The organism is Paenibacillus sp. GYB004, assembly GCF_036577605.1.
Lineage (GTDB): Bacteria > Bacillota > Bacilli > Paenibacillales > NBRC-103111 > Paenibacillus_AB > Paenibacillus_AB oceani.
Genome location: NZ_JARBDB010000055.1, coordinates 1 through 57,671 on the forward strand (window position 1 = coordinate 1; position 57,671 = coordinate 57,671).

The window sequence follows — 57,671 nt, forward strand, 5'->3', positions numbered from 1 at the left end:
CCTCCGCGTGATTTGTAGTGTACTGAATATCTCTGCAACTCTAGAATACAAAAAAATCGCCCGAGGCGAACGGATTTCATTCCGTTTTGTGCCTTGAGCGAAGCGAAAGGAATGGGCATAACTATGAATTTCAACTATTATGATACATTCATCACGGTAGCGCCGGACTGTCCGGCGGAGACCGGAACGGTACCTCCGGACAAAAAAGCCGGGAAAACGAAGCCCGGTATCGAATATGAGCTGGCTTCGTCTCAGCCGTACGGTTATACAATGGAAGAACTTATGTACGAAGCATACGTCCGGCACAAGGGCATTACCCGGGAAGAGCTGTCCGAGAGCGGAACCCGGATCCGGGACGAGTTTTACTCGACGCCGAAAGCTTGCCTGCGCGCTTCGATGCTTCCCAAAAAGTACGGCTGGGGCATCCACTTCAACGGGGAGGGCAAACTGGCGCTCGTGCCGATGGAATCCCCGGAGTACCGGAAGTTTGCCGAAGGTGCAGGAGGGGACGTGAAGGTACTCGCCGCTATGAGGAACAGTAAGAAATAGCGGTTGGCTGCGGATGCCGGGGCGGGCCGAATGACCTTGGGGTGTATAGTTTGACGACCGGTTTTCGTTTCATTCAATAGCAGTCTAACTTCATAACGGAAAGGTCGGAGCCTGTTGAACGTATCCGGAAAGCCGGTCGGCAAAGCGAGCGATGTGGAGATCGTCAAGTTAGAAGAAATGTACATGGTCGGATTCCCCGTTAATGTATCGTTTAAGCACGGAGATTTTAGTAAAATCGGCAAAACGAAGCAGCTGTTCATGGAGCGTAAGGGCGAGATCCGGCATGTGGTCGATCCGGACGTCTATTGGGCGCCCTGGTATGACAGCGAAGTGATGTTCACGTACTTCTATTGTCTTCAGGTCAGCGAGCTGTCGGACATCCCCGAGGGGATGATGGGGTTTGCGATTCCGGAGGCGACTTACGCATCGGTGTATTATGAAGGTCCTCTTCCGTGGGGACCGGACCCGTACGGGATGCTGGCTGAATACCGGAAGACGAATGGACTCGCTCCCAGGACAAGAGGGATGATTTTGGAGAAGTACCGCTTCGATGACGATTGCAAACCGGATGAATCGATAGCGATCCGGGTCTTGGGTCCGATTCAAGACTAGTGCAGCGGGTAAGTACGCTCACGGCCGTCTCTCGATCAGCCTGATTCATCTGTGCAGGAAGCCACCTCCGGCCAAAGAGCCGGGTGTGGTTTTTGTTTTTTTCGTTCGCCTCAGACGTTTCCGTGGTCAGGTTTCCCGCGATGAGCGGAATATAAAGGTATATCGTTTTTTTGGCAGTGAAGGAAGGTGAACCGTTTGGACGATCGCATACTGGAGAAGCTCGCCCGTCATCCGGAGAAAGGGCTGGAGCTGCTGATGAACCGCTATATGGGACTCGTGTACACGATCGTCTCCGATAAGCTGACGTCCGTCTGCGACAAGGAAGATATCGAGGAATGCGTCAGCGAAATCTTTTTTGAGCTGTATCAGGCCCGAGACACGATCGACACGCAGAAAAGCTCGCTCAAATCGTTCGTCGCGCTGGTCGCCAAGCGTAAAGCGATTAACCGCTACAACAAGATCCTAAACAGAAGGCAGAGGCTCGTTAATCTGGAGGACGGCGGCTTGGCCGAAATGGACGAAGCGTCGGAGAGCCCGGCCGATCAGGTTGCTGGCAAGGAAACGAGGGAAGCGCTCATTGAGAGCATTCAAGCGTTGGGCGAGCCTGACTGTGAAATTATGGTCCGCAAATATTATTTGGGACAAAGCTCGAAGGACATCGCCGCGGCGCTTCGTCTAAAGGCCAATACGGTTGACAAAAAAGTATCGAGAGGGCTGGCCAAGCTGAAGTCGCTGCTGGAGGGGGTGCTGTAAATGGAGGACAAACTGAAAGCCTTGCTGGACCGGCTGGATGCCGATGAAACCGGCAAGCTGCTGGACGACGACCTGTCCGTTCCCGTCGACCGGAAAATCGCCGCACGAATTAAGGCAAATGTATACGAAAAAGCCGGCTTCCGTCCGGTGCGGGCCAGACGGCAGCGAAAGCGACTGACGGCAGCCGCCGCCCTGCTTTTCCTGCTGGCCGTGCTCGCTTCGATGAATTTGGATTCGGTGACCGCGACGATCGGCAAAATATTCGGCTACGTCCCCGGTTACGGCATCATCGAGCCGGAAGGAGGAATCAAGTACGGAATGCAAACACCGGGCGTAACGGCCGAGAATGAGGTCTACCGGCTCACACTGAATGAAGCTATAGCTTCCGGGAATAAGATCTCGGTACTCTTCACATTGGAACGGAAGCAGTTTACACAGCCGGATAACGGCCCTGCGGCCGAGGAGAAAGAGCGGCTGCTGAGAGAGAGATCCCAACGGCACGAGGTAACGCTGCAAGCAGGAGAAGCGGCATATAACATCAGCCATCGGGGTTGGGGCACTGGCGGTAAGTTCGACATTGTATACGGAGACTTTATTTTGCCGGAAAGCGAGATAAAGCCCGGCACGGAGTACCGGCTTCATTATGCGTATTCCGGATTGACCATTGCCTTTACGCTCCAGTCGTATGAACGGTTTCATTCTTTGGAGCAGATCGGGCCGACTGTGGTTCACGGCCCGTTATCGGTCACGGCGGTATCGTCCTGGTCGGACGACAAGCTTACCGTTAACCTGTACCCGTACTCTACAGGGGGCTATAAGCTCAGCTCGTTTACCAAAGACCCGTATAACGACAAGCTGCAAGGCGATCTCCATCTAATCACGGATCAGGGCCCCAAGCCGTATATTCAGGACCGGTCGCCCTATGTAGGGGTCCGCAAGCAGTTTCAGTTCGACAGGAAGGATGACGGCGAAAGCAATCCGGTGCTGCATATTCCGCATGTGACGCTTGAAAGCAAGGAAGCGGCGGCCGTAACGTTAAAAATCCCGGATATGGGAGAACGGCGGACGGTGAACAAGGCTTTGTCTTTTAAAGATGCCGACGTCACAGTGCTGGATACGGAAAAAGTCATGCATACGGATGGGAATAGCGGAACCGTATATGAAGCGTTAAAAATCCGAATGTCTTTCCAGAACAAAAGCGACGCCTTCAAGCTCAATTGGGTATATCTGGATGTGGACAGCACGGGCGACTTCGGATGGGAATTCGATGAAAACGGCGACGCTACGACTTATTATTTGGCACTCACCGGATACGACAAGAGCAGTATAAAGCTGACGATTCGAAATCCGAAATACAGGATAACGGAAGGCTTTCGGATCGCGCTGCAAGATTGATAGAGTACAAATGGGCCGTCTTCCCTTGTATAAGCCCGCTCCAAACTGTCGTCATCACATATACTGATACATGCTAATCTCTCATTATGACCGGTCGGAGATTAGCAAATCAGATAGGGACGGCAGGTGAGAAGCAGTCATGTCTTTTAACAACGTGATTGTCAACGGCGGATTTGAAACCGGGTTAATGAGCCCCTGGTCTTCAGTGAACGCCGCCATCACGAACGTAGAGAGCCATAGCGGTCAATATAGCACCCGTATACTCGGCGGTGCAGCATTCGGGTATATAGCGCAGCTTGTACCGATATCGGCGGGAGAGAAATACATGTTGAAGGCATCGTTCGCCAATGACGGAGCCGGATCTAACGCCCTGATATCCATTCAAGTATCCTTCTACGACGCAATGAACAATCTGCTTGGGTGGGGAGTTGTCGAAAATATTTATCCCGGCCGGCTGCCGAACGGGGCCGCTTCACAGTGGCTGACCTACTACACCGTGTCCACAGAAGCTCCCCCGAACGCAACTCAGGCGCTGGTGTATATAGACAAGGCGTCCATGGCCGGGTCGGCCGCTTTCCTGATCGATGATGTCCAGCTGCTGCAAGCGGAGGGAGAGACCGGTGCTACCGGAGCGACAGGCGAAACAGGAGCTACGGGCGAAACCGGGGCCACGGGCGAAACCGGAGCCACAGGCGAAACGGGAGCTACGGGCGAAACGGGAGCCACAGGCGAAACGGGAGCTACGGGCGAAACCGGGGCCACGGGCGAAACCGGAGCCACAGGCGAAACGGGAGCTACGGGCGAAACCGGGGCCACGGGCGAAACCGGAGCCACAGGCGAAACGGGAGCTACGGGCGAAACGGGAGCTACAGGCGAGACCGGAGCTACGGGTGAAACGGGAGCTACAGGCGAGACCGGAGCTACGGGTGAAACGGGAGCTACAGGCGAGACCGGAGCTACGGGCGAAACGGGAGCTACAGGCGAAACGGGAGCTACGGGTGAAACGGGAGCTACAGGCGAGACCGGAGCTACGGGCGAAACGGGAGCTACAGGCGAGACCGGAGCGCCGGGCGAAACGGGAGCTACAGGCGAGACCGGAGCTACGGGTGAAACGGGAGCTACAGGCGAGACCGGAGCTACGGGTGAAACGGGAGCTACAGGCGAGACCGGAGCTACGGGTGAAACGGGAGCTACAGGCGAGACCGGAGCTACGGGCGAGACCGGAGCTACGGGCGAAACGGGAGCCACAGGCGAGACCGGAGCGACAGGGGAAACCGGAGCCACAGGCGAGACTGGTGCCACAGGCGAAACGGGAGCCACGGGCGAGACGGGAGCGACAGGTGAAACCGGGGCCACGGGTGAAACGGGAGCTACGGGCGAAACGGGAGCGACAGGCGAAACCGGGGCTACAGGCGAGACCGGGGCCACAGGCGAGACCGGAGCTACGGGTGAAACGGGAGCTACAGGCGAGACCGGGGCTACGGGTGAAACGGGAGCTACAGGCGAGACTGGAGCTACAGGTGAAACCGGGGCCACAGGCGAGACCGGAGCTACGGGCGAAACGGGAGCGACAGGCGAAACCGGGGCCACAGGCGAGACCGGAGCTACGGGCGAAACGGGAGCCACGGGCGAAACGGGAGCGACAGGCGAAACGGGAGCTACGGGCGAAACCGGTGCCACAGGCGAAACGGGAGCTACGGGTGAAACGGGAGCGACAGGCGAAACCGGGGCCACAGGCGAGACCGGAGCTACGGGTGAAACGGGAGCCACAGGCGAGACCGGAGCCACAGGAGCAACCGGCCCATCGGGAGGCCCTCCAGGTCCAACTGGTCCTACAGGCGAGACCGGAGTTACGGGAGCTACGGGCGAGACCGGACCCACAGGTGAAACGGGAGCTACAGGTGAGACCGGAGCCACAGGAGCGACCGGCCCATCGGGAGGCCCTCCAGGCCCAACTGGCCCTACTGGCGCGACCGGAGCAACAGGCGAAACGGGAGCCACGGGTGAGACTGGGGCCACAGGCGAGACCGGACCCACAGGTGAAACGGGGGCGACCGGAGCCACAGGACTTACCGGCGCGACCGGAGCTACTGGAACGACCGGGGAAACGGGTACGTTCGGACCTCCGTTTGACGTATACGTCAGCGCAGGAGCCGTAGGAGGAGACGGTACGATCACTAATCCTTACGGCACGATTCAAGAAGGAGTTACGGCTGTTGCAGTTAACGGCACAGTTCACATCTTGGCGGGAACCTATAACCTGACCGCTCAAATTGTCGTAAATAAACAAGGGGTAACGATCAAAGGACATCCGGGGAACTTGTTGTTTCTTCAAGCGCCGCTGATTCCTTTAATGGTCGTCGGGAACAATATCACGATTGAAGGACTGACGATGACCAGTGATATAGCGTATACAGCTGAATTTATCCAAATCGGCGGAAGCAATAACCGCGTTCAGGGCAATGTCATTTTCGGCCCGGACCAAGCTCCGCTTCCGATGGCTGACTGGGTAGTTAACCGTGCGATCGTTTCCCAAGTCAACTCCGACAATTTGCTGGTCCGCGACAATATTTTCTATTCGATGCGATCCGGTATGTATATTAATCCGGGGACGACCGGCCACATGGTCGGCAACGTGATCTATTATACAAAGGGAGGTTTCCTGGTTGACGGAGCTTCTGTCGTCATCTCTGAGAACTCCTGGGGAATGCCGGTAAATGAAGTCGATATATCCTTGTTCGCAAATGTCCCGACCGGGGCTCCGTATGATCCGCTGAGCAATTTGTCAACCTATAACAACGGCGCGTTCATCGAGGACAACCGGCCTTAAGCTTTCGGAAGAACCTTTCCTGCCCGCCAAGCGGGCTGTGCAAAGGTTCTTTTTTTGTTCGCCGAAAGCAAGCGGCATAAAGAAAAGCAACGACCGGAGACTGTACGTCCCGGCCGTTGCTTTTACAAGCGGGTACGGCATAGAAACAATGTTTGCATGCCGATATTTGTTTGCTTATCTTCTGAATTTTTGCAGAAGGTCTAATATTTCTTTCTCGTTTACTTTCAATGCGGCCAGTTGCTCTTGAAGCATCGTTCCCGCTTGATCGTGGAGGGAGCTGATGCCTTTCAAAGCGTTTGCGATCGCCTGCTCATCCAGATTAAAGGAAGCTACCTTGGATTGAAGTCGGCTCAACGCCTGCCCGATCGAGGAATCTTCAGGTCCGTTCCATTGCAGCGAACCGATCTGATCCTGCACCTGTTTCAGCAATTCCTGAATATAGGTCACGTTCTGCTCGTCGTCGATCGAGTCCAGCTTCGCCTGAACTTCGCCGAGCCGCTGCATGACCGGAAGCATCGTTTGCTCGTTGACTCCTATTTTGGCCAAAACCTTCTTCAGTTCTTCTTGCAGTTTGCTCATGTGAATCCCTCCCTTCTCGCAACTATACTATGTGGCAGGTGAATGAGAGGATTGGACGAGTGAATGGTATACGTGCATTATTTTTTTTACATTTTACGTTGAACTGGATTAAGGCTGATTTCTTGACCGGGCAAGGATAGATGCCAGTTTCGGTTTCATTGCTTGGACCATACTATATGGCTAGTGGCGGGAGTTAAGAGAGGGTGCTGGTAGAGAGGGCGGGCATTCTAGGAGAGGAAATGAAATTAAACAATCAGAGGGTGGCGGCGCATGGGCAATCAGGCAGTACTGGCAACGCAATGGAAATCCCCAAGCTTCTGGAGCAACAAAAAGGTTTTTGTAACGGGCCATACCGGTTTTAAAGGATCGTGGCTCTGCATCTGGCTGCACTCTCTAGGGGCTTCCGTCACCGGATATGCGCTGCAACCTCCTACCGACCCCAGTCTGTATAAGCTGTGTCAATTGGACGAATGGGTAACCTCTCACACGGCGGATATTCGAAACCCGGAGCAGCTGGCGGCGGCTCTCGAAGAAGCAGCTCCGGACATTGTCATTCATATGGCCGCTCAGCCGCTCGTCAGACGCTCCTATGAACAGCCGGCGGAGACGTACGAAGTGAACATGATGGGAACGGTCAACCTGCTGGAAGCGGTGCGAGGGGCGGTTCAGAAAGGCGCACCGATCCGGGCCGTGCTGAATGTAACGACGGATAAGTGCTACCGGAACCGGGAATGGGCTTGGGGATACCGGGAAACGGACCAACTCGGCGGAAGCGATCCGTACTCCAGCAGCAAGGCTTGCTCGGAGCTGATCACTTCAGGCTACCGCGAAGCGTTTTTCCCTCCGGGCGCGTACGACCGTCATCGGGTTGCCGTCGCTACAGCCAGGGCGGGCAATGTCATCGGCGGCGGGGACTGGGCGAAGGACCGCCTCCTTCCGGACTGTACGCGGGCCTTGCTCCGGGGAGAGCGGATCAAGCTCCGTTATCCGCAGGCGGTCCGGCCCTGGCAGCATGTACTGGAGCCGGTCAGCGGTTATCTGATGCTCGCAAGGAAGTTGTTTGAGCAAGGTCCCGCCTTTGCCGAGGAATGGAACTTCGGGCCGGATGAACGCGACGTGCTCCCGGTGGCGGACGTCGTCCGGAAGATGTGCGATTTATGGGGCAGCAGCAGCGCCTATGAGGCGGAAGAGGGGGAGCATCCCCACGAGTCGCGGCTGTTGATGCTCGACTGTTCCAAAGCGAAACGGAGGCTGGGCTGGCATCCTGTCTGGAACCTGGATACGGCGCTGGCGAAAACCGCCGAATGGGTGAAAGCCTACGAGCGGCAAAGCGACATGAGAGCGGTCTGCCTGCAGCAGATCCAAGATTACGGGAAAGAAGGCTAGGGACATGTTGATCCGGCCTTGCGCTTTATCAGGGGTATATGAGATTACGGGAACGCCCCACCACGATCATCGGGGACATTTCACCCGGCTGTACGACCGGCAGCTATGGAGCGATTACGGCTTGGACCGGACTTGGGTTCAGGAGAACCGTTCCTACTCCAGCCGGAAAGGAACGATCCGGGGGCTGCATTTTCAGCGGCCGCCTTGTGCGGAGACGAAAGTTGTCCGGGTAAGCCGGGGAGCGATTCTCGATGTGTTCGTGGATATGCGGCGAGATTCGCCTACATTCGGACAATGGGGCTCGATCGAGCTGACGGAAGACAACCACAAGATGATTTATATTCCGAGAGGGTTCGCTCACGGTTTTTGCACGTTGACGGATCATTGCGAGGTCACTTACAAGGTGGATAACCGCTACACTCCTTCTTACGAGGGAGGCATTGTGTGGAACGACGAGACGCTTCGGATCGACTGGCCCGTATCCGCGCCGATTCTCTCGGACCGGGATGCCCGGCTGCCGGCGTGGAAGGAGCTCATGGGAACGAGTGCGAACGACGAGACGAAAGGGAGATCGGGATGAAACCGCTGGTAAGCATATTGATTCCTACCTACAACCGTCCCCGTTATTTTGAGCTGGCTTTGAAGAGCGCCTTACAGCAAACGTACCCCAACATTGAGATAGTTGTCTGCGACAACAGCGATAATAACGAGACCGAGCTCATCGTAAAACGGTATCAGGCGGAGCCGAACGGATCGAAGATTCTGTATGTGCGCAATACCAAAAATATCGGTCCGATCGCCAATCAGCAGCAATGCCTGCGGCTCGCCTCCGGGGAATACGTCAACTATTTGATGGATGACGATTTGTTTCACCCGGATAAGATCGCGAAGATGCTTCCGTATTTTCTCAATAACCGGGGAGTTACGCTTGTGACTTCCCAGCGCCGGGTCATCGATAAGGACGGCAAGCCGCTGTACGTCCCGCCGATGTGGACGTTCCGGAAGCTGTACCAGACCGATACGGTCGTTGACGGGAAAGTGCTAAACCGGCTCATGATGCGGGATCAAACAAACTACATCGGAGAACCGACGACGGCCATGTTCCGCAAGAAGGATCTGACCGAGCCGTTCGGCGTCCTAATGGGACGGCAGGTCTACTATGCGGTCGATCTGGCTGCTTGGGTGGCGCTGCTGGATAAAGGGAAAGGCGTCTACATGTCCAAACCGCTGAGCTATTTACGCTATCATCCGAAGCAGCTGTCGCAGCACAAGATGGCGAAGGAAGTCGCCAAGCTCGATCAGGAGACGTTTTTCCGGTATGCCAAGGCGAGAGGATATATCTCGGAGAAGGAATACGACAAATACATGAAAAAAATATCGATTCCCAAAGGCCTCAGAGAGAAGGTTGAGGATTACTTGAAGAAAGGACGCTAGAGCGATGAAAGAACTATTGCAACGGTATAAGTATGCGTCCGCCGATCAGCTTCCGTCTTATTGCATCCCGATCACCGTAAACGGCAAAACGTGCGGACGCCTGCGTCCGATCACGCCGGATACGCTGCACAGCGAGGAGGAAATCCGGCTGCTGACCGAATGGCGGAGCGCCTCCGGCGAATGGTTCACGACGCAATTCCCGGTGACGGAGCATGGAACGCGCCAATGGCTCGAGCAGCAGGTGCTGCAGGCGGACGACCGGATTTTATTTTTCGTGGATGATGAGGATTGGAATCCGATCGCCCAGGTGGGCTTCCTTCACTACGATGAGGTCAAGAAGCAGTGCGAATTCGATAATTTGCTGCGGGGCCGGAAAGGGCGATTCGGCAATATTATGATCTACGCCCTGCTGGCCCTGGGGGAATGGAGCATCCGGGTGCTCGATCTGCAGACCGGCTACCTGAACGTGCTTGCCGACAACGCGCGTGCGATCGCGATCTACAAGAAGCTCGGCTTCCAGGAAGAGAAAAGAACGCCTCTGGTGAAACAGGTGGAAGGCGACGTTACGCGGTGGGTGGCCGCAGAGGACGACGATGCCGGGGGCGAAGCGCAGCGGTATCTCGTTACCATGAAGGTGCGGACGGAAGGGTTCTATGATACCTTGAAGCATATTTTTTGACACGGGGAGTGACCGCTAGTGAATATCAGGCTGTTTAAGCCTTCCGTCGGCAGGGAGGAGCTCCAAAGCTTGGAAGCCAGCTTCACCGCTGCCTGGCTCGGATTGGGGCCCCGTGTCAGCGAGTTTGAGCGAAAGTGGAGCAGCTATGTCGGGTGCAGGGAGTCCGTCGGCGTCAATTCCTGTACGGCGGCTCTCCATCTGGCTTTATCCGCTTACCGGTTTCCGAAAGGGAAAAAGGTGCTCGTGCCCGAGCTAACCTTCGCGGCTACCGCCATGGCGGCTTTATACAACGGTCTGGAACCGGTGTTCGTCGATATCGACGAGCGTACGTTATGCATCAGCCTGGAGGATCTGGACCGGAAGTACGATAAAGATTGCGTCGCGGTGATGGCGGTTCATTTTGCGGGGCACCCGGCAGAGATGGACCGGCTCGTCGCTTGGGCGAAGACGCGCGGGGTGAAGGTGATCGAGGATTCCGCGCATTCCGCCGGAGGGAAGTATAAAGGGAAGACGCTCGGAACCTGGGGCGACATCGGCTGCTACAGCTTTGAGGAGAAAAAATGCATGACGACCGGCGACGGAGGGATGATCTCCTCGGACGATGCCGAACTGCTCCAGCCGCTGCGCCATTCGCGCTGGGTGGGTATCAACAAAGATACGTGGGAGCGGTACGAGGCGAATCAGCTGAACAACCGCGATGCGAACAGCTGGTATTATGAAATATCCGATATCGGGTACAAATACAATATGAACGATATGATGGCCTCGATCGGCCTCGCTCAGCTGGAGAAGCTGGAGGGGATGAACCGCAGAAGGGAATCGATCATCAAGCAGTACACGGCGGGGCTGAAAGGGTGCGGCAAGGTTCGCGAGGCGCTTCCTTACCATCCCGAGCATTCCTCTTATTGGGCTTTCATGGTGCGGGTCCCGGACAGAGAAGCGTTCATTCTTCATATGAAGGAGCACGGCGTCGCGACAGGGGTTCATTATATGCCGCTTACGCTGCATCCGCTCTTCATGAAGTATAAGGGCGAGACGCCTTTGGCTTACGCGATCTGGGGCGAACTCGTCACGCTGCCGCTGTTCCCCGATTTGACCGACGAGGAAGTGGCGTACGTGCTGTCCTGCATTCAGGCGTACGAGGCCAAGTCCGGGTGAGAGGCGAATGCTGGGGAATCGGCAGTAGGATGCAAAAGAACCTTCAGAACCACGCCAGGTGGAACTGAAGGTTCTTTACGTCACCGGAAGGAAAAGAGGAGATGAGGAGATCGGCTCCATCCAAATTGCTCTAGCAGCGGTTAAGTAAAGATCTTCCGGAGTTCCAACCAGAACAGAAGGGCTTGAAGCTCCTTGGCGTCATCGGCAAAATCGGGCAGGCCGGCTCCGGCTTCCGTCACCATCCGGATTTTGGATAGAATTTCTTTTAGATAACGATCGTTCGTTTTCCTATTCCAATCGGGGATTTGTTCGACAAGCTGCTGCTTCAACTGCCGGATTGCCCGGGTATAATCGGCTTGGTCGCCAAGAAGCCCTTTCTCTCTCGCATCGATGGTATGGTCGATCCAGTCGCATAGCCGGGCCATTTGGGAAGGGATGCTTTTGGATAATTGGCTAGGATGTTTGCGGAAGTAGCTGAGCGGCTTCGATAAGAAGACGGCATGTTTGGTCGCCAGCAAGGTGAGCCAGGAGGCGGCGTCGACGTTGTTGTAAGCGGTTTTGCCGCAGAAGGAGCCGAAAGGCTCGCTGAGGTCGGATTTGCGGAATAAGACGGTGGTCGGCTCGCCGATGTAATTGTTCCGGCCAAGCAGCATTTTCTCGCTGAGTGCTTTCCCGTTCACTTTCCGGTCGCGGATAAACTGTTTCCGGAACGCTTCGTCCTTCGGCAAAACTTCGACCTCCCGGCCGGAGTCCTTGATCATCGTCCGGCGCGAGGTGACGAGCGCGATGCTGTTGTCTTTCAGCATGTACGGGAGCATGGCGTCGATTTTGTCCGGGTGCAGCAGATCGTCGTCCATCAGAAAATTGATATACTCGCCGGTGGACAGCTCCAGACATTGCCGCTGGTTGGCGATCGGTCCGATATTCCGGCTGTTTTTTACATATTGGATAGTCCAGGAGCCTTTCGCCTTCGCCTGGAGCTTTCGGACGATCTGTTCGGTCCGGTCGTTGTCGCTGTTGTCCGATACGATGATTTCCGTAGGGGTATAAGTTTGGGAGAGCGCGCTCTTTAACGCCTGCTTCAAATAATCCGGCCGGTTATAGGTGGGGATCAGGATGCTGACGAGCGGCTTCATGGGATTCCCTCCTTGTTGGTTTCGCGTTGTCCGATCCGTCCGTACGTACGGATGATCTTCCTCCGGCCTTGTCTACCACAGCTTCCAAGGCGCGTTTCCCGAATGCCACAGCTGTTCCAGATGGTTTTTGTCCCTCAAGGTGTCCATCGCGTACCAGAACCCCGTATGCTTATAAGCATGCAGCTGGCCGGATCGGGCGAGTTGCTCCAGCGGCTCTTTCTCAAAGATCGTCGCATCTCCTTCGATGGTGTCGAACACGCTCGGCTCCATTACAAAAAAGCCGCCGTTCACCCATCCTCCGTCTCCCCTCGGCTTCTCGTTGAACTGCTGCACCTGGCTGCCGGTTCCGATTGATAAAGACCCGAATCTGCCCGCAGGCTGCACGGCGGTGACGGTGGCCGACTTTCCGTGGGAACGGTGGAAGTTGACCAGCTCGCCAATATTCACATTGGATACGCCGTCCCCGTAAGTAAGCAGAAACGTCTCGTCTCCGACATGCTTCTGAATCCGCTTGACCCGTCCTCCGGTCATCGAGTCGCTGCCCGTATCGACGAGAGTGATGCGCCAAGGCTCATGATTCGAATGGTGATAGCGCAGGTTGTTCTTTTTCGTGAAGTCCAGCGTGACATCGGACTCGTTGAGCAAATAGTTGGCGAAATACTCTTTGATCAGGTTTCCTTTGTAGCCGAGACAGATAATGAACTCGCGGAACCCGTAGTGGGAGTATATTTTCATGATGTGCCATAGGATCGGGCGCTCCCCTATTACAATCATCGGTTTCGGTTTCACTTGCGTTTCTTCGCTGATTCTTGTGCCGAGCCCTCCGGCTAGTATGACGACTTTCATAGGTAAGCTCCTTTCTGGCGGTATTCCGTAGGATCGGAGAATCTGAAAATCAATTACAACATTATATGTAAGTACTCTCGGGTTGACAGGTACAAACTCATATAGCGGCGGCACAAAAGAAGAGTTAGGCGTGGCGGGCAAGGGATGGAGGCGGGGGAGGCGACTGTCGGGGCGGCGGGATCGCAGGATTCGGGCAGGATCGGGCGAGCGGAGGGGAGAATGTAGCTCGGTTTAATGAGAATAAAAACTAACAGTCGTTCGTTAGTCGATGGGAAATGCTATGCTTCGGCAACTATTTGGATTAGTACGCCGTCTAATAGGGTATATCATGAAGGAGTACAGCTAGAAGGCCAGAAGGAGTGAATTTTGATGAAAACTCGATTGCGGTTTCTCGCATTTGCATTATGGGCTTGCATTCTGATGGCGGTGCTCGCCGGCTGTGTGTCCCAGCAAGGGCAAGCTCCCGATCCGGCGGCCGGAACCGGTCCGGACACGCCTGCTGCCTCGGCGGCCGATCCGGCCCCGGGCACGGGCGGCACGGCTAACGGGCCGGATGAGCGGCCGGGCCAGCCGGCTCAGGGGGACACGGGGACACCCGGAACCGCGCCTCCGCGAAGCGACAACGGCGCCGCATCCCCCGCGGTCCGGGCGGATCAGGTTACCGCCGTCCGGCTGGCCGCTCCGAAGTCGGGCTGGACCGGCGGAGAAGGCTGGATCGCCCGAACCGACGACGGCGGCAAGACATGGACGAGTCAGTACAGCGGAGCCGGTACGGTGAGCCAGCTGTTCGCCCTGAACGGCCAGGAAGCATGGGCGGTCGTGACGGACGGGTCAGGCAAAGGGACGAAGCGGACTTTACTGAGCACGACCGACGGCGGGAAACAATGGACCGAGGCCGGGACGGTCCCGAGCGACGGATTCCTCCATTTCGTATCCAAGACGGAAGCCTTCAGCGCCAATGCGGTGACGAAGGACGGAGGGAAAACGTGGAACGAGCTCCATGTTCCCGACCAGACGACGGGAGACGCCTACTTCCACGACGAGCGAAACGGCTGGGCGGTGGCGCAGGTGAAGGATACGATCTCGGTGCTCCGAACGACGGATGGAGGGCAGTCGTGGCAAAGCGTCATGTCGCGCAAAACGGTAGCCCCGCTTAACGGCGCCCTCATCCGTTCCGCCGGAGCGGACGACGCATGGGTGGAGTGTATCGGGGATTCCGGGATGAGCCAGACGTCTTATTCGCTCTTTCATACGGCAGACGGCGGCAAGAGCTGGCAGACGGTGATCGCGAACTCGACGGCGGGAGGCGGGCCGGCGCCCGGATTCCCGATCGATCATTCGAGCGGCCCGGAGAATACGGGAAGCAAGCCGGGCGCCCTGTACGTGGTCGATCCGAAGACCGCTTATATGGGCGGCCAGTGTCCGGCTTGCGACAAACCCAATACGATCGGCTGGACGACGGACGGCGGCAAAACGTGGACGAACGGGGAGACGCAGCTTGAAGGCTACGGGAATCAGCTGCTCGCGATCGCCGACGCAACGCACGGCTGGTGGATCATATCCGACAGCGCAGGGCCGTCCGTGATGTACACGACGGCGGACGGCGGCAAAAGCTGGAGCAAGGTGCATACGTTCCAGGCCCTGTGACAAGCGCATAGCTGACAAAAAAGAACCTCCGGATTCCGCTGGCTGCGGGATTATCCGGAGGTTTTTGGCGTATGGCTGATTCCAGCCCAGGCTGCGATCGGCAGACGTACCGTTCACAACGATTTACAGCCAGTTCACAACGGTTCACAGCTGCTCACAATTCGATCATTCGATCGCATAAGCGGTCCAGCAGCCTGCGCTCGTGGCTGATGACCAGCACGCCGAGCTGCCGCTCGCGGGCAATTCCAATTACGGCGCTCCATATCTGCGCTTGCGTAATCGCATCGAGCATCGTGGTCATCTCGTCGGCGATCAAGTAACGCGTATCCGGCCCGAGCGCGCGGGCGACGCAAAAGCGCTGCAGCTCGCCGCCGGACAATTCGTTCGGATACCGGCTCAGCCATTCCTCGGCGATGCCGAGCGAGGTGCGGAACGCCCGGTCCGGCTCCCAGCCCTCGTTCAGTATGCGGCGCATGTTAAGACGGGGGTTCACGGCTTTCTCCGGATGCTGGAAGACGAGCTGGACCGGATGGTAGCCCGATTCCGGGAGCGCCTGTCCGTCCAGCCGGACCGTTCCTTCGTGCGGCTGCTCGTATCCGGCCAGCATACGCGCCAGCGTGCTTTTGCCGCGCCCGCTCGGACCGGTCAGTCCGACGATCTCCCCTCGTTCCACGGAAATGTCTACATTGCGCAGCACCCAGGGACCGCCGCCGTAGCGGAATCCGAGATGGCGTCCTTCAAGTGGCATGGAAACACCTCGTCTTTCCTTCGCGAAGAACCCGCATCGGAGGTCTCTCCCGGCAGCACTCGGCGGTGGTCAGCGCACAGCGCGGCGCGAACAGGCAGCCGTCCGGCAGCTCGCCCGGCTGCGGCTGGCTTCCGGGAATGGGAAGGAATTCGTTTTGCGGGAGCGCCCGCCACAGCGCCTTGGCGTACGGATGGCGCAGACGCTGCCCGCTGTCTGCGAAATCTTCCGCGGCTGCAATCTCGACCGTCGTCCCGGCGTACAAGACCGCCACGCGGTCGGCGACGCGCAGCGCCGACTCCAGGTCGTGGGAGATGAGCAGCACCGCGGCGCCTTGATCGGCCAGCTCCCGCAGAGTGCTCAGCGTCTCCTGCACGACTGCCGGATCGAGTCCCGGCGTCGGCTCGTCGGCGATGAGCAGCGACGCGCCGCTGATTGTCGCGGTAGAGACGAGCACACGGCGCGCCATGCCGCCGGACAGCTGGTGCGGGTACCGGTTCTCGGCATCCGGCGGAAGCCGGAACCGCTCGAACGACTTGCGCAGCTCGGCCAGCGGATCACCGGTTCTCGCCGAGCTGCGCACTTGAGCGCCGACCTTCATGAGCGGATCGAGGAAGTTGACGGACTGCGGGACGAGCGCAATCTCCCGTCCGCGCAACTGCTCCTGCCGCTGCCCGGTCAGCACGTCCCCGTCGTAGCGGATCGTTCCCGACATCGAAGCGTTGGACGGCAAGATGCCGAGCACGGCGTGCGCCAGCAAGCTTTTGCCGGAGCCGCTCGACCCGATGACCGCTACGATCTCTCCCCGGCCGACCGACAGCTGGACGCCTTGCAGCACCTGGAGCCGGGTCTGCTTGAAGCCGCGCGTATATTGCATGAACGAAACGGACAGGTCGTCCACTTCGAGAATAGGCATACGGTTCCCCCTCCTCTTGGCCGAACCTTTCGGTGCCGGATTTTGTTATGGTCGAACTTTACGGCGGAGCGTCAAGGCGACCGGTCATTCGTGCATCTGCCGGGGATCGAGCAGCAGCCTCAAATTTTCTCCGGCCATATCGAACGCGCGAACGATCAGTAGCAGGCATAAGCCCGGGAAAAAGGCGAGCCACCACATGCCCGTAGACAAGTAGCGCATCGATTCCGATAAAATAATGCCGACGGCCGGCTGGTGCGGAGAAAGCCCGAGCCCGATAAACGTAATCGCCGCCTCGTGCAGAATCGCATGAGGGAATACGAGCAGCAGGCCGGTCAACAGCTGCGGCACGATATGCGGCATCATATGGCGGGTGGCGATCCACCAGCGGGACTTGCCCATCCGGCGGGAGATCAGCACGTATTCCGCCGTGCGGAGCTGCAGCACTTCGGCACGGATGACACGGGCCAAGGTCGGCCAGTGCGTAAGGGCGATCCCGATGACGACGCCTTTCATGCCGCCGCCGAATACGAAGGCAATCAGGATCAGCGTGACCAGGTGCGGAACGCTCAGGAACAAATCGATCAGCCAGCTCACGATCCGGTCGGCCGCTTTGCCCAGGGCGGCGGCCAGTCCCATCAAGGCCGCGATGACAACGCTTGCGGCCGCGGCGGTCATCCCGACGTTGATGCTCAAGGCTAGCCCTTTGATCGTGCGGGTGAACATATCGCGCCCGAGCCAGTCGGTTCCAAATAGATGGGCCGCCGACGGCGCCGAATTACGCAGCTCCAGCCGGGTGGCGAGCGGGTCCGCGCTCATGAGGCCGCCGGCCGCCCAGACAGAGACGACCAGCAGGCCGGCCAGGGCGACGGCGCCTAACGCCCGCTGCCTCCGGTTGAACCGGAAGCGGGACGACCGGGAACCGGCCGCAGCTTCCGCTCCGGGATTTACTTCGTGAATATTCATGCAGGCCGCCTTTCCCGGATTCGCGGATCGATCAGACGATAGAGCAGGTCTGCGATCAGATTGCCTGCGAACACGAACAAGGAGCTGAACAGGACGATGCCGAGCAGGAGCGGGACGTCGCCGCGCAATCCCGCTTCCACCGTCGCCTGTCCCAGACCGGGATAAGAGAACACTTGCTCCGCCAGCACGGCGCCGCCGAACAGCTCGCTGAACGCGGCGAAGTGAAGGGACAAGGCGGGCAGGGCGATATTGCGCAAGCCGTGGCGGCGGAACAGCCGGAACCCGCGCTCGCCTCTGGCCCGGGCGAACAGGATATAGTCGCTGCTCAATACGTCGGACAGCTTCTGCCGCGTATGGAGGGCGATCGGGGCAATCCCGACGATGCTGAGCGTCAGCGCAGGCAGCAGCATATGTTCCAGCCGGTCGCTCCAGGTCACCTGCTCGGCGAGCACCCCCGCCGGCGTCCCGAGTCCGACCGGGAACCAGCCGAGCCAGACGGCAAACACCATCAGGAGCAGCAGGCCCATCCAGAACGTCGGGGTGGAAGCGAGCGTGTAGCAATACCACTTGATCAGCTTGTCCGGCCAGCGGTCCTTGTTCATGGCGGCAATCACGCCGGAGATGAAGCCGAACAGGCCGGCCAGCAGCCAGGAAAGGCTCATCAGCCATAGCGAGCTCATGAACCGCTCGCCGATGACCTCGGCCACCGGCTGCCGGTACATCATCGAAGTGCCGAGGTTGCCCTGCAGCAAGGCGGAAGCCCATCCGGCGAACCGCTCCAGCGGAGGACGGTCGAGCCCCCAATATTCCGCGATCAGCTGCCGCTGCTCCGGACTGACCCGCATCATGTCGGCGCCGACATACGCCTGAATCGGATCGATCGGCGAAGAGCTGACCAGCACGAACGATACGATACTGATTGCGGCCAGCAGCGAGAGAAGACGGATTAGCTTTTGCAGAGTGTACGATAAGGTGCGAACAACCATGGTTCCAGTTTCCTTTCTGCGATACGAAGTTGTTCAAAAAGTCCACTGTTGATCACGAAGCAGATACAGGAAGCCTACTCGACATCGAATATGGAATTCAGCCGGAACTTCCGGTGCTCACAAAAGCTCCCACTACGCTCCGCTCCTCATTTCCTGCCTTCATCCCAGCTTCTCGGTGCTGAAAACCGGAATTTTTGAACTCGCACGATACGAGGCCTTACTTCGTCCATTTCCATTCCTCGATATTGTCGGTTACCGGCCAGCCGTGTCCGTGAGGATGAATGCGCTGCTTGCCGATGCTCAGGTTCTCCTTCACGACATACACGTGATCGATGTTCACGAGCCATGCCCATGGCGCGTCCCCTTGAGCGCTTACGCCGGTTGTGCCGTCCCATTGCGCTTTCTTCCAATATTCCATCGCTTCGGCTTCATTCGTTGCCCGAAGCGCCTTGGTCATCCATTCGTCGACGGCCGGATTGCCGTAGAAGCCGGTATTGTAATACTCGACGCCTTTGTACTTGCTGCTGTACAGGTTGTACATCTCCAGCGGATCGTTGCTGCCCCAGCCCATCAGGATGGCGTTGGCATGCATCAGCTTGCCGATCTCGTCCCAGCTTTTGCCGAGCACGTCGATCCGGATGCCGATCGGCTTGATCATGTCGGCGGCGGCGAGCGCGAGCGATTGGCGGGTTACGTCTCCGGACGGATAGACCAGCGAGAATTGAGCCTTAAGCGTCCCTTTCTCGAGAATGCCGTCTCCGTCGGCATCTTTCCAGCCGGCATCCGCGAGCATCTTCTTCGCCGCCGCGGGGTCGGCGTCTTTTACCGCCGCGCTGGGGTTGTACCAAGGTAGTCCGTCGTTCACCGTATACGCCGGCGTTCCGTAGCCTTCCAGCACTCCTTGGATGAGCGCTTTCCGGTCGATCGCCGTATTGATCGCTTTGCGAACGGCCGGATCGGCGGTGACGTCGTTGCCGACCGGGTAGCCGTCCTTCGTCTTTTCTCCAGATTTCACATACGGGAAGGCGATTCCGCGATTGTCCACCGTACGGACGGCTTCGACCCGCATGCCGTTTACTTGCTGCTTGCTGAAAGCGGCCGGGATGTAGGAAATATCGACTTTGCCCGCCTTGGCGGCGGCGAACGCGGCGTCCTCGCTCAGGAACAGAAACGTCAGCTTTTTGAAAAACGGTTTGTCGCCGTAATAGTCCGGGTTGGCTTCGACGATGGCCTGCTGACCTTTATCCCATTGTACGAGCTTGTATGGTCCGGAGCCGATCGGCTTCGAGGCATAATCTTTGCCATGAGCGTGCTTCGGCACGATGCCCGTCGATACGAGCTGGGTGATAAACGTCGATTGCGGCTCCTTTAACGTAAATATGACGGTATAGTCGTCCCCGGCATCGATGCTTTTGACGTTAGTCAGGTCGATGATCGAGCCGTTCGCCGCTGCTGTCTCGAACGTATATTTCACGTCGGCGGAAGTGACGGGCTTGCCGTCGGAAAATTTGGCGTCTTTGCGCAGCTTGATCGTCCACTGGGTGCCGTCTGATCTTACCTCGTAACCGGTAGCCAGATCGTTTGCAATCTTCATGTCCGAGTCCCGCTTCAGCAGTGTGCTCTGAAATAACGGCGAGCCGTACCGGCCCCAACCGGTCGTCGGGTCGAACCCGGCTTCAGGCTCGGCGCCGACGGCGAGCACAAGCTCGTCCTCCTTGCGGGCGCCGGAATTGTCCCCGGAGAAGCAGCCGGCCAGCACGAGGCAGGCGAGCAGCGCCACGAGGACGGTGTGTACGGATTTTCGTTTCAAGACGGTTCCCCTCCATCAGTCTCTCTATTATCGTAACACGTTTTATCGTCATTGTAACACAAAGGTCGGATGAGAATAAGAGCTTTAACAAAATTTTCTTGCTTCCTTAAAGACGAATTAAAAAAGGAGACCGCCGGGCCAGCTCCTATCGCCGAACAGACAGAATCCTAGTGCTCCTCCTCCTATAGCCAAGTATAAGCTGCGGAAAGACGGGAAATAGAGAGGCTGGTTCGTGCACCAACGTTTCTTTGCAGGAAGCTGGAGGATAGGAGGGATAAGAGCGATGTGCACCCCTTATTGGTCTCAAAATCGAGGTTGAGCGGAAAATAAGAGCGCTTTGCAGCTCCAATATTCCCCCGAATGCCCTGCTGCGGCGCAGAACGGGTGAAATAAAAGGTGCAAACCGCTCTTAATTGTAAAAATGATGGTAGCGACGGTGCCGGATTAATAGGTGCAAACCGCTCTTATCGTTAGGCGGCATTTGCGGGAACTTAAAGCGTTCCCTATTGGCATCCGTACTTCTCTGAAGTCTTTCGAGGTGATCTACCGGACGGTTACGATTCGGATGCGCCTTGGCCGGGAGGATGCTCGCGTGCGCCGGCGGGGGAATGCGTCCCGGAATGATCGCGATTATCAGGGGCATGGTGATCATGGTGGTTATGCTGATGGTGATGATGATGATCGTGATGGTCGTGATCATGATCGTGGTCATGGTCGTGATGGTGGTGGGAGTGACCGCCGTCGCCCGGCTCCTGCCCGTCCACATAAGTAACCGACAGCTCGCAGTACAATACGCCGCGTTGCACCTGAATTTGCGCATGCAGCTCTCTCAGTTTGGCGAGGAGGCCGCGAACGGCAATAATTTCGAGACACTGGTCGCGATTCATATGGATGTGCATGTTCGATATAATTTGCCGGTGAAACCGGTGCTGGAGGTCCATAAGCAGCAGCGGCAGCTCCCGTACGTCATGATCGTACACCATCACGATCGTTCCGGCGACGATCTGCTCGGGCAGCAGACGCCCCGGCTGCAGCAGCGCCTTACGCACCAGATCGCGAATCGCTTCGGAGCGGTTCGTATAACCTTGCTCGGCTGTGTACTGATCGAACTGCTGGATTAATTCGGACGGCATCGAAACGCCGAATCGGACCAATTCATCTTTATCGGCCATAAATTCCTCCAATTAAGCCTGTTTACCCTAAATTGTAGCACAAATGGAGCCGCTTCACGAGAAACCGCCTCGCGGCGCTGCTCGGACGCCGGAGATCCCCGCCTTTTCATCGTGCTGCGTTCGCAGGTTTGGTTGTACGTCAAGGGCTTGCCGTTGTTCAGGAGAAGCATGGTGGAGGGGAGCCAACCAACGCTGCAGGTAGCGGTAGTGGCTTTCGTGGTCACTTACTCTCCGGGGCTTCAAGTCTTCCGTTTTCTTGGCATGGAGAAACATGGCGATGTAATAATCGAGTGGAGGGTGCAAGGTGATCGCAGCGGAAGTAAATCGTTCGCGTGTTGCGGCTGCCGTAGACATATCAATCTCTTCCCTCAAAATGAATGCAAAAAAGCCGCCAGAGTTTGGCGGCAATGACTGATTCATTCAAAGGAAGTATAAAGTCTGGGGGTCCGAGCGGACAAGGCATTTATAGTCAATCCCTAAAAAAGACACGGATACATGATATCTTATAAAAAATCAACATAAGTCTACTTCTTTTTTTGCATAAGTTATATGTTATATATGCGACCGCGGCGCAATACGATCAACAAAGGGGAGAAGCCCTGCATGATTACTCTCAGAAAAATCACTCTGGAAAACCGGCGTGCCATGTTTAAGTTGGAAGTTTCAGAGGAACAACGGCAGTTTGTTGCGTCTAATCTGTCAAGCGTGGCGTCTTGCTATGTTCTTGCAACCAATGGGGGGCATCCATTCCCATTTATCATTTACGCGGATGAGCAGCCGGTTGGTTTTGTTATGCTGACTTATGGAATCACGGGATACGATGAACCGTCAATCGCAGATGGCAACTATTGCATCTTGCGGCTGATGATTGACAAGCAATACCAAAACCGGGGTTACGGTCGGGAAGCAATGAAGAGAATATTAGAATTTATCCGCACCTTTCCGGCAGGGCCAGCACATTACTGCTGGATCCCTTATAAATCGGAAAACATCCCTGCCAAAAATCTTTATGAAAGTTTCGGTTTCCGTGATAACGGTGAAGTGATCAACAACGAATCGATAGCCGTATTGCCACTCTGATTCCTGTCCATTCAACTATTGGAACACAACAGCTAACGAGGATTGCAAACAAGCACCAACAGGCTGCAAACAACACCGTTGCAGCCTGTTCCTATAGCCCATCAATCCTTCGCGTATTACCTTGCTTCATATGAGGGGAATCGGATTGCGACGGGAGAAGAAGAGAACCCGAGCAAGGCCTGACAGTACCAGAACGACAATAAGCCGCCATGTAGCTCTAGGGCCGTGGCGGCTACAACGAGTCAACGTTCGGCTCTTGAAAATAATAACTTCAAATGATCCGTTGAAATTGCTGGATCATTTGAAGTGTCCAAGTCGGTTTGCCCCCGCCGACCTTTGATTCTGTATGATTTTTCGCATAGAATATTTGAAATCCATACAAAATGATAAATTCTATATGATTATTCATACAGATTCATTTATTTTGCCTACTCGAAGAGAAATAAATATGATTTTTCATATACAATTGCATGATCCGCTTCACAATCAAACCAAATCCGGGCTTTGGATGGAGCCCACATACTCATAATAAATAACCCGCCCGGACACTCCTCTCGCTACAGCTCGAAACTTCCCCTTATCCACCAGTAGGCGACAGTACTTAATGACCGTCATCGTGTGCAGTTCCAATTCCCTTGCCGCCTCAGCAGGGCGAATGACACGGTTGTGGCGAATGGCAGCCCGCATCAAGTCCCGTTCGATTTTGGAATAACACCTCGTAACCATGCGTTTACCTCCGGAATCCGCCGACAGGTAGGGGGATAGAATGCTCCGCAATGCAGAAAGAATGAACGAAGGATTTTCTTTGAGCTCATCCAGAGAGATGTAGTAGACCGAGCAGTCTTGAGCCTGAAGAAAAAGCCCCCGGTTGAGATCCCTTCGATACTTGGTTCGGTCCGTACCGTGGGAGCCAAAGTCCATGATTTCAAAAATAATCCGTACCGCTCCTACAACCCACATAAAATCCACAAAGTAAGAGCGTCCCCGCCAGTCCTTCACCTCATACTCGGGGTGCAGCCCGTGAAAGTGACCGGCAAGCGGCCACCAAATTTGCTCGATGAACAATCGATTTCCGTAGCCGTGGCCGCGTTTCAGAGCGTCGAGACGTTCCCCTCTTCTTCGCTTCAGATGATCGCGTATCCAGTTCTCGTGTTCCGATGGGAAGCCCATTCCTCGATCCCTCGCCCTCGCATATTCGTTTGATACAAACATAAAAACCCCGATTCCTCTCCGGTTAGAAAGGAAGCGGGGCATTCTTTGCCGCTTGGCTGCTGGTTGACATTCATAATATGACACAAAGTTTGCAGGAGCGCAACAACATAAGGGGAACAAAGCGGTGGTAGGGGCACGTTAAGTACAAGGCTGCGCCAGTTTGCAACCAATCCAACAAGCTGTACTCCGGACGTTTCCCGAAAAGCCGGTGGTTATAGGGCCTCTCCCATCTTCTGACGAATCCGGGCAATGGCTTCCCGGGTTACGACTTCTCCCGCCGTGACATAGTTGGCCGAGTCCCTGAAGCTGATCTGGCTGAAGCCGAGCTCGGGGCGCAAAACGACGTCAGCCAGCTGCAGCTCCTCCTTCACCAGCTTCGCGCTCATGATGTCGATCGTATTCAGGAGCGAGTCGATCAAATGTCTGGCTGCTCCTTTGGCGAACGATTCCGGGCATACGTTGACGGCCACGACGATGTCCGCCCCCATGCTGCGCACTAGCGCCGCCGGAACGGGATGAACGATCGCCCCGTCAGCCAGCCGTTTCCCCTGATACTGTACGGGGCGCATAACAGCGGGGACGGCCGTGCTGGCACATAAGGCATGAGCCAGCGACCCTGTGCGCATAATATGCGCCTCCCCCGTTGATACGTCCGAGGCGACCGCGCCGAACGGTATAGGCAGTTCCTCGATCAGACGCTTCCCCACATGTTTTTCGATAAATCCGATAATCGGCGCATTATGAACAAGCGAGCGCACGGGGAAGGTCGGCCGGACAAGCTGCCCCCACCCAATCTTCGCGAGCACCTCCATGCAGTCCTTTAGCGGCATGCCGGCCGCGTACGCTCCGCCAATAATGGAACCGACGCTCGTTCCTGCGATCATATCGATCGGAATTCCTTCCTGCTCAAGAACGTGAAGCACACCCAGGTGGGCCAGTCCTCTGGCTGCTCCGCTGCCCAAGGCCAGTCCGATCTTGGGGCGTTCGCCAGGTTTGCGGCGGCGGCCGAAACGGAGGTGATGGCTGTAGATCTTCCGTCCTTCGCTCAAAACGCAGGCTTCTTTAATAATATTTTGCAGTTCCTCGACATTGTCGGTCAAATAGGGGAAGAGGGCCAGCATCCGCAAAGCATCTGGAGAAATCGATTCCTCCGCATCGCCTCCCCTTTCTTTCTCCACAAAATATTGTGCCAGTAGAGGAATATCCTCCACCCGTTCGCGGAGAGGGGGGACGTGCAAGAGGGTTGCGCCGCGCAGTGCCAGCGGACGCTGTGAGATCGTTACAATACGCGTGCGGGATACGGTAGCGAGTATCCGCTGCAACTGATCGGGCGGGCAGTCGTCAGCCTTCTCCACGATAACCGTCCCGCCTCTTGCCGCATGCACCGTCGTCTCCCAATCGGAGCGTTCCACGTCAGAAGCATGCAGACGGATAAGCGGATAGGACCTGCCCCCTCCCGAATAGTGAAGCTTCTGGGCCACGCTCCTCTTGCCGGTTCCGGACTCGCCTACAATGGCGACATGGCCTTCTTCGGCGGCAAGCTGCTCGATCCGGCCGAGCAACGTCCGCATGGCGGCGCTTTGCCCGATCAGTTCCCCGAACCGATCCTGCTCCTCTATTTCGCGCTGCTTCATTATGATGAGACTTTTCGTATGCTCCTCGAGCACCCGGCTGTTGGAGTTTTGAATTCTCTGGATCATGGCCTCGATAATCCGGCCGCGGAAGTCGCTGCTTTTGTCCATGAGCACCATCAGCCCCGTCCGGGACATGGTTACCGTATGGACCTGCCCGATCGCTTCCACGTTTGCGCTGACGGGGTCTCCGGTCAGGCAGGACATCTCGCCGAAAAATTGCCCTTTCGAAAGCTCCGCCAGTTCTACTTTCGTTTCTTGTTCCATATAAACCCGGACTTGGCCGGATACGATGATATACACCCGCTGGCTGGTCTCGCCCTGTCTCACGATCAGTTCCCCGGCCTTGTAATGAACCTCTTGCATATCCGGGCTCATCTGCTGCAATTCTTCCGGAGTCAAATTTTCCAGCAAAGGGTAGTTCATATAGTTCCGTGTCAATACGACCCCTCCGCATTAATCTGCTAAATTTCGATACAATCGGGCCCTAAAACCGCTATAAGTGCGATACGTTGGGAAGAAAAGCTTTATTGGAAAACTTCCATCCTAAGTTGTGTTTCGACAAATATTTGCATTTTCCTCTCCGAAGCCCAAAATGATGAAGGCTTTTCCATTCCATGCTGACAGCCTGACAGAATAAAGCCGGAAGACGGCCGCGGCCCGCTCCGAAGATGGGAGTTGATGGGCGAATCGAATCTGTACAGGCCGTCGGCGCGCGTGTACAATCTTTCATGATAGATAGGCACGGGGAACGTTGACGGTTCAAGAAGAGGCCGGATCAGGACAAGCGAATGGCAAGCTGAAATGAAAGTACAATGGCATAAGGGGAGGCAAAGCATGATGAACGTATACGGTGCCGATCACCATCTATTGGTACTGACCGACACCATCGATGCCGATATTCACAAACATTCGTTTTTGCAAGCGACGATCTCCTTGCAGGATACGTTTGAGATGGAAGTGGAAGGAACGCTACACACCGGCAGCGGTATCGTTCTGGATTCGAATGTGAGCCACCGCCTGGACGGGCAAGGCCAGCCGCTGCTGCTGTTGTTAATGGACAGCACCTCCACATTGGCGGCGGGCTTCAAGAAACAGATCGGCGATCGCGGATACGGCGTATTTCCGGATGAGAAGGCGGCTGCGGCTGCCGAATATGTGCGCAGCTTCAGTCATACCGTAGCGGACAGCACCGGCTATAGCCGTTTCCTGACGCAGTTCTTGGAGCTGCTGGGTGTCCGTTATGTTCAGCCGGCTATGGCCGATCCGCGCGTTCTGGATTTGATCGGTAGATTAAAAGAAGGGGAGAGCGACGGCTACTCCGTCCGTTATTTTGCCGGGAAGCTGGGTTTGTCCGGCAGCCGATTATCTCATCTGTTCAAAGAACATACCGGAATTCCGTTAAGCGGCTATATCCTGTTAAACAAGCTTCAGAGAGCGATTTATCTGATTTTGAACGGGATGCCGATTACAGAAGCCGCACTGAACGCGGGATTTGACAGCCCCTCGCATTTTGCCGCCGCAAGCAAACGGATGCTCGGGATGACGCCCAGAGATATTCGCAAAGACAGCGTCTTTTTGAAAGTTTCTTATACACACGAGACGGTATAGTGGGGGCAGGAGGTGCTCCTTATGAGAACGTATACCTTGGAAACGGCTTTGCTTAACTACTCGCATCCCCGCATTCGGCAGTTGATCCGGGCGAAGCAGTGGGATCGCTTGGAGCCACAGCAACAAATACTCGACATGTACAACTACGTCCGCGATACGGTTCTGTTCGGTTATAACCGGGCGGATGATATACCGGCATCCGAGGTGCTGCAGGACGGCTACGGCCAATGCAATACGAAGGGGGTGCTGTTCATGGCTTTGCTGCGAGCCGTGGGGGTGCCTTGCCGGATGCACGGATTTACGATCGATAAAAAGCTGCAAAAGGGTGCGATGAAAGGCTGGTATTACCGGCTGTCGCCCGATGAAATCATCCACAGCTGGGTGGAGGTGTACGCCGAGGGAAGGTGGCTGAATATGGAAGGATTTATTTTGGACCTTCCTTACTTAACCAAGCTGCAGCAAACATTCAGCGAGTGCGAAGGTTCATTTTGCGGTTACGGCGTGGCCACGAACGACTTCCAAAACCCGCCCATCTATTGGGACGGTAACGATACGTATGTGCAAAAAGAGGGGATTGTGCGCGACTTAGGCGTATATGACAGCCCGGATGCTTTTTTTGCCCGCTATCCACAAAACTTAGGCGCAATCCGGAAAGTGATGTACAAGCAGGTCGTCCGGCATCTGATGAATCGGAACGTTAGAAGGATCCGGGAAGGATAACCAGCGAAGCTAAAGAGCCCCGAAGGTGGCGCGGCGGACGGTGAGCCGGACCATCCGGCTGCGGCGGATGGAAGACCAGCCGCCCAAGAAGCTGCGTACGACCCGTCCCGCAAAAAAAGGTGCCCCCCGCTTTCTGATGAAAGCGGAGGGCTGAACATCTGCCGAACCTGCCGCGCAGGCGGACCAGCGCTGTCCTCGACATACCCTTTACTTACGGGCCGTCAGCCACTTGGTCAATTCCTCCGTCTGCGCGAGCACTGCGATCGGATCGTAATACCAGGAACGCTCCTCCGGCCATACGTACAAACGGTTATGCTTGACCGCCGGCAGGCTGCTCCAGATCGGATCTTTGCGGAAATCGTCGACGGTCCGGTTATTGGAGGTCACCACGAGGTAGTCCCCGGCATATTGCGCCAGCACCTCGGCGGAGATTTCCGCCCACTGCTTCTTCATGAGATCTTCGGCGATCGCCGCAGGCGGTATGCGGCCGAGCGCGCTGTAGACGGCTTGTCCGCCGCGGCCGAAGTTATCGCCGTACACCCACATCGATTTGTCCGTGATTTCGATGATGGAGTATGAGGCGCCGGCCGGGATCGCGGCGTCCACCTTGGCTTTAGCCTCCGCAATCCGGCGATCGTATGCCGCCAGCCATTCCTCCGCTTCCCGCTCCTTGCCCTGCACCTTGCCGAAGAAGATCAATTCCTCGTTGGCGTTCTTCAAATCCCCGTAGGGCACCCGATCGTCGGCGCGATTTTGCTGAGAACGTTGTAGCTGTCCTTGTTGCCCGTAATGATCAGATCCGGGTTTAAGCTGGCGATAAGCTCCGGATTGGGCTTGCCGTAATCTCCCGATCCGATGATGCATCTCTCCGCCGCGATGGAATGAAATTTACGGGGATTTGTTTTTGAAACCGTACTTTAGTATCTGTAAGGCCGGAATCGGATTCGACTATAATGCACGGTGAACAGCGCAATTGCCGGGCAAAGCTACACGCAGCCCAGCCCGCAAACGCAGAGGAGGGAAGGGGAGAAATGAACACGGATAGAAAAGCGGCAGTCCTTGCAGGCATCCTGTTTTTATTTGCAACAGCTGCCTATTTATTAGGAAATGCAAGGATCGAATCGATTTTAGGTTCTCCGGATTACCTCACGAATGCCTACAGTCACAAAAACCAAATCCTTACGGGGGTATTGCTGGAGTTTATGAATTCGGCCGCTGTTGTCGGAATCGCGGTCGTATTGTTCCCGGTTCTAAAGCGGTATAGCGAAAAAATCGCAGTAGGTTACGTCGGTTTCCGGGTCATAGAGGCCGTACTTCTGGTTGTCGGCGCAATCGGTCCGCTGCTGCTCGTGCGATTAAGCCAAGAATTTATCGCGGCAGGAGCTCCGGCTAATTCTTACTTTCATACCCTGGGAGCGATAGCGGAAGAAGGAAGTTTCATTGCTTTTCAGCTGGCTATGATTTCGTTGGGACTGTACAGCCTTTTGTTTTGCCATTTGTTGTACCGGTCCAGCCTTATTCCCAGATTCATCTCGGTTCTCGGCTTTATTGGATATGTCTCGTTGTCGGCCAGTGCGATCCTGGAGCTTATGGGCCATAGCGGCATGATTCTATACATTCCGGGAGCCTTATTCGAGATCGTGATGCCTCTTTGGCTAATCGTCAAAGGGTTTCATATCGTTAAGGAGCCGCAGTCAACGGAAGCGGCGTAAAGGAGCGAGTCGTACTGAAATTGTTCAGTCGTAGGTCCTAAATAGTCATCTCGCACCTAAAAAAAGATCGGATGAGTGAGTACAATTTTGTGAATAACAATTGATATCATTCGGGAGGCACTATGAAAATTTTTCGTATAGCAATCGTTATCGGTATCCTGATAGCGGCGGCGGCCTGCGGCTCGAAGGACGGCAATCAGATTAAGCCGGCGGGCGTCGCGACGGCCCCTTCAACGGAACAGAAGTCGGAATCCTCCAAAAAAAGTACGATTACAAAAGAACAATATGACAAAATCAACAACGGAATGAAGTACAAGGAAGTCGTTCAAATCGTAGGGGGCGAAGGCGAGATCGTATCGGAGAGCGGTGAAAAAGGTAGCAAGATGTACGCCATGGGCGTTACGTACGAGGGAAAGGGAGGTTCCGGCAGCGCGAGCTTCGTCTTTCTGGGAGACGAATTAAAGTCCAAATCGCAATATGGTCTTAAATAAAGGCTGACGGAATCTCATGCGGCGCTTAGGGTGCAGGTTATGAGCGGTGGCGGATTGTCGGCGGACAACTTGTAGCCGCCCTCTTTGCTTGCTGAGCCAGGTGGCGCCTCCCATAACGCCCTTATTCAGCGCATAATGTCGGACCATACGATCGGCAGCCCGCCTTGCGGAGCTGGTGAATCTTCATTCCAAGGGAAAGCTTCAAATCCCTATCCGGCAGGTGTTTCCGTTGGAGCGGGCGGACGAGGCACACCGGGCCATCGAGACCCGGCACGGCCGCGGGAAAATTGTTCTTAGTGTCGGATAAGTTGAAGATAGGCCGGTTATGGGGTGATGACAACACGCCGGGCATATGACGAGGGGCGATGCAGCTGATGGATGTCTGACCCGGTACCGGCGCCAGTACCCGATTAGCCTGTTAGCTCGTCCGCCATCTGCAGCACTACGGGACAATGATCGCTTCCCAGCACGTGGGCGTCGATCTGCGAGTCCAGCAGCGCCGGTTTCAGCCGGGAGGAGAGAAGGAAATAATCGATCCGCCAGCCGACATTCCGCTCCCGGACCCGGGGCATGTTCGACCACCAGCTGTAGGCGTCCGTCCGGTCGGGATACAAGTCCCGGAACGAATCGATGAATCCGGCTTCGAGCAGCCGGGTCATCTTGCCCCGTTCTTCCTCGGTAAATCCGGAATTGCCCCGGTTGGCCTTCGCATTTTTCAGGTCGATCTCCTGGTGAGCGACATTCAGGTCGCCGCATACGATAACGGGCTTGCGCTCGTCGAGCTGCTGCAAATAAGCGAGGAAGCGGTCCTCCCACTCCATCCGCAGCTCCAGCCTCGACAGATCGCGTCTGGCGTTGGGCGTATACACGTTCACTAGATAGAAGGCAGGGAATTCGAGCGTGATAATCCGGCCTTCGGGCTCCAGGTCTTCTTCCAACCCATACCGGACTGATATCGGTTTTATTTTCGTGAATACGGCAGTGCCGGAATACCCCTTTTTGACCGCATAATTCCAATATTGCTCGTACTCTTCGCCCAGCTCCAGGCTGATCTGCCCTTCCTGCAGCTTCGTTTCCTGAAGGCAGAACAGGTCTGCGTCCGTTTCTTTGAAATAATCGAGAAAGCCCTTGTTCACGCAGGCTCTTAATCCGTTGACGTTCCAGGATACCAGCTTCATCGTCGTTTCTCCCCTTGCTTAGCTTCCGATTCTACGGGTGGTGCTGTGAAATTGCCGCCGTTTCCGGCTCCAGCCGTAAGCGGAACGTTTCTTCTGGAAGTATAGCATATTTGACTCTCTGCCGGATTTGCGAAATATGGCAAAAAAGACTGCGCATCGCGCAGCCTTTTCCAGACAGAATGACCTGAGCCCGTTCCTTCCGGCTACAAAACCTGTTCCAGAAAGCGGGCGGCCCGTTCGCTTTGGGGGGTGGTAAAAAACTGCTGCGGCGCCGCGCGCTCGATCAGCTTCCCGTTATCGAGGAAGTATATCGTATCGGCCGCTTCGCGCGCGAACTTCATCTCATGGGTGACGATCAGCATCGTCATGCCGCTGTCGGCCAGGCCGCGAATGACGTTCAGCACTTCCTTGACCATCTCCGGGTCAAGCGCCGAGGTCGGCTCGTCGAACAGCATGATGTCGGGTTCCATCGCCAGACTGCGTGCAATCGCTACGCGCTGCTTTTGTCCGCCCGACAGCCGGGAAGGGTAGCTGTCCGCTTTATCCGCCAGACCGACGCGCGCGAGCAGCTCATGCGCCTTGGTCCGGGCCGCTTCCGCAGACATTCCTTTTACTTCGATCGGGGCGAACGTAATATTATCGAGCACGGTCATATGCGGGAACAGATGAAAGTGCTGAAATACCATGCCGATCCGCTGGCGGATCCGGGCGATATCGGTTTTCGGCTTGGTCAGCTCAGCCCCGTCGATCGTAATCGTTCCCGAGGTTGGAATCTCGAGCAGGTTCAGACAGCGCAGGAAGGTCGATTTGCCGGAGCCGGACGGCCCGATCAAGGCGACGACTTCGCCTTTGTCCACATGAGTGGAGATCCCCTTCAACACCTGGTTTTTGCCGAACGTTTTCGTTAGATCGGTTACGTTAATCACTGCGGCGAAGTCTCCTTTCCAGCATGCGCGCCAAAGACGTAAGGACGAGCACGAGCACATAATAAATGACGGCTACGAGCAACAGCGCTTCGAAGGCGCGGAAGGTGCTGGCCCGAACGACGTCGGCGCGGCGCATCAGTTCGGCGACCCCGATGACGGATACGAGCGACGACTCCTTGAGCAGGGCAACGAATTCGTTCACGAGCGCCGGCAGGATGTGTCGCAGCGCCTGCGGGAAGATGATGCGCACCATCATTTTGCGGTACGGGATGCCGAGGGCGATCGCCGCTTCGCGCTGGCCTTTATCCACGGCCATAATGCCGCCGCGAATCGTCTCCGACAAGTAAGCCGCAGAGTTGAGCCCGAACGCGAGTCCGGCCGCAAGCAGCGCCGGGATGTCGAAGTTGAACAGCTGCGGGGTCGCGTAATAGATGATCGTCAGCTGTACGAGCAAGGGCGTTCCGCGAAATACCGACGTATACGCGGTGGCGAACCATTGCAGCGGGCGGATGCCCGATATTTTGAACAGGGAAAGAATCGTTCCCCACAACAATCCGAGTAACGCGGAGACGAGTGTGAACAGCAGCGTCACATACACGCCTTTAAGAATATAAGGGACATACCCCTCAAGGACGCTGAAATCGATCAGCTTGCCCTCGGCGCCTTTACCGGCGGAGGTTTCCTTTTCTTCGAACCATTTGTCGGTCAGCTGCTGCAGCTGTCCGCTTTCTTTCATCTCCCGCAAGATCCGGTTAAAGTCGTCGACCAGCTCCGACTGCTTGGGGAATGCGATCGCATAGCCGTTATCCTGCTCCGATACCGGGAGGAAGTTCAGCACGAGATTCGGATTCGCCCGGACCATCTCGATAGCTACCGCGTCTTCGACGATGGCGGCGTCCATGCGGCGGGAGTTCAGTTCCTGAATCAAATCGGCGATTTTATTGAGCTTTTTCAGCTGGATTCCCGGAATGGTTTGAGCATATTGATCCTGAACCGAGCCGAGCTGGGTCCCGATCAGTTTGCCCGAGAGCTGCTCAACGCTTTCGTACGCCTGGTCCTTGTGCGATACGATCGTATTGCGCGCCGTATAGTAGCTGTCGGAGAACGTGACGCTTTGTTTGCGCTCTTCGGTTACCGACATGCCGGACATGGCGAAATCGACGCGTTTGGTCTGAAGAGCGGCGATCAGCCCGCTGAAGTCCATGCTGGCGATCTCCAGCTCGTAACCGAGCCGGCCGGTAATGTATTTGGCGATATCGATATCCATACCGACTATTTCGCCGCCGCCCTTGGCGTCTACACTTTCGTAGGGGGGATAATCGGGCGACGTCCCCATCACGAGCTTTTTGGCCGGTTTTGCCGGTTCGTTCGCTGCATAAGTGACGGCCGTGTGCCCTAACGGCAGCGAGGCGGCCGGTCCCAGCGACAGCAGAAGGAGCACGAAGATGAGGAGTGAGATTCTGATTCTGGTTGACAAGTTCCTGTTCATGATTCCCTCTATCCTGTGTGTAATGGATTCAACTCAGAAAGTATAAGCGGTACAAGATAGGATGTAAATGGCTGAAACTGGTGTCGGCACCAGCGGACGGCTATACCTTATTGTGGCTCGGCGCGTGAAATTTTAACGGGGGGCGCCATTCCCGATACACGGAAAAGGCGAGACTTTCGGACATGCCTGCAGCCTCGGCAGCTGCCTGCTTCAAGCGGGGAAGGAATCAAATAGAAGCGGTTTGTGAGGCTGTCGATTCAATGTGTAGAAGTGATAGCAGGCCGTTCCAACTTCTTCTGCTCAAACAGGTTGTCCGGAATCCCTTGATTGAATAAGGATTGTAAGGTAGGGGATTCCAGACAAAACTCGCCAGAAGGTAATCTTTTCCCTTCCCACTTGGTTGTCCACATTGAATCGACAGCCTCGTTTGTACCCTTTATTTTTGCGAAAACCGGCCTGGACGGTGAAATAAGAGCGGTCTGAGGCTGCAATAATCGGTGAAAAGGGTGCAGACGGGGCGGGTTGGCTAAAAGAAGGGGGGCAACTCCCCTCTATTCGTCCCTCTTAGAACCCAACATGCCGAAAATAGGAGGTGCAAAAGACTTCTGTTGTGTTCACAGAGCCCGAGAAAAAGACCTCAACCTCCACATGTCCGTGGAATTTGAGGTCTTTTTGTTAGAAAGTGGGGACATTCCCCTGTCAGGCGTAGTTACTTCGCTTCGTTATCGTTCGAGTCCAGCACGAAGATCGCTTGAGCGGCGCTTTGCGGCGGCAAGCTCATCGTCATGACAGGGCCGTAGTAAGCTTTCACCTTCATGCCTTGCTTCAATTGATCCTGGGCGACGGCTTCTCCGCCGATAACCCCGGACATCAGCTTGGTATCCTTGCTCACGTGAAGCACGACTCCGGCCGTCGGATCGTCGGCTTTGTCGCTAACCTTGATCGTGAGCCCGTGGTCGGTCGATTGGACCGATTGAATCGTGCCTTCGGTCATTCCGAGCTCATGGACGATTTTGATCGACTCCGCTTTGGCTTGCGGCGGAATGCTCTTCGTCATCGCAAGGCTGTGGGTCGCTTCGATCTTCATACCGGCTTTCAACACCGAAGCGTCATGGGTTTCGGACTTGTTGTCCGTCACCTTGAAATCGGCGGGAACGACCAGGCGAACGATCGCATTCACCGCGTCTGCCCCTTGATTGAGAACGTCTACGTAACGGACCCCGTCCTTGCCTTCCTGAACGTCAAGCACGATTCCGTCAAGCGATTGAACGTCTACCGGAGGTTTCATCTGCTGGATGTCGATCCGGGATTCCTGCTCGTTCCAGGTTACGTTCAGGCCGAACGTGTTGCCCATTTCTCTTACCGGCAAATATGCGGTGCCGTCCACGATAAGCGGCGTTATGTCAGAAGGGCCTTTGCCTTCGATGACGACCTTGATTTTCGAATTGAAAATACCTTTAACTTCAGTCCAATCGGCTGTAGCGGCGAATGCGGACGTACCGATCATTCCGACGGCCAGCGTGGCGATCGTGACGGCTTTCATCATTTTTTTCATTATGTGCTGCCTCCTCTGATGTGGTCGGACGGTACTAGTCAGAATCGATTAGGTCCGACTATGTATTAGGTTGTCCTCTTCCTTCCAGACGCCGCCTCTTGTTGAAATGTTGCAGCTGCATAGAAAAAAATGCCGACAGCCTTGCCGGCGGCATCGCGTCCAACTGCCCAAGACGCGAGATGACGTGTCCGTTCCGCCCCGGATTACTCCAGCCAGCCTTTGTCCCGGGCGGTGCGGATCGCTTCGATCCGCGTCGACGCTCCGAGCTTGCCGATCGCTTCCGACATATAGTTGCGGACCGTTCCGTGCGACAGAAACAGCCTGGCCCCGATGTCTTGCAGCGTCAGCCCTTCCGCTGCGAGGCGCAATACGTCGCGCTCGCGGGGAGACAGCGGACTTGGAGCCTCCCACATGGCGAGGGACAGCTCCGGGCTGATGACCCGTTTGCCTGCATATACGCGGCGGATGGCGTCCGACATCTCGTCGCTGGAGCTGTCCTTCAGCAAGTAGCCGGCGACTCCGGCGGCTACCGCCCGCTGAAAATAGCCGGGCCGCGCGAACGTCGTGACAATCAATATTTTGCAAGGAGAGCCGTCCTGGCGCAGTGCCTCGGCCACATCGAGGCCGGTTTTCAAGGGCATCTCGATATCGAGCACCGCGACGTCGGGACGGGCGGAACGGATGAGCTGCAAGGCGTCTTCGCCGTTCTCCGCCTGGCCGACTACTTCGATATCGTCCTCCAGCGACAAGAGCGTGGCCATAGCGCCGCGCAACAGCCGCTGATCCTCTCCAAGTACGACTTGTATCACGCAGGTATTCTCTCCCTTCAACTGTTTCGGATGACACGCGGCACCGTTAAAGTGACGATCGTGCCTGACGCCGGTCCCGGCGACAGCTCCACGCTGCCGTCGACCAGCGCCAACCGTTCCCTCATCCCGGCCAGACCGTTGCTGCCTGCAGAAATGGCGTTAGGTTTGCCGATTCCGGTACCGTTATCGGATACGAGAAGCCGGACCAAGCCGTCCTCAATATCGATACATACGTCACACCGGGCGGCCCGGCTGTGGCGGACCACGTTCGTTAACGCTTCTCGGAAGCAAGTCGCCAAGATGGATTGCTGCAACGCCGTGAGCGGCAGTTCCGCATCGGATTCCGCCGCATGTTCCGGCAGAGTCAGCACGATTCCGGCCGCTTCGCACAATTCCAGCGCATGAGCGAACTCGTCCCCCAGGCGCACCGCTTTCATCTCGGTGACGAGATCCCGCATCTGCTTCAGAGCGGCCCGGGCGGTCATGCGAATGTCGCGCGCTTCCTCGGCCGCCTTGTCCGGGGCACGGTGCACGAGCTTCTCCGTCACTTCGCTTTTCAGGCTGATCAAGGTGAGCGTATGTCCGAGCGTATCGTGCAGTTCCCGGGCGATCCGCTGCCGCTCCTCCTGCTGGGCCATTCTCTCGATTTGGGCGGTAGCTGCCTGAAGCCGGTTCGCCATCTGCTTGTATTGGGCGGACACCCGGATGAGGAACGGCATGACGCAGACGCCGAACAGCGGCGGGAGGATTGCGGCGAGCAGCGTTTGCCCGAGCATCTGGTACTGCATGACGAGGATCGCCGTCATCCCTGCCAGAAAAGAGACGGAGATCGTGACGATGACCCGCGTCTTCTGCTCGCTGAGCGGATAAGCGAACAGGAACCCGATGTAGGCGAACATCGGGTGATAAGCGGCAGACAACGTCAGCGTAATCGCCGTTTGGGCGATCAGCATCGCCGGCGCAGCGGAAGCCGTCCAGTACAGCTGCCGGTATAAGACGACGAACGCGCCGAGCAGCAGCAGACCCAGAGTCAGCTTGACCCGGGGCTCCTGCAGGACGAAGTACAAAGGAATCAGCAAGTTCACCAGCAGCAGAAGCGGAAACCAACCCTCGGATGCGGGGAACAGTTTCTTGGCCGCTCGAATCATCGTTAGATCGCTTCCCGTCTGTTCATAAGATATCCTGATAGTACCATAAAGAGAAGGAAGCATGCGGACAAGATTCCGATGTCGATCATGTCCGGCGCTTTGCCGGCGAGTATATTCCAGGCGCCGTGCGCATACCGGTGGGTTGGTGTCCATACGCCGATTTTCTGAATCCAGTCGGGCATCGCCTGCAGCGGCATCCACAGTCCGCCCAGAATAGCCAGCCCCATGTGAAGGATGTTGGCGATCGCGGTGGCGGCGTCGGCGTTTTTCAGCGAGCCCATCAAGGACCCGATGGCCAGGAACGGCAGGCTGCCGATCCACAGCCATAAGCCGCAGGCGATCCACTGCCCGGCGGTCAGGTCGATCCCGTAGACGAGACCGGCGGTCGGGAACAACAGAGCAATTATAAGCAGGTGAATCGCCATATGCGCTCCCAGCTTGCCGCCGAGCCAGACGCCGGGAGGAAGCGGGGTAAGGCGGAGCAGCGCCATCCACCCGTCGCGGCGCTCGTAAGCGAGGCGGATGCCGAATTGTCCGACGGACGTGCCGACCAGACTGAAGGCGGTCATCGACATGAGCAGATAGGCGCCCCAGGTGGTCGAGGCGATTTCGGTCTGAACGCCGTTAATGGCCGAGAAGAGGAAATAAAATACCATCGGCATGGCAATCGAGAATAACAGGAAAAACGGGCTGCGCACGATGCGCAAAGTTTCGGCTTTCGTTTGGGCGGCAAGCATAGGGAAAATCCTCCTTATATAAAAGCGTAATCGGGTTATTAGAGGTAGTTCAAAAAGCCCTCTTTTGATCACGAAGCCGATCAGAAGCCTGCTCGACATCGAATATGGAATTCAGCCGGAACTTCCGGTGCTCACAAAAGCTCCCACTACGCTCCGCATTTCCTAGCTTCATCCCATCTTCTCGGTGCTGAAAACCGGACTTTTTGAACTCGCACTATTAGACAATTGCGGGTAAAGAGGCAGTTGTTTCAGGTTCAGTTGTGAGCCTGTTTTTGAGCCGGGGGCTTCTCTGTGATCGACCGGAAGGCGTCCTCCAGACTGGCCGATTGCACTTCGATATCGGAGACACCCCAACCGGTTCGCAGCAGCTCCGGCAAGACGAGATCGGCGTTCCGTACATAAAGCCGGATGCGGCTGCCGCGGCTGTCCACTTTCTCGACGCCCGGAAGTTGCAGCAGTTCATGCTCGTGCGGCATCGATGCGGCCCGGAAGGAGACGGTCCGCAGACTCGCTTTCGCCTTCAGTTCGCCCGGCGTGCCTTCTGCGATAATCCGCCCGGCCGCCAGCACGGCGATATGGTCGGCGACATTGTCCGCCTCTTCCAGGTGATGCGTCGTCAGCAGTACCGTGGTGCCCTGATCCGCCAGCTCCCGGATCGTCTCCCAGAAGCGGATTCGGGCTTCGACGTCCATACCGACGGTCGGTTCGTCGAGCAGGAGCAGCTGCGGATTGCCTGCCAGGCTTTGCGCGAAGGCAAGGCGGCGGCGTTGTCCGCCGGAGAGCGAGGAGGCGCGTTTCTTCGCTTCCCCGTGAAGGCCCGATACGTCCAGCAGACGGTCGAGCGGGAGCGGATTGCGGTAGTAGCTACGCAGCAGCTGCAGCACCTCGCGAACGGTCAGGCCGTCGGCGGCTCTAGCGTCCTGCATCATAGCTCCGACCCGCTCGCGCAGCTCGGGACTGCCGGCTAGCTGGCCCAGGACGCGAATCTCGCCGGAGGTAGGTTTTAGCATGCCGAGCATCATCGAGATGGCGGTCGTTTTGCCTGCGCCGTTCGGTCCGAGCAGGGCGGATATTTTTCCGCTCTCCAGCCGGAGGTCCATGCCGTCGACAGCGCGGAAAGCGCCGAATTGTTTGACGAGCTGCTTGCTTTCAATCGCATATTTCACGGGAATCATCCTTTTCTATCAACGTTTCGCTTCGATACATTCATTGTACCTGCCGCAGGACGTCGGCAGTCAGTAAGGATTGTCATGAAGATCGGGTGACAAATGTCAGAATCCGTACGCCAGCCTCGCAGCCGGCAGTTGTTCAGGGATTGTTGAGATGGTTGCGATACAGTAGATACAGGTGATGAGAGATGAGACCCTTCAAACGACTGGAAAACTATTTGCACGTTCAGACAACCGCATCCGTTAAGCTGACGTTCGATCAGATGGAGGGAATCCTCGGTGTCCCGCTCCCTCCGGAAGCGGTCTGTCAGCCTGAATGGTGGAGCAACACGGTGATCGACGGCAGTTCGCCTGCGATGGGGTGGCTGCCGGCGTTCAGGAGAGTTTCGCGCGTAGTTCCGGGCGAGGGAGTAACCTTCGTCCGGTGCCGGTTGAGCGACCCGGATTTTAGCGTGCTCCGGTTATAGAAAGCGGCTTGGAGATAATATAAAGAGGGAACTGAAATGAAATGCCGGTTTCTCCATTTGCTTTATACGTGCTACTTTGTATACTAATGTATAGAAATACATTTCAATGTTTAAAAGGAGGACAAGTTTATGTTCGATATCGCGATTGTAGGAGCGGGACCTGCCGGCGCCAGCGCGGCCCTTTTTGCGGCGAAAGCGGGGAAGAAAGTACTTGTCATCGACAACGACCAGAGCATTACGAAACGGGCATGGGTAGAAAATCATTACGGTGTGGATCAAATATCGGGTCCGGACTTGATTGAAGTAGGCAAAAAGCAGGCCGTCAAATTCGGCGCGGAAATCGTCCAGGGGAAAGTGAGCGGAATCGAGCGCGGAGAAGGCGGTTTCTCTTTGCAAACCGAGCAAAGTTCCTACGAAGCGAAATACGTTATTTTGGCGACCGGACTTTTCGCCGATCTGGCGGAAGCGATCGGACTCGAGACCGTTCCGGGCACCGAGCCGCGGATCAAGACGATTATCAAAGCCGACAGCGCCGGCAAGACGAGCATCCCGGGCATCTGGGCGGCAGGTACGTGCGCGGGTGTGAGCGTACATACGATCATTACGTCCGGAGACGGTGCGAAGGTTGCGATTAACATCCTCAGCGAAATCAACGGAGAGCGGTACGTCGATCATGATATGATCAAGTCCTAATCCGCATAGTAGAACAGCATAAAGAAGCAAGCGTCCCTCTGACGCCCGGATTCCCGGGCAGCAGGGGGACGCTGCGTTTTCAGGCCTGTAACGCTCTCGCTACACGGTCAACGTCCAGCTTTACGGCAGAAGCGGCTGACGTCGGATACATCCCGGCTGGAATGCCGGCCGACAGGCTTTTGACGATCGCCTCCGTATCTTTCAGCAGATGGCCGGTCAGGATGCAGGCGGCGGTTTCGTCCGGGCCGATCGTACCGTCCGTCACTAGCTGCCGCAGACCTGCGACCGCTGCGGCGGATGCCGGTTCGCAGCCGATTCCGCTGCGATCGACAACCGATTTGGCCGCCAGGATGTCCTCGTCGGCGACCGAGGCCGTAACGCCGCCGGTCCGTTCAATCGCATACCGCAGCGCCTTCGGCCAGTTCGGCGGATTTCCGATATTCAGCGCCGAGGCCACCGTATCGGGGGAGAGGACCGGATGCAGCTGCCGGCGTCCTGAGCGGAGCATTGCGTGGAACGGGGACGCCCCTTGCGCCTGAATAACCGCTATGCGGGGCAGAGACTCGATCAAGCCGATCCGGTGCAGCTCCTCCAGTCCTTTGCCGAGCGCCGATGCGTTGCTGAGTGCGCCGCCCGGCAGGACGATCCAGTCGGGCAGCTTCCACCGCAAATCGTGAGCGAGCTCGAATACGATGCTTTTTTGTCCTTCGATTCGAAGCGGGTTGATCGAATTGCACACATACAACCCGAGCTGTCCGGCGTACTGCTCCAGAAACCGGATTCCTTCGTCGTAGCCGCCTTCCGTCCGAATCAGCCGGGCGCCGTACGCTTCGGTCTGCAGCGATTTGTTGGGCGATACGGCGGCTGCGGGAAGAAATACGACGGCTTCCTTGCCTGCCAGCGCAGCGTACATCGCCATCGAGGAGGACGTATTGCCGGTGGACGTGCAGGCGAACCGCTCGCAGCCAAGCCAGAGCCCGTGAGAAACGGCTGCCGTCATTCCGTTGTCTTTGAACGACCCGCTCGGGTTTTCCGATTGCGCCTTCAGCCACAGACGGCGTACGCCGGTATAACGGCGGAGCAGCTCATGCTCGTATAGTCCGGTATTGCCTTCGTATTTGGTGACGATGTGCTCGATGGGGAGCGAAGGATGGATGAGCTCCTTGTACCGCCATACGCCCCCGGAGAGCGGCGTGTGACGATCCGCCCGGCGCATATCGAACAAGCGCCTAAGCTGTTCGGCATCCGTATGACGCCAATCGTGGACCGTATCCAGCAGTCCGCCGCATTCGCATCGGTACATTACGGAACGAGCGACGGGATACTCTCTGGAACATTCGAAACAACTAAATTTCATCGGGGACGAAAAACGACCGGAAAAGCCGCACCGGCCGCTCCTCTTTCCTCCTTTGTTCTTGTTTTTGCAGCGCCGCAGTTTTAGAATAAAAGAATCTGAAGCATAAAACTAATATATATATTTATAATTTTCATAAAATAAATTTATGAATGGGGACGGGAACGTGAATTTACATGCCTTTCGTCTGTTCCATGAGGTGGTCGAAAGCGGCGGGGTGACAAAGGCGTCGGAGCGTCTGCATATTAGTCAGCCTGCCGTAACGGCACAGCTGCGCAATCTGGAGCGGGAGCTGGGGCTTACGCTGTTCCGCGCCAGAGGCCGGGGAGTCGTTCTGACGGAGCCGGGCGAGAGGCTGGCGGAGCAGGCGGCGCGGTTATTTGCGCTGGAACGCGAGATCGAGAGGGAAGCACAGCGGCTTCGCGACGGGAATACCGGCTCCGTCCGCATCGCGGCAACGTATCTGCCGGCTAACCTGCTGCTGCCGGGATGGATTGCGCCGTTCAAGCGGGACCATCCCGACGTGGATATTGTGCTGACGACGGTGAATTCCCGCACCGCTTTCCAACGGCTGCTGCGGTACGAAGCGGATCTCGCCGTCGTGGGAGGCGGCCGCGACCTGCCGGAAGGACTCGTGCGGGAGCCGCTCATGGAAGACGAACTGTGGTTTATCGTGCCGGCTGATCATCCGCTCGCAGACCGTGAGGCGGAGCTCGGTCGGGTGCTCGCCGAGCCGTTTGTCGTGCGGGAGGAAGGGAGCTCCGGCCGGGAATGGCTCTCCGCCCTGTGCCGGGTGAACGGAGTGCCCGCGCCCCGCATCGGGCTGCAGTGCAGCGGACCGGGAGAGACGGTCAAGGCGGTGGCGGCCGGCTACGGTGCGGCGATCGCATCCGCTCTGGAGGTGCGGGATGGCATCGGGCGAAAGGAGATTGCGAGGGTGAGAGTCCCGCACATCCGGCTCGATAATCCGATCGGGCTGTACCGGAGAGCAGGGGACCCGCTGCCGCCTGCGGCGGAACGATTCGCCCGGACGTTTGCCGGCGGGACGATCGCCAGGCCGGGCTTGTGAGCAGCGGAAACCTTTCCGGCTGACGAGATTCCGCTCGGCTCTGTGCCGGTGGCCGCCGACGCCGCTCAGAACTAGGTTAGTGCTTGAAAAGAAGGGGAATGACCGCCCAAAGGCAGGATGAACTCATCCTAGGAGTCGCTCTTCTGCTAATCGTCTGCGGAATCGCCGGAGCCGGGCTGTCCGTCCGGAACGCCGATACGGGCGCGAGCCTCGGCGATAAGGCGTTTGTATACTTCGATCGCCCGGGCGCGGGAAGCTTTCAGATCGACGACGGCATGCGGCAGCGGGCGGTGCACGTCCCGGTCCGACAAGCCGCGCTGGCCGGGGAGCCATCTGCGGATATATTCGCCGGAAGGGTCCCACGTCTCCGACTGGGTGACCGGGTTCATGATCCGGAAATACGGCGCGGCGTCATAACCGAGCGAGGCGGACCAGAGCCAGCCTCCCCGGTTCAGCACATTATCGGCATCGGTCAGCATCATCCGGAACGTTTGCTCGCCGAGCGTAAACGGCGCAAGCAAGTTTTTCGTCAGGAACATCGCCGTGACCATTCTTAGCCGGTTCGGCATGCTGCCCGTTTCGTTCAGCTGCGTCATCGCCGCATCGACGATCGGAATGCCGGTCCGCCCTTTTCTCCAGGCTTCGAAATGCCGGTCACCAAGCCCGGACAAGTCGTAATAGTGCTCATATTCGAAGAAAAGCGGGTCAAATACCGACTGGTACAAGTAAAAATCCCGCCAGGCGAGCTGTCGCCTCCACGCCTCGAAGTCCGGCTCCCCGAGCAGCTTGTCGTAGACGGTTCGAACCGAGATCGAGCCCGAATTGATGTAACCGCTTAGCCCGCTTGTCGCATCATCTGCATACGAATCCCTCCGCTGCGCATAATCCGGGAGCTTCTCGGCGGTGAACCGCTCCAGCCTTTCTTCGGGCGCCTCCAGGCGCACGTCCCCGCGGAACCGCTCCAGCGAGTAAGGGGGCGCATACCGCTGCCGGATCGATTCGTCCAGCACGAGCGTGCGCAAATCGGCCAGCCGGGTCGTCACGGGCGGTTGGAAATACGTATGCACGAATTCGCTCCATTTGCGGTAGAACGGGGTGAACACTTTATACGGCGATTGCCGCCCGGCGTAGCGGTGAAGTTCCTCCGGATCGGCCAGCGGCTGATCGGATATCGTCGTCAGCGGGATGCCGAGCCGGTGCAGCGTTTCATGGATGCTCGTATCCCGGTGTCTGGCGTAAGGAGTGTCGTCCCGGTGGAAGACCACCTCCGTCGCTTCGTGAACAAGCGCGATCTGCGGCACGATCTCCTCGGGTGTTCCGCATACGAGATTCAGCGTCTGGCCTTGATGCCGGTATAACGACTGAAGGCGGGCGAGCAGACCGAGGAAGCGGCGTCCGCTATGCGCACGGGCCCGTTCCGCGTTCAGGATGGCCGGGTCAAGGATAAACAAATGCAGGGAAGGAAGCCCGGTCCGGGCGATATACGCGAAAGCGGGCATGTCGGTTACCCGCAGGTCTTTGCGATGGACAAACAGAATCATCGGGCCGTCCCCCTAAAGCAGTGTACAAAGCTTATCCGTGATACAAACATTCGCAAAGACTCAGCCGTTTTCCTGCCGGAAGGGCGGAGCCTTGCCGCCGATCGCCGAACCCGTCACCGTCACCCGGTCTGCTGGAACAGTCCGTACACGTTCCGACAAGCGGTCGAATCCGGGAAAACGGTGAAAACCGGTGTCGGAGGCTATACGCCCAAAACGTGCGGATTCGCCGCCCTGCCGCTTCCTGTCGGAAGAAGCGGGGATGAACGAAATCAAGCCCTGCAGGGCGAATGGTTCGCTCCTCCAGGGCTTGGGCTTGTCCGTTCCGCTGCCTGTATTACTTGGCCTCCGCCATGAGCTGGTTGTACAGATCGTCACCAGCGATGCGGCGCGCGGTTACATAACGGGTTTTGTAATACTTCTCGCTAAGCTTGTTCTTCACTACCCCTTCGTTGGACGCCGAATGGATAAATTCGTCGTTGCCGAGGTAGATGCCGACGTGGGAAATGCCTTTGCCGTCGGTGTTAAAGAACACGAGGTCGCCGGGAATCAGATCGATCTTGTCGACCCAGGTGCCCTCTTTGGCTTGGGCTTTCGATTGATGAGCGAGATCTACGCCGAATTGATTGAAGACGTACATCGTGAAGCCCGAGCAGTCGAAGCCTTTTGTGGTCGTTCCTGCGGTTCTGTACTTCACACCGATCAGCTCGTTCACAGTTTTCTCGAGCGTCGTTTCAGCGAAAGCGCTGCCAACGGAGGTGAAGAACAGTGCGACCACGGTGGTGATCATAATAAGTGCCTTTTTCAAGTGAAGCGGACTCCTTCCAGGTGCCTACGAGGTTAGCTGAGGGTTCGGTCGAAGGTGCCCTATGATCACTTTCCTGCGAGATCAATTCACCCGGAATGGTTCCCCCGTTTCCCGGCAAGCGGGAATTCGGCATGGTTCGATTTTTTTGTTTCCGGGTAATTATAATTCGCCTTTTAGCAACGATTTCCTCCTTTTTCGCAACATTTTTTTTGAAAAATCGAAATTTCGAATCCTGAGGGCACAGAAAAACCCCTTTTCTGCGGGAGAAAAGGGGAACGGTGGAAGTCTCGCCTTGCTTGCAAATGCGGGAGCCTTAATCCGTCAGTCGGCGTAGATGCGGTATTGGGAAGCGATCGTCCATAGCTTGAACACCATATCGGTGATATGGAGCAGCTGCTGTACGATCAGGGCGGTCAACCCCGCCCAGATCAGGGAGGCCGATAAGGCGGCGGCCGTAAACGCCCCGGACAACGCGAGCAGCAGGCAGGCCAGCAGCACGATGGCCGGCAGCTTGCGGACGAACAGACCGAGTGACGATCCGAGTCCGCTTTCCGTCGTCCGGCCGAACTGGACGTACATGAAGAGAAGGCGGATCAGAAACCCGAATGCGGCATATCCCGCTGCCCAGGGCAGCAGCGCAAGCGAGAGGGAAGCGTAATCGGCGTGCTGGGCGAACGCTTTCTTGACCACCGGGAACAGCCAATATACGGGAGCCAGCGTTATCGCCATTTGCAAGACGTAGTAGAGGAAGAACGAACCGCTGAGCCGCTTGATGCCCTGCAAAAAGCGGTAGCCGGCATTCAGATGCGGATTCGCCAGAGAGTAGTAGACGCCCGCGTTCAGAACCGGCGTCAACAGCATCCGCGCCGCCGCAACTCCGACCAGCAGCCAGATGTACGGATGACTGATGTCGGTTTTCACAAGCCGGAATTGACTTTCGGCCAGGAACAGCTGCGAGGCGGCGGCAGACAGATGCTCGCCCGGGTACCGGTGCATCAGCGGAACGACGACCGATTTGACCAGCATCAGCAGCAGGAAGCCCCAGGTGAAATGATAAAGCCACAAGACGAGCAGGAGAAAGGATTGCGATAACGTATCCGTAAAGCCGTTCTTCATATAACGCATCATAGGCGGCAGTCACCTCCTCACCAGGCGAGCCCGTTTAACAAGATCTCGATCCATTTCACGATTCCGATCGTCAGGCGCGCTTTCCATGTATCGTCGACGTTCACTTGCATGAAGTTATTAATCCGCTTATGCTCGAGGATCATCGTCATCTGCGGATCGATCGCCGCCCATTCGAGAGGGGCTTCGCTCGTAATCGTATACAGCACCTGAGGGTCCCGTCCGTCCCACACTTTCTCCACATCGGACCCGTCCGTGAAATGGAAGCGGACCGGCACGTCCATATAATGGCCGCCATTTTTTTTGATTAGCACGGCGGTTTCGTAGACGGTTTTGCCGTCCTGCTTCAACGGCCGCGTCTGCACTTGCTCGATGGAATAATCGGTCATGCCGCCGCCGTAGACGAACTGATCGAAATATTCGGCCCAGCTCGTTTTCGTTACGCTTTCGAGAACGGCCTGAAAATCGCTTGTCGTCGGATGTTTGAACTTCCAGCGGTCAAAATACGTTTTCATTACCCGCAGCATCGTCTTCTGGCCGATCTGCTTCTCGATTCCGGCAAGCACGAGCTTGGCCCGCGTATAAACGTTCTCTGCGTAGCGGCTGTGTCCCCCGTATTGCCAGGAAGCCAGCTTCAGCGGCTCCGGCGAGGTCATATAACTCGATTCGATGGCAAAGTTCGGCTGCACGCCGTACTCGCTCATCATGATGAGATCTTCCGCGTAGGACGTAAAGCCTTCATCGAGCCACGCTTCCTCGAATTCGTTACTCGCCACCATGCCGTACCAATATTGATGGCCGATCTCATGGACGATCACCCGTTCCAGCTCGAAGCTGTCCGTATCTCCGGACGCTTCCCAGCCGGTGACCAGCGTCGGATATTCCATACCGCCCGCACCGTTGCCTCCCGGAGGCGGAATCACGATCGACAGCGTGGAGTAGGGGTATGTGCCGAACCATTCGCTGTATTTGGCGAGCGAACGCTTGGCCGCATAGATGTACCGGTCCTTTAATGCCTCGTGGGCGGGATCCAGGTACAGCTTGATTTTGACGCCCGGGACATTTGGCGCCGAGAACGGTTCCTCGTAATATATAAAGTTCGGGGAAGCGGCCCAGGCGAAGTCATGAACGTCGTCCGCATAAAACTGATACGTCTTCTTCGTGCCGTCGTCCGAGGCGGGCTTGGTCGGAAACCCGGTAGCCGCCACCGTATAATTCGAAGGAACCTGGATGCGGACGTTATACATGCCGAAGTCGGAGTAAAACTCGGAGTTGCCGTGGTACTGATGGGTGTTCCAGCCTTCCTCTTCGCGTCCGCGCGTACCTTTCGGCTCGTAGACGGCGACTTTCGGAAACCATTGGCCGGCCATGACGAAATCGCCGACATACCCCATGCGGGCGAACACGTAAGGGAGCTTGACCGAGAAACGAATTTTGATAGTCGTCTCCGCGCCCGGATTGACCGGCTGGGGCAGGCGGATTTTCATCAGCGTCTGGTCCTGCTTGTTGCCGTCGTCCGGCTGGATGAACTGCATCGAGCGCATCAGATCGACGCCGTCTTCCGTTTGAATCGATTCAAGGCTCATGTGGCCGAAGCTGTCTTCCTTCATCTGATCGTTCCGCAGTTTGCCTCCCGATTCGCGCAGAAACGTCGACTTTTTGGATTGAAACGCGTTCGGATACAGATGGAAGACCAGCTCGCTGACCGGCTTCGACCCCGGATTTTTCCAAGTAAGCGACTGGGCGCCGGCCAGCGTCTTCTGCTCCGCGTCGAGCTGCACCGAGATATGATACTCCACGATGCGTTTGCTGAGCGGCTTCGGAGTATCGTTCACGGCGGGGGCCGGCGGCTCCAGCGCTTGTGCCGACGGTTCGTTCAGGGCGGACAGCGATGCGGGGGACTCGGGGCGTTCCGCGAACTGGGCGATCGTAATCGTCCCGGCGATCAGCAGGATCAGGAGCAGCCATAAGGTGTTGCGTTTGGACAGGCGGTTGATCATAAACGATTCTCACCCCGTTGACAAGCATCTACAGCATGTATATGTTTGCATTTGCCGGATTATTAGCTAAAATAAATAGAAAGGTACGATTTTTCAGCAATATAATCTGGAGGTCCGCACTGTAGAGGGCTTCGATAAGAAGTCTTACTTAGGGGTCTTATATGGAAGGTGATAGCCATGGAAACAGGTGAAAAAGGGAAAAAGCTCGCGCTGAACGTGGTGAGCAATAAAGAACATAAAGGATTCGGCGCCGGCGCGCTCGACCTGTCCAATCTGTCCAGCATCATTATTGATGGGGAAGATGCATACATCGACCTGGGTGCCATTCATGCGAAAAGCAAAGTGGAGCGCGGGATCAAATTTTCGATGAATAAGGACGACACGCCGAATGGCCGCAAGTGCTGGATCGTATGGGTATACGTGGGGCGCAGCGAGGAAGGACCGTTTTATGCCGGAGTCACGGCATGCGAGATGCTTGTCGATACCGAAGCGCGCAGAGGGTGGAAGATTCTTGCCGATCACGTAAATAAAATGGATTACGCCCTGAAGCAGCGCATCATTCTCGACGGGTTGAGCGATGGCGAGAAGGCGGCGCTGAAGCGCGTATTAGCCGAGCATAACGCCGAGTGGTGGGAACGTTCGGGAGAAGCGCTCAAGCAAGGGCTTGCCTAATTCCGGGGGGCATAGGCCGATCGGAAGCCGATAAGAAGACCGGGAGGATAAGGGTTTCATACGGCGGTCCGACCGGCCCAAAATGATTTGTGTCGATTGTGTGTCAGCCGTTGTGAGATTTGGGCTTCTCGGTTAAACTAATTGGAGTATATTTGCACAATATACTAGGACAGCAAAAAGGCAGACGATTTTCGTCTGCCTTTTTGTGTTGGTGTCCGGCGGATGCGGAGCGGGAAATAGGGCGCTGCACTGAGGAAATCCCCTCTTCGCCGCTGCGGGGAGCCGGCGCGGCTGCAACTGCCGGCCGGCAACTATGTTTCCCATCCGGAAGCCGGGACGCACCCGTCACTCCCTCCTGTATCATTCAGTCGTTCCACCAGCGCTTCAAGTCGTCCCACCACGATCTGCCGGTTTTCTTTGGCGCATCCTTGCCGTCGCTCGGCACGGCCGTTCCTTGATCGGAGCAGTATTCGGTCGGTTCCGTCCCTTTGACGAATACTTCGATCCGGGGATTCGGGCATTTGTCGGTAGCCAGCTTCCCGGAAGCCGGATCGATGTAGACGCTCGTAACATTGTCCGGCATCGGGAACAGCTTCGGCGGCACCGCCTCGAGCGCGTGCTCGGTAAAGTCGGCGAAGATCGGCGCCGCCTTGTAGGACTCCACGGCGCTGATCGTGCGATCGCGGTCGTAGCCGACCCAGACGGCGGTGGCGAGCTCCGGTGTAAAGCCGACCATCCAGGCGTCGGTGTTCGTCGTCCCGGTTTTGCCGGCAACGGGGCGCTTGATCTGTTCGGCGACCCGGCTCGCCGTAGCTCCGGGGTCGAATACGCTCTTCATTAGATTCGTCAGCACGTAGGCGTATTCGGGCTCGACCACTTTTTCTTTTTTCGGCTTCGACTCATATAGAAGCTTTCCTGTGGCCGATTCGATTCGCGTGATCACCGTCGGTTCGACCCGCACGCCCTGATTGGCGAGAACCGCAAAGGCGGACGCCATCTCCAGCGGGCTTACCGGAAACGTTCCGAGCGCGAGCGAAGGAAGCGGCTCCAGCCTGCTTGTAATCCCGAGCTTGCGGGCGGTCTCGATGACTTTGTCCGCTCCCACCTGCTGAATCGTATGGACCGCGTAGATGTTGTCCGACTTGGCGATCGCTTCCCGCAAATCGATCAGGCCGTTCGGGTATTTATTGTTGAAATTGTTCGGCGTATACGTTTGGCGTCCGTTGTCGTATTCGAATACGGTCGGCTCGCTTTTGAACTGGCTAACGGCCGTGACCGTTTTTTGCTGAAGCGCGGTTAAATAAACGAAAGGCTTGAAGGCCGACCCCGGCTGGCGGCTTGTAGAGACGGCACGGTTGAACTGATTGTCCCCGTACAGCTTCCCGCCGACCATGGCCCGGACGTAACCGGTACGAGGGTCGACTGCCACTAGAGCCGCCTGCAGTTCATCTTCATCGGGCAACGCCCTGGTCACTGCTTCCTCCGCCGTTTTCTGCATATCGAGATCCAGCGTCGTATAGATGCGGATGCCACCTTCGTCGAATTCCCGTTCGTCGATCCCGAGCCGGTCGATCGCTACCCTGCGCACGTAATCGCGGAAGTAAGGCGCCTGGACGACTGCCGCTTTTTTGCCGGCCGGCTGGTAGACGAGCTCCTCCCGCTTGGCTTCCTCCGCTTCCTTGGACGTAATGAAGCCTTGGCTGGCCATCTCCGTCAAGATCAGTTCCTGCCGCTCCTTGGCATTGTCCCGGTCGAAGAAAGGCGAGTAGTAGCGGGGACCTTTGGGCACCCCTGCGATCATCGCGCTTTCCGCAAGCGTCAGCTCCCCTACATTTTTGCCGAAAAACAGCTTGGCGGCGGCCTGGACACCATAGGCGGAATTGCCGTAGTAGGTGGCGTCGTTCAGATACATCTCCATAATCTGATCTTTGCTCAGCTGCATCTCAAGCTGCACCGCATACATCGCTTCTTTTATTTTCCGCGACCAGGTCCGGTCCTGGGTTAAATACAGGTTGCGGGCGAGCTGCTGCGTCAGCGTGCTGGCCCCTTGCACGCGGTCCATATGCTGAAAGTTGACAACGACCGCCCGCGCAATTCCCCTGACGTCGAGTCCGATATGATCGTAAAACCGTTTATCTTCTATTGCCAGCGTCGCATCTATTAAATGTTTCGGTATGCCCGAAAGCGGCACGAATTCCCGATTTTTGCCGGACTGGAACGAGCTGATCAGGTTGCCGTGCATGTCGTACATCTGGGAAGACAAGGCGAACGTGCCTACGGGAAGGGCTTGGGAACGCAGATAAAGCGCCAGTACAACGAGGCACGCCAGTCCGATCAGAGCGCAGCTGAACAGAAACGTCACCGCTTTGCGGAAACGTCCCTTTCGCGGGCGGCGGCCCGGTTTCGGCTCTACGCGGGCGGCGCGGCTTTGTTTGCGGCTGACGCTTTCCTCCATGGCGATCCCTCTTTCCCTCATCGCTGCCTGATGAAATAATCGGTGCTGGTTTACTTTGGAAACCGATAGTCTTACTAGTATGGAAAAAGTTGAGCCCGGCTATTCATCATTAGAAGAAAGAAATGATCGGCCGTCCTGAATTTACTTGGAAGTACAGGATGTTTGGTTGATTGATTTGTTATTTGAGGTTTCCCATCGAAGATATTAAGTTCAACCTATATAGTTGCATTTTTGCGCCGATTTACTATAATACAGACTGGTGCGATTTCATTTTCGGCCGCGGTCAAGTATAATCAACTTTATTAACTGGAAAGAGGGATGCCCCAATGGAATTGTGGTACACGGAGAAGCAGACCGAGCAATTCGGCATAACGGCTAAAATTAAAGAAACGCTGGTCACGGAAAAGACCGATTTCCAAGACTTGGCGATGATCGATACGGTTGAGTGGGGCCGAATGCTTGTGCTGGACGGTATGGTCATGACGACTGTGCGCGACGAGTTCGTGTACCATGAGATGGTGGCGCATCCCGCGCTGTACACTCACCCGAACCCGAAGCATGTGCTCGTAGTCGGCGGCGGAGACGGCGGTGTCATCCGCGAGGTGCTGAAGCACCCGCAGGTGGAGAAAGCGGTATTGGTCGAAATCGACGGTAAAGTCATCGAGTATTCCAAAAAATATTTGCCCGAAATCGCAGGCGAATTGGACAACCCCCGGGTGCAGGTCATCGTCAACGACGGCTATATGCACATCCATGATCATAAAAATACGTACGACGTTATTATGGTAGACTCGACGGAGCCGGTAGGTCCGGCGGTCGAATTGTTCTCCCGCGGCTTTTATCAGGGCATCTACGAAGCGTTGAAGGAAGACGGTATCTTCGTCGCCCAGACAGACAACCCTTGGTTCAAGGCGGATCTGATCCGCACCGTACACCGCGACGTAAGCGAAATATTCCCGATCGTGCGCGTATACGGGGCGAACATTCCGACGTATCCGAGCGGGCTGTGGACGTTTACGATGGGAAGCAAAACCTACGATCCGCTGCAAGTGGACGAGGCGAGCATTCCGGAGATCGATACGAAATATTACTCTCCTCGGCTTCATAAAGCGGCGTTTGCGCTGCCTAAGTTCGTTGAGGATTTGGTTCGCGGATAATGCCAACAGTCGCGGGAAGAGATGAAGGGAAGCCTTCGTCTCTTTTTTTTGCTTCCCGGGGACGGATTGAAATTCCGGCGGCCGTCATATACACTAAGAACGGTTAAGGAACAATTGGGAGGCTGTCGATTCAATATGGACAACCAAGTGGAAAGGGAAAAGATTACCTTCTGGCGAGTTTTGTCTGGAATCCCCTACCTTACAATGCTTATTCAATCAAGGGATTCCGGACAACCTGTTTGAGCAGAAGAAGGTAACTTTTCACTTGGAACGACCTGCTAACACTTCTACTCAATGAATCGACAGCCTCTATTGGAATACATAGGCGGGAGCGAACGGAAACATGAAACGAACGGTCCGAATCCGCATCGAAAGCAGGCAAGCGGGGCAAAGCCATGTCCAGGAAACGGCTGGCGAGCTTTATCATAAGCAGGAATCGTACTACTTGCGCTACACGGAGCCGGACTCGGAATCAGGGAAGACGACGGCGACGGTGAAGTGGGACGACAAGATGGTCAAGGTTTTTCGTCACGGGGACGTTCAGTCCGACCTGACGTTTATTTCCGGTACCCGAACCGCAGGTTACTACGAGCTGCCACAGGGCCGGATGGAGATGGAATGCTTCACGCACGGTATCGAGCGCAAGCTCGACCGAGGATTGGGCACCTTGTCCTGGAGCTACGATTTGTACGCAAACGGCGTACATGCCGGGCGAATCCGGCTGAGGGTAGTCATTGAGGAGGAACAAGCGGAATGAGCGCTATCGAACGGATCGAACGTTTATTGAAGGAAACGATTACGCTGGCGGCAGCGGAGGCGGGAATTGCCGGACCGGCCGAGCTTCCGGCCATCGGGCTGGAAGTGCCGAAGGAGAAGGCGCACGGGGATTTGTCAACCAATATCGCGATGCAGCTGAGCCGGGTGGCGAAGCAAAATCCGCGACAAATCGCCGAGCGGCTGATCGCCTGTCTCGATACGAAGAAGGCGTACATCGCCAAGGTCGAGATTGCGGGTCCGGGTTTTATTAATTTCTTCATGGATAAAAGCTATTTGTATGAAGTGATTCCGGAAGTGCTGGCGGCGGACGCCGATTACGGACGCGTGAATACGGGCGGGGGCCAAAAGGTGCAGGTTGAGTTCGTCAGCGCCAATCCGACCGGAAGCCTTCATCTCGGTCATGCCAGGGGTGCCGCGATCGGGGACGCCCTGTGCAACGTGCTCGATTTCGCGGGCTACCAGGTCAGCCGGGAGTATTACATCAACGACGCGGGCAATCAGGTGGACAACCTGGCCAAGTCGATCGAGGCGCGTTATTTGCAGGCGCTCGGGCGGGAAGCGGACATGCCGGAGGACGGCTACTACGGCGAAGATATCAAAGGGTTTGCCCAGGAGCTGAAAGAGCAGGAGGGCGACAAGCTGCTGGAGCTGTCCGAAGCGGAGCGGCTTGCTTATTTCAAGTCGTACGGGCTTGGCAAAGAGCTCGACAAAATCAAACGCGACCTGGCCAGATTCCGCGTTTCCTTCGACGAATGGTATAGCGAAACGTCGCTATACACGGACGGGAAAATCGCGCCGGTGCTGGAGCAGCTTCGGAGCGGCGGCCACATCTTCGAGGAAGAAGGCGCCACATGGCTTCGAACGACCCCGCTCGGCGACGACAAGGACCGGGTGCTGGTGAAAAATGACGGAAGCTACACGTACCTTACGCCGGATATCGCGTATCACCGTACGAAGTACGACCGCGGCTTCGATGAGATGATCAATATATGGGGAGCCGACCATCACGGATACATCCCCCGTGTGAAGGCGGCTATGGCCGCGCTCAGTTACGATCCGACAAAGCTGACGGTATTGATCGCACAGATGGTCAGCTTGTACCAGAACGGCGAGAAGGTCAAAATGTCCAAGCGGACCGGCAAGGCGGTCACGATGCAGGATCTGATGGACGAGGTCGGCGTCGATGCGATCCGTTACTTCTTTACGATGCGCAGCAACGATTCCCACCTGGATTTCGATATGGATCTTGCGATCTCCAAATCGAACGAGAATCCGGTGTTTTACGTCCAATACGCACACGCCCGGATCTGCAGCATCTTCCGGCAGGCGGAGGAGCAGGGCGTCGCCCTGCAGCCTCTCGATATGATCGACTGGTCGGTCCTGCAGTCGGAAGCGGAGTTCGATCTGCTGCGCAAGATGGGAGAACTGCCCGCCGAGATTGCCGAAGCCGCAGCCCAATATGCGCCGCATCGGCTGATCCGGTACGTGTACGAGCTGTCTTCCGAATTCCATAGCTACTACAAGGCGGAGCGGGTCATCACCGAGAATGCCGATCTGACGCAAGCCCGGCTCGCGCTGCTGGCTGCCCTTCGCGTCGTCATCCGCAACGTGCTCTCGCTGGTCGGCGTGTCGGCGCCCGCCTCGATGTAAGCGGGACGCGGAGAACAGGCGGGGTGCGTCTGCCCCCGCCTGTTAAGTTCCCAGATGCCGGAGCGCCCGCATGGCATCGACCTCGCCAGCCCGGATGCCGGATCGGGACTTAAGCCCGGTTACCGGATTGGACGTTTTTTGCAGCAGCGACTTGATGTCCCCGGGGGTTAGCTCCGGCCGGATCGTCAGCATAAGCGCGATGACGCCGGAAATATGCGAGGTAGCCATGGACGTGCCGCTCAGCTCCATATATTTATGCTGCAACCAGGTCGATTTGATTTTATCGCCGGGTGCGTAGATGTCTATCGATCGTCCTTTATTGCTGAACGAGGCAATCTTTCGGTTAGGCGCCGTAGCTCCTACGGAGATGACCTGAGAGAAGCGGGCGGGATAATCGATGGAGGACTGCTTGCCTTCGTTGCCGGAGGAGGCGACGATGACGATACCCAGCTTATGGGCGTTGCGCACGGCGTCGTGCAGCGATTTGCTGCGGTTTTTCATGCCGAAGCTCATGTTGATGATATGCATCCGGTTATGAACGCACCAGTCGATGCCCATCACGATGTCGGAGACGTAGGCGGTTCCGTTGTTGTCGAACGCTTTGACCGGATGGATCATCGCGAGAGGAGCGACGCCGAGTATTCCCGATGAGCGGTTGGACGCAGCGATCGTCCCCGATATATGCGTGCCGTGGCCGTTGTCGTCGGTTGGCAGCAGGGAGCGGTTCAGCAGGTTGATCCCCCGCGAGATGCGGCCCCGCAAGTCGGGATGGGAATAATCGATGCCGGTATCGACGACGCCGATCCGGATTCGGCTGCCGCGCGTTTCCTTCCAGGCTTCCGGCGCCTTGATCTGCTTGACGCCCCATGGAATGGAGTTGCCGGCCTGGCGGAGCAGCACCGGCTGCTGCGGGTGCCGGATGCGGGCGGCGTGGACGCGAATCGGGATATCCTCTTCAATAAGCCGGATGCTCGGGTGTTGGAGCGGAGGGGAACCGGATTTCATCGTACAGCAAATCGCATGAATGATTTTCATCGGACGGATCACCGATTTTACGGGGAACAGCTCGCCGGCTTCTTCGAAAGCGGCCATAAACCGGGTGTAGGCCGATCTCGTTTTGAAGTGGATGATATGGCGTTTCTCCGCTACCCGGGACGATCCGATCGCTTCGTGCAGCATATGCAGCAGCGCCGATTCGCTCAAGTGAATTCCCTCCCCTGCAGCTGAAGTCGTTTACGCGATTATCATATGAACCTGTACCATATGCCCGCATGAGATGAGCGCCTTTTTTCGCGAAAGTTAGGCAGACGGTTGTGTCAACGGATCGGCGGGCTCATAGTATGAATAGAGGGCGCGTAGGGCTCTCTTGTCGTATGCAAGGTGGTGAACGGTCGTTCATCGTCCATGCGGATACAGTCTCAGCGGAAGTCGACGAGTTCGGCTTCCGTTTTTTTTTTTGCGGGTGGATTTTGCCGGCTGTTTGCCGGATACGCCGGTAGTTGCATTTTTGCATAAAATAGGTTTTACTTAATGAAGATAATGGGCATTTTAGAGAAGTGAACGTCGCTTGCGGCCGGCAGGGCGAGCAAGTATACGAATCGGTTGTCATCAGACCATGTTGGAAGGGAAGTGCTGGCCATGAGCAGCCAATATACGCTGAAGATCAATGCGGAACAAGCCAAAGAGATGCCGATGGTCGATCTCGCATTTGAAGTGTTGAAAGCATCCAAGAACCCGTACTATTATCGGGACCTGATGCAGGAAATCGCAAAAATCAAAGGTTTGACCGATGAAGAAGTGATGCAAGTGATTGCGCAGTTATATACGGAGATTAATATAGACGGAAGATTTGCATGCGTCGGCACGAACCTGTGGGGACTGAAGCGCTGGTATCCGGTCGAGAAATCCGAGGATGGTGTCAATACCTCCAAACATCCGCGCATTATTAACGACGACGATGATGACGACTACTTCACCGAGGAAGAGGAAGCTGAAGAAGAGTACGAGGCGTATGAAGGCGAAGACGAGTTCAGCGGGGAAGAGGAAGAAGACTTTTACCAGGACGAGGAAACGATCGACGACGCTGAGATTGAAGAAGTAGAAGGCGAAATCGAAGAGATTGACGAGGAAGCCGAGGAAGAAGACGACTTCGAGGAAGACGAAGAGGCCGCAGAGGCTGAAGACGACGAAGAAGACGATGACGGCAAGAAATAAGGGGCTGAAAAGGGCGGACTTGCGATCGCCGTCCGCCCGCCAAGTTCCCTTGACAGTCACCCGGCGACCGGGTAAACTATGTTTTGGGCTGTAGATTTACAATTCGGCAACGAATCCGACAAAGTGCCCCGTTCGCGGGAGTCACTTTTATTTTTTTTGCCCGACAAGCCGGGCGGACTTGTTTTCAGACTTGAACGGAGGTTTACAAACGTGACCAAGTATATTTTCGTAACAGGCGGCGTCGTTTCTTCGCTCGGTAAAGGCATTACCGCTGCGTCCTTGGGCAGATTGCTCAAAAATCGGGGGCTGAAGGTAACCATTCAGAAGTTCGATCCGTATATCAACGTCGATCCGGGAACGATGAGCCCGTACCAGCACGGTGAAGTTTTCGTAACCGACGACGGTGCGGAGACCGATCTGGACCTCGGCCACTACGAGCGGTTTATCGATATTAATTTGTCCAAGACGAGCAACGTAACGACAGGGAAAATCTATTCCTCGGTCATTACGAAAGAGCGCCGCGGCGAATATTTGGGCGGAACCGTTCAGGTTATCCCTCATATTACGAACGAAATCAAGGATCGTGTATTCCGTGCGGGACGGGAGACGCAATCGGATATTGTCATCA

General features: G+C 56.5%; 53 protein-coding genes and 1 riboswitch (1 of these 54 running past the window's edge). Of the genes, 26 read left to right on the plus strand and 27 right to left on the minus strand.

What is annotated here, in order from left to right; translation table 11 throughout:
• Positions 1-123 precede the first annotated feature (123 nt).
• The 5 genes from PV433_RS22915 (at position 124) to PV433_RS22935 (ending at position 6,139) form a co-directional block, all read left to right on the plus strand.
• Entirely contained in the window at positions 124-549 is a 426-nt protein-coding gene (locus PV433_RS22915; RefSeq protein WP_332074362.1) for a DUF6157 family protein, read from the plus strand.
• Positions 550-663: 114 nt separating this feature from the next.
• Entirely contained in the window at positions 664-1,161 is a 498-nt protein-coding gene (locus PV433_RS22920; RefSeq protein ID WP_332074363.1) for a GyrI-like domain-containing protein, read from the plus strand.
• A 195-nt stretch (positions 1,162-1,356) separates the two neighbouring features.
• Positions 1,357-1,914, plus strand: coding sequence for a sigma-70 family RNA polymerase sigma factor (locus PV433_RS22925; protein ID WP_332074364.1), 558 nt, complete (start codon positions 1,357-1,359; stop codon positions 1,912-1,914).
• A complete protein-coding gene (locus PV433_RS22930; protein WP_332074365.1) occupies positions 1,915-3,309 on the plus strand; it encodes a DUF4179 domain-containing protein in 1,395 nt (464 codons plus the stop codon). It begins immediately after the preceding gene.
• 139 nt (positions 3,310-3,448) lie between these two features.
• Positions 3,449-6,139, plus strand: coding sequence for an NTTRR-F1 domain (locus PV433_RS22935; protein WP_332074366.1), 2,691 nt, complete (start codon positions 3,449-3,451; stop codon positions 6,137-6,139).
• 174 nt (positions 6,140-6,313) lie between these two features.
• Here the strand turns inward: PV433_RS22935 and PV433_RS22940 are convergent, their stop codons facing one another.
• Positions 6,314-6,718 carry a hypothetical protein gene (locus PV433_RS22940; protein WP_332074367.1) on the minus strand — a complete coding sequence of 135 codons (405 nt, stop codon included), beginning with the start codon at positions 6,716-6,718 and terminating at the stop codon, positions 6,314-6,316.
• Between the two features lie 270 nt (positions 6,719-6,988).
• Between PV433_RS22940 and rfbG the strand changes: the two genes are divergently transcribed.
• The 5 genes from rfbG to PV433_RS22965 are packed head-to-tail and all read left to right on the plus strand — an operon-like array spanning position 6,989 to position 11,375.
• The gene (rfbG, locus tag PV433_RS22945; RefSeq protein ID WP_332074368.1) at positions 6,989-8,104 is read left to right on the plus strand and encodes a CDP-glucose 4,6-dehydratase; all 1,116 of its coding nucleotides are present in this window, start codon (positions 6,989-6,991) and stop codon (positions 8,102-8,104) included.
• Positions 8,105-8,108: 4 nt separating this feature from the next.
• Positions 8,109-8,684, plus strand: coding sequence for a dTDP-4-dehydrorhamnose 3,5-epimerase (rfbC, locus tag PV433_RS22950; RefSeq protein ID WP_332074369.1), 576 nt, complete (start codon positions 8,109-8,111; stop codon positions 8,682-8,684).
• Positions 8,681-9,538 carry a glycosyltransferase gene (locus PV433_RS22955; protein WP_332074370.1) on the plus strand — a complete coding sequence of 286 codons (858 nt, stop codon included), beginning with the start codon at positions 8,681-8,683 and terminating at the stop codon, positions 9,536-9,538. The genes rfbC and PV433_RS22955 overlap by 4 nt, the downstream gene beginning before the upstream one ends.
• Positions 9,539-9,542: 4 nt before the next feature.
• Positions 9,543-10,217, plus strand: a complete 675-nt coding sequence (locus PV433_RS22960; RefSeq protein ID WP_332074371.1) for a GNAT family N-acetyltransferase — start codon at positions 9,543-9,545, stop codon at positions 10,215-10,217.
• Positions 10,218-10,235: 18 nt separating this feature from the next.
• Entirely contained in the window at positions 10,236-11,375 is a 1,140-nt protein-coding gene (locus tag PV433_RS22965) for a DegT/DnrJ/EryC1/StrS family aminotransferase (protein ID WP_332074372.1), read from the plus strand.
• Between the two features lie 140 nt (positions 11,376-11,515).
• On the opposite strand, the gene PV433_RS22970 is transcribed toward PV433_RS22965, so the two are convergent.
• The gene (locus PV433_RS22970) at positions 11,516-12,511 is read right to left on the minus strand and encodes a glycosyltransferase family 2 protein (protein ID WP_332074373.1); all 996 of its coding nucleotides are present in this window, start codon (positions 12,509-12,511) and stop codon (positions 11,516-11,518) included.
• Positions 12,512-12,583: 72 nt separating this feature from the next.
• Positions 12,584-13,357 (minus strand): glucose-1-phosphate cytidylyltransferase, encoded by a 774-nt coding sequence (gene rfbF, locus PV433_RS22975; RefSeq protein ID WP_332074374.1) that lies wholly within the window; start codon positions 13,355-13,357, stop codon positions 12,584-12,586.
• Positions 13,358-13,726: 369 nt separating this feature from the next.
• Here rfbF and PV433_RS22980 point away from each other — a divergent pair, with 369 nt between their 5' ends.
• A complete protein-coding gene (locus tag PV433_RS22980; RefSeq protein WP_332074375.1) occupies positions 13,727-15,004 on the plus strand; it encodes a WD40/YVTN/BNR-like repeat-containing protein in 1,278 nt (425 codons plus the stop codon).
• 154 nt (positions 15,005-15,158) lie between these two features.
• Here the strand turns inward: PV433_RS22980 and PV433_RS22985 are convergent, their stop codons facing one another.
• The 6 genes from PV433_RS22985 to nikR form a co-directional block, all read right to left on the minus strand.
• Positions 15,159-15,752 carry an ABC transporter ATP-binding protein gene (locus PV433_RS22985; RefSeq protein WP_332074376.1) on the minus strand — a complete coding sequence of 198 codons (594 nt, stop codon included), beginning with the start codon at positions 15,750-15,752 and terminating at the stop codon, positions 15,159-15,161.
• Complete coding sequence (locus PV433_RS22990) at positions 15,742-16,665, minus strand: ABC transporter ATP-binding protein (protein WP_332074377.1); 924 nt, start codon at positions 16,663-16,665, stop codon at positions 15,742-15,744. The genes PV433_RS22985 and PV433_RS22990 overlap by 11 nt, the downstream gene beginning before the upstream one ends.
• Positions 16,666-16,749: 84 nt before the next feature.
• Positions 16,750-17,628: an ABC transporter permease gene (locus tag PV433_RS22995; RefSeq protein ID WP_332074378.1), complete on the minus strand. Its 879-nt coding sequence runs from the start codon at positions 17,626-17,628 to the stop codon at positions 16,750-16,752.
• Positions 17,625-18,614, minus strand: a complete 990-nt coding sequence (locus PV433_RS23000; protein WP_332074380.1) for an ABC transporter permease — start codon at positions 18,612-18,614, stop codon at positions 17,625-17,627. The genes PV433_RS22995 and PV433_RS23000 overlap by 4 nt, the downstream gene beginning before the upstream one ends.
• 217 nt (positions 18,615-18,831) lie before the next feature.
• A complete protein-coding gene (locus PV433_RS23005; RefSeq protein WP_332074382.1) occupies positions 18,832-20,424 on the minus strand; it encodes an ABC transporter substrate-binding protein in 1,593 nt (530 codons plus the stop codon).
• Positions 20,425-20,978: 554 nt separating this feature from the next.
• On the minus strand, positions 20,979-21,596 hold the full coding sequence (nikR, locus tag PV433_RS23010; RefSeq protein WP_332074383.1) for a nickel-responsive transcriptional regulator NikR: 618 nt from the start codon (positions 21,594-21,596) through the stop codon (positions 20,979-20,981).
• 603 nt (positions 21,597-22,199) lie between these two features.
• On the opposite strand from nikR, the gene PV433_RS23015 reads away from it, so the two are divergent.
• On the plus strand, positions 22,200-22,676 hold the full coding sequence (locus PV433_RS23015) for a GNAT family N-acetyltransferase (protein WP_332074384.1): 477 nt from the start codon (positions 22,200-22,202) through the stop codon (positions 22,674-22,676).
• A gap of 486 nt (positions 22,677-23,162) precedes the next feature.
• Here the strand turns inward: PV433_RS23015 and PV433_RS23020 are convergent, their stop codons facing one another.
• Positions 23,163-23,846, minus strand: a complete 684-nt coding sequence (locus tag PV433_RS23020; RefSeq protein ID WP_332074385.1) for a hypothetical protein — start codon at positions 23,844-23,846, stop codon at positions 23,163-23,165.
• A gap of 254 nt (positions 23,847-24,100) precedes the next feature.
• Positions 24,101-25,960, minus strand: a complete 1,860-nt coding sequence (locus PV433_RS23025) for a patatin-like phospholipase family protein (RefSeq protein WP_332074386.1) — start codon at positions 25,958-25,960, stop codon at positions 24,101-24,103.
• 396 nt (positions 25,961-26,356) lie between these two features.
• On the opposite strand from PV433_RS23025, the gene PV433_RS23030 reads away from it, so the two are divergent.
• Positions 26,357-27,130 carry an AraC family transcriptional regulator gene (locus PV433_RS23030; RefSeq protein WP_332074387.1) on the plus strand — a complete coding sequence of 258 codons (774 nt, stop codon included), beginning with the start codon at positions 26,357-26,359 and terminating at the stop codon, positions 27,128-27,130.
• A 21-nt stretch (positions 27,131-27,151) separates the two neighbouring features.
• A complete protein-coding gene (locus PV433_RS23035; RefSeq protein WP_332074388.1) occupies positions 27,152-27,850 on the plus strand; it encodes a transglutaminase-like domain-containing protein in 699 nt (232 codons plus the stop codon).
• 207 nt (positions 27,851-28,057) lie between these two features.
• On the opposite strand, the gene PV433_RS23040 is transcribed toward PV433_RS23035, so the two are convergent.
• Positions 28,058-28,570 carry an ABC transporter substrate-binding protein gene (locus PV433_RS23040; protein ID WP_332074389.1) on the minus strand — a complete coding sequence of 171 codons (513 nt, stop codon included), beginning with the start codon at positions 28,568-28,570 and terminating at the stop codon, positions 28,058-28,060.
• Positions 28,571-28,881: 311 nt separating this feature from the next.
• Here PV433_RS23040 and PV433_RS23045 point away from each other — a divergent pair, with 311 nt between their 5' ends.
• From PV433_RS23045 to PV433_RS23055, 3 genes are all read left to right on the plus strand, one after another.
• Complete coding sequence (locus PV433_RS23045) at positions 28,882-29,562, plus strand: DUF4386 domain-containing protein (RefSeq protein ID WP_332074390.1); 681 nt, start codon at positions 28,882-28,884, stop codon at positions 29,560-29,562.
• A 122-nt stretch (positions 29,563-29,684) separates the two neighbouring features.
• The gene (locus PV433_RS23050) at positions 29,685-30,053 is read left to right on the plus strand and encodes a DUF3862 domain-containing protein (protein ID WP_332074391.1); all 369 of its coding nucleotides are present in this window, start codon (positions 29,685-29,687) and stop codon (positions 30,051-30,053) included.
• Between the two features lie 145 nt (positions 30,054-30,198).
• A complete protein-coding gene (locus PV433_RS23055) occupies positions 30,199-30,360 on the plus strand; it encodes a zinc-binding dehydrogenase (RefSeq protein ID WP_332074420.1) in 162 nt (53 codons plus the stop codon).
• Positions 30,361-30,463: 103 nt separating this feature from the next.
• On the opposite strand, the gene PV433_RS23060 is transcribed toward PV433_RS23055, so the two are convergent.
• The 8 genes from PV433_RS23060 to PV433_RS23095 all read right to left on the minus strand — a co-directional run bounded on the left by PV433_RS23060 (position 30,464) and on the right by PV433_RS23095 (position 39,070).
• Positions 30,464-31,231 carry an exodeoxyribonuclease III gene (locus PV433_RS23060; RefSeq protein WP_332074392.1) on the minus strand — a complete coding sequence of 256 codons (768 nt, stop codon included), beginning with the start codon at positions 31,229-31,231 and terminating at the stop codon, positions 30,464-30,466.
• 203 nt (positions 31,232-31,434) lie between these two features.
• Positions 31,435-32,157 (minus strand): amino acid ABC transporter ATP-binding protein, encoded by a 723-nt coding sequence (locus PV433_RS23065; protein WP_332074393.1) that lies wholly within the window; start codon positions 32,155-32,157, stop codon positions 31,435-31,437.
• On the minus strand, positions 32,150-33,646 hold the full coding sequence (locus PV433_RS23070; RefSeq protein ID WP_332074394.1) for an ABC transporter substrate-binding protein/permease: 1,497 nt from the start codon (positions 33,644-33,646) through the stop codon (positions 32,150-32,152). The genes PV433_RS23065 and PV433_RS23070 overlap by 8 nt, the downstream gene beginning before the upstream one ends.
• Positions 33,647-34,355: 709 nt before the next feature.
• Positions 34,356-35,201, minus strand: a complete 846-nt coding sequence (locus tag PV433_RS23075) for a stalk domain-containing protein (RefSeq protein ID WP_332074395.1) — start codon at positions 35,199-35,201, stop codon at positions 34,356-34,358.
• Positions 35,202-35,404: 203 nt separating this feature from the next.
• On the minus strand, positions 35,405-36,010 hold the full coding sequence (locus tag PV433_RS23080; RefSeq protein WP_332074396.1) for a response regulator transcription factor: 606 nt from the start codon (positions 36,008-36,010) through the stop codon (positions 35,405-35,407).
• Positions 36,011-36,027: 17 nt separating this feature from the next.
• Positions 36,028-37,158 (minus strand): sensor histidine kinase, encoded by a 1,131-nt coding sequence (locus tag PV433_RS23085; protein WP_332074397.1) that lies wholly within the window; start codon positions 37,156-37,158, stop codon positions 36,028-36,030.
• Between the two features lie 2 nt (positions 37,159-37,160).
• Positions 37,161-37,895: an ABC transporter permease gene (locus tag PV433_RS23090; RefSeq protein ID WP_332074398.1), complete on the minus strand. Its 735-nt coding sequence runs from the start codon at positions 37,893-37,895 to the stop codon at positions 37,161-37,163.
• A gap of 254 nt (positions 37,896-38,149) precedes the next feature.
• Complete coding sequence (locus PV433_RS23095) at positions 38,150-39,070, minus strand: ATP-binding cassette domain-containing protein (protein WP_442951567.1); 921 nt, start codon at positions 39,068-39,070, stop codon at positions 38,150-38,152.
• A gap of 182 nt (positions 39,071-39,252) precedes the next feature.
• On the opposite strand from PV433_RS23095, the gene PV433_RS23100 reads away from it, so the two are divergent.
• Positions 39,253-39,531 (plus strand): DUF7662 domain-containing protein, encoded by a 279-nt coding sequence (locus PV433_RS23100; RefSeq protein ID WP_332074400.1) that lies wholly within the window; start codon positions 39,253-39,255, stop codon positions 39,529-39,531.
• A 129-nt stretch (positions 39,532-39,660) separates the two neighbouring features.
• A complete protein-coding gene (locus PV433_RS23105; protein WP_332074401.1) occupies positions 39,661-40,224 on the plus strand; it encodes an FAD-dependent oxidoreductase in 564 nt (187 codons plus the stop codon).
• A gap of 79 nt (positions 40,225-40,303) precedes the next feature.
• On the opposite strand, the gene thrC is transcribed toward PV433_RS23105, so the two are convergent.
• Entirely contained in the window at positions 40,304-41,581 is a 1,278-nt protein-coding gene (thrC, locus tag PV433_RS23110) for a threonine synthase (RefSeq protein WP_332074402.1), read from the minus strand.
• Between the two features lie 163 nt (positions 41,582-41,744).
• Here thrC and PV433_RS23115 point away from each other — a divergent pair, with 163 nt between their 5' ends.
• A complete protein-coding gene (locus PV433_RS23115; RefSeq protein ID WP_332074403.1) occupies positions 41,745-42,647 on the plus strand; it encodes a LysR family transcriptional regulator in 903 nt (300 codons plus the stop codon).
• 146 nt (positions 42,648-42,793) lie between these two features.
• On the opposite strand, the gene PV433_RS23120 is transcribed toward PV433_RS23115, so the two are convergent.
• From PV433_RS23120 to PV433_RS23135, 4 genes are all read right to left on the minus strand, one after another.
• Complete coding sequence (locus tag PV433_RS23120; protein ID WP_332074404.1) at positions 42,794-44,188, minus strand: cryptochrome/photolyase family protein; 1,395 nt, start codon at positions 44,186-44,188, stop codon at positions 42,794-42,796.
• Between the two features lie 334 nt (positions 44,189-44,522).
• Positions 44,523-44,993 carry a C40 family peptidase gene (locus PV433_RS23125; RefSeq protein ID WP_332074405.1) on the minus strand — a complete coding sequence of 157 codons (471 nt, stop codon included), beginning with the start codon at positions 44,991-44,993 and terminating at the stop codon, positions 44,523-44,525.
• A gap of 6 nt (positions 44,994-44,999) precedes the next feature.
• A riboswitch (cyclic di-AMP (ydaO/yuaA leader) is annotated at positions 45,000-45,135 on the minus strand.
• Between the two features lie 179 nt (positions 45,136-45,314).
• Positions 45,315-46,121, minus strand: coding sequence for a hypothetical protein (locus tag PV433_RS23130; RefSeq protein WP_332074406.1), 807 nt, complete (start codon positions 46,119-46,121; stop codon positions 45,315-45,317).
• 17 nt (positions 46,122-46,138) lie between these two features.
• Complete coding sequence (locus PV433_RS23135; protein WP_332074407.1) at positions 46,139-48,118, minus strand: M1 family metallopeptidase; 1,980 nt, start codon at positions 48,116-48,118, stop codon at positions 46,139-46,141.
• 177 nt (positions 48,119-48,295) lie between these two features.
• Between PV433_RS23135 and PV433_RS23140 the strand changes: the two genes are divergently transcribed.
• Positions 48,296-48,790: a YwhD family protein gene (locus PV433_RS23140; protein WP_190923522.1), complete on the plus strand. Its 495-nt coding sequence runs from the start codon at positions 48,296-48,298 to the stop codon at positions 48,788-48,790.
• Between the two features lie 364 nt (positions 48,791-49,154).
• On the opposite strand, the gene PV433_RS23145 is transcribed toward PV433_RS23140, so the two are convergent.
• A complete protein-coding gene (locus PV433_RS23145; protein ID WP_332074408.1) occupies positions 49,155-51,245 on the minus strand; it encodes a transglycosylase domain-containing protein in 2,091 nt (696 codons plus the stop codon).
• A 326-nt stretch (positions 51,246-51,571) separates the two neighbouring features.
• On the opposite strand from PV433_RS23145, the gene speE reads away from it, so the two are divergent.
• The 3 genes from speE (at position 51,572) to argS (ending at position 54,829) form a co-directional block, all read left to right on the plus strand.
• Positions 51,572-52,402 (plus strand): polyamine aminopropyltransferase, encoded by an 831-nt coding sequence (gene speE / locus PV433_RS23150; RefSeq protein WP_190923518.1) that lies wholly within the window; start codon positions 51,572-51,574, stop codon positions 52,400-52,402.
• Positions 52,403-52,745: 343 nt separating this feature from the next.
• The gene (locus PV433_RS23155; protein WP_332074409.1) at positions 52,746-53,159 is read left to right on the plus strand and encodes a DUF1934 domain-containing protein; all 414 of its coding nucleotides are present in this window, start codon (positions 52,746-52,748) and stop codon (positions 53,157-53,159) included.
• The gene (argS, locus tag PV433_RS23160) at positions 53,156-54,829 is read left to right on the plus strand and encodes an arginine--tRNA ligase (RefSeq protein WP_332074410.1); all 1,674 of its coding nucleotides are present in this window, start codon (positions 53,156-53,158) and stop codon (positions 54,827-54,829) included. The genes PV433_RS23155 and argS overlap by 4 nt, the downstream gene beginning before the upstream one ends.
• A 42-nt stretch (positions 54,830-54,871) precedes the next feature.
• On the opposite strand, the gene PV433_RS23165 is transcribed toward argS, so the two are convergent.
• Positions 54,872-56,032 carry a S8 family peptidase gene (locus tag PV433_RS23165; RefSeq protein ID WP_332074411.1) on the minus strand — a complete coding sequence of 387 codons (1,161 nt, stop codon included), beginning with the start codon at positions 56,030-56,032 and terminating at the stop codon, positions 54,872-54,874.
• A 435-nt stretch (positions 56,033-56,467) separates the two neighbouring features.
• Here PV433_RS23165 and rpoE point away from each other — a divergent pair, with 435 nt between their 5' ends.
• Positions 56,468-57,043 (plus strand): DNA-directed RNA polymerase subunit delta, encoded by a 576-nt coding sequence (gene rpoE / locus PV433_RS23170; protein ID WP_332074412.1) that lies wholly within the window; start codon positions 56,468-56,470, stop codon positions 57,041-57,043.
• Positions 57,044-57,253: 210 nt separating this feature from the next.
• Positions 57,254-57,671, plus strand: partial view of a CTP synthase gene (locus PV433_RS23175; RefSeq protein ID WP_190923510.1) — the beginning only. 1,199 nt of this gene lie beyond the right edge of the window; only the first 418 of its 1,617 coding nucleotides appear in the window; the start codon lies at positions 57,254-57,256; its stop codon lies beyond the right edge, outside the window.

Excerpts from the sequence above, each read along its gene's own strand:
- thrC (WP_332074402.1), bottom strand. The coding sequence starts at position 41,581 with ATGAAATTTAGTTGTTTCGAATGTTCCAGAGAGTATCCCGTCGCTCGT.
- speE (WP_190923518.1), top strand. The coding sequence starts at position 51,572 with ATGGAATTGTGGTACACGGAGAAGCAGACCGAGCAATTCGGCATAACG.
- PV433_RS23030 (WP_332074387.1), top strand. The coding sequence starts at position 26,357 with ATGATGAACGTATACGGTGCCGATCACCATCTATTGGTACTGACCGAC.
- rpoE (WP_332074412.1), top strand. The coding sequence starts at position 56,468 with ATGAGCAGCCAATATACGCTGAAGATCAATGCGGAACAAGCCAAAGAG.
- PV433_RS22960 (WP_332074371.1), top strand. The coding sequence starts at position 9,543 with ATGAAAGAACTATTGCAACGGTATAAGTATGCGTCCGCCGATCAGCTT.
- PV433_RS23100 (WP_332074400.1), top strand. The coding sequence starts at position 39,253 with ATGAGACCCTTCAAACGACTGGAAAACTATTTGCACGTTCAGACAACC.
- PV433_RS23050 (WP_332074391.1), top strand. The coding sequence starts at position 29,685 with ATGAAAATTTTTCGTATAGCAATCGTTATCGGTATCCTGATAGCGGCG.
- PV433_RS23020 (WP_332074385.1), bottom strand. The coding sequence starts at position 23,846 with ATGGGCTTCCCATCGGAACACGAGAACTGGATACGCGATCATCTGAAG.
- PV433_RS22930 (WP_332074365.1), top strand. The coding sequence starts at position 1,915 with ATGGAGGACAAACTGAAAGCCTTGCTGGACCGGCTGGATGCCGATGAA.
- PV433_RS22935 (WP_332074366.1), top strand. The coding sequence starts at position 3,449 with ATGTCTTTTAACAACGTGATTGTCAACGGCGGATTTGAAACCGGGTTA.
- PV433_RS23075 (WP_332074395.1), bottom strand. The coding sequence starts at position 35,201 with ATGAAAAAAATGATGAAAGCCGTCACGATCGCCACGCTGGCCGTCGGA.
- PV433_RS23095 (WP_442951567.1), bottom strand. The coding sequence starts at position 39,070 with ATGATTCCCGTGAAATATGCGATTGAAAGCAAGCAGCTCGTCAAACAA.
- PV433_RS23145 (WP_332074408.1), bottom strand. The coding sequence starts at position 51,245 with ATGGAGGAAAGCGTCAGCCGCAAACAAAGCCGCGCCGCCCGCGTAGAG.
- PV433_RS23135 (WP_332074407.1), bottom strand. The coding sequence starts at position 48,118 with ATGATCAACCGCCTGTCCAAACGCAACACCTTATGGCTGCTCCTGATC.
- PV433_RS22990 (WP_332074377.1), bottom strand. The coding sequence starts at position 16,665 with ATGCCTATTCTCGAAGTGGACGACCTGTCCGTTTCGTTCATGCAATAT.
- PV433_RS22955 (WP_332074370.1), top strand. The coding sequence starts at position 8,681 with ATGAAACCGCTGGTAAGCATATTGATTCCTACCTACAACCGTCCCCGT.
- PV433_RS23000 (WP_332074380.1), bottom strand. The coding sequence starts at position 18,614 with ATGGTTGTTCGCACCTTATCGTACACTCTGCAAAAGCTAATCCGTCTT.
- PV433_RS22995 (WP_332074378.1), bottom strand. The coding sequence starts at position 17,628 with ATGAATATTCACGAAGTAAATCCCGGAGCGGAAGCTGCGGCCGGTTCC.
- argS (WP_332074410.1), top strand. The coding sequence starts at position 53,156 with ATGAGCGCTATCGAACGGATCGAACGTTTATTGAAGGAAACGATTACG.
- PV433_RS23155 (WP_332074409.1), top strand. The coding sequence starts at position 52,746 with ATGAAACGAACGGTCCGAATCCGCATCGAAAGCAGGCAAGCGGGGCAA.
- rfbC (WP_332074369.1), top strand. The coding sequence starts at position 8,109 with ATGTTGATCCGGCCTTGCGCTTTATCAGGGGTATATGAGATTACGGGA.
- PV433_RS23035 (WP_332074388.1), top strand. The coding sequence starts at position 27,152 with ATGAGAACGTATACCTTGGAAACGGCTTTGCTTAACTACTCGCATCCC.
- PV433_RS23070 (WP_332074394.1), bottom strand. The coding sequence starts at position 33,646 with ATGAACAGGAACTTGTCAACCAGAATCAGAATCTCACTCCTCATCTTC.
- PV433_RS23130 (WP_332074406.1), bottom strand. The coding sequence starts at position 46,121 with ATGATGCGTTATATGAAGAACGGCTTTACGGATACGTTATCGCAATCC.
- rfbG (WP_332074368.1), top strand. The coding sequence starts at position 6,989 with ATGGGCAATCAGGCAGTACTGGCAACGCAATGGAAATCCCCAAGCTTC.
- PV433_RS23045 (WP_332074390.1), top strand. The coding sequence starts at position 28,882 with ATGAACACGGATAGAAAAGCGGCAGTCCTTGCAGGCATCCTGTTTTTA.
- PV433_RS22940 (WP_332074367.1), bottom strand. The coding sequence starts at position 6,718 with ATGAGCAAACTGCAAGAAGAACTGAAGAAGGTTTTGGCCAAAATAGGA.
- nikR (WP_332074383.1), bottom strand. The coding sequence starts at position 21,596 with ATGGCCGATAAAGATGAATTGGTCCGATTCGGCGTTTCGATGCCGTCC.
- PV433_RS23120 (WP_332074404.1), bottom strand. The coding sequence starts at position 44,188 with ATGATTCTGTTTGTCCATCGCAAAGACCTGCGGGTAACCGACATGCCC.
- rfbF (WP_332074374.1), bottom strand. The coding sequence starts at position 13,357 with ATGAAAGTCGTCATACTAGCCGGAGGGCTCGGCACAAGAATCAGCGAA.
- PV433_RS22915 (WP_332074362.1), top strand. The coding sequence starts at position 124 with ATGAATTTCAACTATTATGATACATTCATCACGGTAGCGCCGGACTGT.
- PV433_RS23085 (WP_332074397.1), bottom strand. The coding sequence starts at position 37,158 with ATGATTCGAGCGGCCAAGAAACTGTTCCCCGCATCCGAGGGTTGGTTT.
- PV433_RS23140 (WP_190923522.1), top strand. The coding sequence starts at position 48,296 with ATGGAAACAGGTGAAAAAGGGAAAAAGCTCGCGCTGAACGTGGTGAGC.
- PV433_RS23015 (WP_332074384.1), top strand. The coding sequence starts at position 22,200 with ATGATTACTCTCAGAAAAATCACTCTGGAAAACCGGCGTGCCATGTTT.
- PV433_RS22970 (WP_332074373.1), bottom strand. The coding sequence starts at position 12,511 with ATGAAGCCGCTCGTCAGCATCCTGATCCCCACCTATAACCGGCCGGAT.
- PV433_RS23090 (WP_332074398.1), bottom strand. The coding sequence starts at position 37,895 with ATGCTTGCCGCCCAAACGAAAGCCGAAACTTTGCGCATCGTGCGCAGC.
- PV433_RS22980 (WP_332074375.1), top strand. The coding sequence starts at position 13,727 with ATGAAAACTCGATTGCGGTTTCTCGCATTTGCATTATGGGCTTGCATT.
- PV433_RS22985 (WP_332074376.1), bottom strand. The coding sequence starts at position 15,752 with ATGCCACTTGAAGGACGCCATCTCGGATTCCGCTACGGCGGCGGTCCC.
- PV433_RS23060 (WP_332074392.1), bottom strand. The coding sequence starts at position 31,231 with ATGAAGCTGGTATCCTGGAACGTCAACGGATTAAGAGCCTGCGTGAAC.
- PV433_RS23105 (WP_332074401.1), top strand. The coding sequence starts at position 39,661 with ATGTTCGATATCGCGATTGTAGGAGCGGGACCTGCCGGCGCCAGCGCG.